The organism is Nostocoides sp. (assembly GCF_037045025.1).
Lineage (GTDB): Bacteria > Actinomycetota > Actinomycetes > Actinomycetales > Dermatophilaceae > Nostocoides_A.
In genome coordinates this window covers 450,869-507,595 of sequence record NZ_JBAOHM010000016.1, presented here as the reverse complement: position 1 = coordinate 507,595, position 56,727 = coordinate 450,869, and the positions used below count along the sequence as shown (strand labels likewise).

The 56,727-nt window shown below is 68.5% G+C and carries 50 protein-coding genes, 2 tRNA genes and 8 pseudogenes (2 of these 60 only partly in view); 34 read left to right on the top strand and 26 right to left on the bottom strand.

The window, feature by feature from the left end; translation table 11 throughout:
- On the bottom strand, positions 1-394 hold the beginning of the coding sequence (locus V9G19_RS25080) for a transposase (RefSeq protein WP_462288096.1). It extends 743 nt beyond the left edge of the window; the window shows 394 of its 1,137 coding nt (coding positions 1-394); its start codon is at positions 392-394; the stop codon falls past the left edge of the window.
- Positions 395-1,235: 841 nt separating this feature from the next.
- On the opposite strand from V9G19_RS25080, the gene V9G19_RS25075 reads away from it, so the two are divergent.
- The 3 genes and pseudogenes from V9G19_RS25075 to V9G19_RS25065 all read left to right on the top strand — a co-directional run bounded on the left by V9G19_RS25075 (position 1,236) and on the right by V9G19_RS25065 (position 3,442).
- Positions 1,236-1,436 carry a PIN domain-containing protein gene (locus V9G19_RS25075; protein WP_462288095.1) on the top strand — a complete coding sequence of 67 codons (201 nt, stop codon included), beginning with the start codon at positions 1,236-1,238 and terminating at the stop codon, positions 1,434-1,436.
- Positions 1,437-1,729: 293 nt separating this feature from the next.
- Positions 1,730-2,521 carry a DUF3800 domain-containing protein gene (locus V9G19_RS25070; protein ID WP_462288094.1) on the top strand — a complete coding sequence of 264 codons (792 nt, stop codon included), beginning with the start codon at positions 1,730-1,732 and terminating at the stop codon, positions 2,519-2,521.
- Between the two features lie 113 nt (positions 2,522-2,634).
- Positions 2,635-3,442: pseudogene (locus V9G19_RS25065) on the top strand (transposase family protein).
- A gap of 276 nt (positions 3,443-3,718) precedes the next feature.
- Here the strand turns inward: V9G19_RS25065 and V9G19_RS25060 are convergent.
- From V9G19_RS25060 to V9G19_RS25040, 5 genes and pseudogenes are all read right to left on the bottom strand, one after another.
- Entirely contained in the window at positions 3,719-4,192 is a 474-nt protein-coding gene (locus V9G19_RS25060) for a HEPN domain-containing protein (protein ID WP_462288093.1), read from the bottom strand.
- Positions 4,189-4,551: a hypothetical protein gene (locus tag V9G19_RS25055; RefSeq protein ID WP_462288092.1), complete on the bottom strand. Its 363-nt coding sequence runs from the start codon at positions 4,549-4,551 to the stop codon at positions 4,189-4,191. Before V9G19_RS25055 ends, V9G19_RS25060 begins: the two co-directional genes overlap by 4 nt.
- A gap of 462 nt (positions 4,552-5,013) precedes the next feature.
- A pseudogene (locus V9G19_RS25050) lies at positions 5,014-5,253 on the bottom strand (IS256 family transposase); the annotation flags it as partial.
- 57 nt (positions 5,254-5,310) lie between these two features.
- Positions 5,311-6,564 carry an IS256 family transposase gene (locus V9G19_RS25045; RefSeq protein WP_462283538.1) on the bottom strand — a complete coding sequence of 418 codons (1,254 nt, stop codon included), beginning with the start codon at positions 6,562-6,564 and terminating at the stop codon, positions 5,311-5,313.
- A gap of 123 nt (positions 6,565-6,687) precedes the next feature.
- Positions 6,688-7,680: pseudogene (locus tag V9G19_RS25040) on the bottom strand (IS256 family transposase); the annotation flags it as partial.
- A gap of 703 nt (positions 7,681-8,383) precedes the next feature.
- Between V9G19_RS25040 and V9G19_RS25035 the strand changes: the two are divergent.
- Together V9G19_RS25035 and V9G19_RS25030 are read left to right on the top strand one after the other, a co-directional pair.
- On the top strand, positions 8,384-8,587 hold the full coding sequence (locus tag V9G19_RS25035) for a cold-shock protein (protein ID WP_462288115.1): 204 nt from the start codon (positions 8,384-8,386) through the stop codon (positions 8,585-8,587).
- Between the two features lie 276 nt (positions 8,588-8,863).
- Positions 8,864-10,285, top strand: coding sequence for an LCP family protein (locus V9G19_RS25030; protein WP_462288091.1), 1,422 nt, complete (start codon positions 8,864-8,866; stop codon positions 10,283-10,285).
- A 121-nt stretch (positions 10,286-10,406) separates the two neighbouring features.
- Here V9G19_RS25030 and V9G19_RS25025 read toward each other — a convergent pair whose 3' ends face one another.
- From V9G19_RS25025 to V9G19_RS25000, 6 genes are all read right to left on the bottom strand, one after another.
- The gene (locus tag V9G19_RS25025; RefSeq protein ID WP_462288090.1) at positions 10,407-10,997 is read right to left on the bottom strand and encodes a TetR/AcrR family transcriptional regulator; all 591 of its coding nucleotides are present in this window, start codon (positions 10,995-10,997) and stop codon (positions 10,407-10,409) included.
- Positions 10,998-11,196: 199 nt separating this feature from the next.
- Positions 11,197-11,285 (bottom strand) — tRNA-Ser (locus V9G19_RS25020).
- A 63-nt stretch (positions 11,286-11,348) separates the two neighbouring features.
- A complete protein-coding gene (locus V9G19_RS25015) occupies positions 11,349-12,830 on the bottom strand; it encodes an ATP-binding protein (protein WP_462288089.1) in 1,482 nt (493 codons plus the stop codon).
- Between the two features lie 25 nt (positions 12,831-12,855).
- The gene (locus tag V9G19_RS25010; RefSeq protein WP_462288088.1) at positions 12,856-13,590 is read right to left on the bottom strand and encodes a response regulator transcription factor; all 735 of its coding nucleotides are present in this window, start codon (positions 13,588-13,590) and stop codon (positions 12,856-12,858) included.
- A gap of 264 nt (positions 13,591-13,854) precedes the next feature.
- On the bottom strand, positions 13,855-15,663 hold the full coding sequence (locus V9G19_RS25005; protein ID WP_462288087.1) for a phosphoenolpyruvate carboxykinase (GTP): 1,809 nt from the start codon (positions 15,661-15,663) through the stop codon (positions 13,855-13,857).
- Positions 15,664-15,898: 235 nt separating this feature from the next.
- Positions 15,899-17,248, bottom strand: a complete 1,350-nt coding sequence (locus tag V9G19_RS25000) for a hypothetical protein (RefSeq protein ID WP_462288086.1) — start codon at positions 17,246-17,248, stop codon at positions 15,899-15,901.
- Between the two features lie 86 nt (positions 17,249-17,334).
- Between V9G19_RS25000 and V9G19_RS24995 the strand changes: the two genes are divergently transcribed.
- From V9G19_RS24995 to V9G19_RS24975, 5 genes are all read left to right on the top strand, one after another.
- A tRNA-Arg gene (locus tag V9G19_RS24995) sits at positions 17,335-17,407 on the top strand.
- A gap of 31 nt (positions 17,408-17,438) precedes the next feature.
- The gene (locus V9G19_RS24990) at positions 17,439-17,645 is read left to right on the top strand and encodes an SRPBCC family protein (protein WP_462288085.1); all 207 of its coding nucleotides are present in this window, start codon (positions 17,439-17,441) and stop codon (positions 17,643-17,645) included.
- Positions 17,549-17,842, top strand: a complete 294-nt coding sequence (locus tag V9G19_RS24985) for a hypothetical protein (RefSeq protein WP_462288117.1) — start codon at positions 17,549-17,551, stop codon at positions 17,840-17,842. The genes V9G19_RS24990 and V9G19_RS24985 overlap by 97 nt, the downstream gene beginning before the upstream one ends.
- A gap of 40 nt (positions 17,843-17,882) precedes the next feature.
- Entirely contained in the window at positions 17,883-20,966 is a 3,084-nt protein-coding gene (locus V9G19_RS24980; RefSeq protein ID WP_462288084.1) for a DEAD/DEAH box helicase, read from the top strand.
- Positions 20,959-21,777 (top strand): SWIM zinc finger family protein, encoded by an 819-nt coding sequence (locus V9G19_RS24975; protein WP_462288083.1) that lies wholly within the window; start codon positions 20,959-20,961, stop codon positions 21,775-21,777. The genes V9G19_RS24980 and V9G19_RS24975 overlap by 8 nt, the downstream gene beginning before the upstream one ends.
- Positions 21,778-21,802: 25 nt before the next feature.
- Here V9G19_RS24975 and V9G19_RS24970 read toward each other — a convergent pair whose 3' ends face one another.
- Positions 21,803-22,021: a hypothetical protein gene (locus V9G19_RS24970; RefSeq protein ID WP_462288082.1), complete on the bottom strand. Its 219-nt coding sequence runs from the start codon at positions 22,019-22,021 to the stop codon at positions 21,803-21,805.
- Positions 22,022-22,062: 41 nt separating this feature from the next.
- Here V9G19_RS24970 and V9G19_RS24965 point away from each other — a divergent pair, with 41 nt between their 5' ends.
- The 5 genes from V9G19_RS24965 to dhaM all read left to right on the top strand — a co-directional run bounded on the left by V9G19_RS24965 (position 22,063) and on the right by dhaM (position 28,449).
- Positions 22,063-22,704, top strand: coding sequence for a hypothetical protein (locus V9G19_RS24965; RefSeq protein WP_462288081.1), 642 nt, complete (start codon positions 22,063-22,065; stop codon positions 22,702-22,704).
- 25 nt (positions 22,705-22,729) lie between these two features.
- Positions 22,730-23,731, top strand: a complete 1,002-nt coding sequence (gene dhaK / locus V9G19_RS24960) for a dihydroxyacetone kinase subunit DhaK (RefSeq protein ID WP_462288080.1) — start codon at positions 22,730-22,732, stop codon at positions 23,729-23,731.
- On the top strand, positions 23,686-24,435 hold the full coding sequence (gene dhaL, locus V9G19_RS24955; RefSeq protein WP_462288079.1) for a dihydroxyacetone kinase subunit DhaL: 750 nt from the start codon (positions 23,686-23,688) through the stop codon (positions 24,433-24,435). The genes dhaK and dhaL overlap by 46 nt, the downstream gene beginning before the upstream one ends.
- 28 nt (positions 24,436-24,463) lie before the next feature.
- On the top strand, positions 24,464-25,636 hold the full coding sequence (locus V9G19_RS24950; protein ID WP_462288078.1) for an acyl-CoA dehydrogenase family protein: 1,173 nt from the start codon (positions 24,464-24,466) through the stop codon (positions 25,634-25,636).
- 353 nt (positions 25,637-25,989) lie between these two features.
- Positions 25,990-28,449 (top strand): dihydroxyacetone kinase phosphoryl donor subunit DhaM, encoded by a 2,460-nt coding sequence (gene dhaM, locus V9G19_RS24945; RefSeq protein WP_462288077.1) that lies wholly within the window; start codon positions 25,990-25,992, stop codon positions 28,447-28,449.
- 33 nt (positions 28,450-28,482) lie between these two features.
- On the opposite strand, the gene V9G19_RS24940 is transcribed toward dhaM, so the two are convergent.
- The 3 genes from V9G19_RS24940 to V9G19_RS24930 form a co-directional block, all read right to left on the bottom strand.
- Entirely contained in the window at positions 28,483-29,004 is a 522-nt protein-coding gene (locus tag V9G19_RS24940) for a hypothetical protein (protein WP_462288076.1), read from the bottom strand.
- Between the two features lie 39 nt (positions 29,005-29,043).
- Positions 29,044-30,261: a pyridoxal phosphate-dependent aminotransferase gene (locus V9G19_RS24935; RefSeq protein WP_462288075.1), complete on the bottom strand. Its 1,218-nt coding sequence runs from the start codon at positions 30,259-30,261 to the stop codon at positions 29,044-29,046.
- Between the two features lie 73 nt (positions 30,262-30,334).
- Complete coding sequence (locus V9G19_RS24930; RefSeq protein ID WP_462288074.1) at positions 30,335-31,981, bottom strand: acetolactate synthase; 1,647 nt, start codon at positions 31,979-31,981, stop codon at positions 30,335-30,337.
- A 66-nt stretch (positions 31,982-32,047) separates the two neighbouring features.
- Here V9G19_RS24930 and V9G19_RS24925 point away from each other — a divergent pair, with 66 nt between their 5' ends.
- Positions 32,048-33,436 carry an MFS transporter gene (locus V9G19_RS24925; protein ID WP_462288073.1) on the top strand — a complete coding sequence of 463 codons (1,389 nt, stop codon included), beginning with the start codon at positions 32,048-32,050 and terminating at the stop codon, positions 33,434-33,436.
- Complete coding sequence (locus V9G19_RS24920) at positions 33,433-34,896, top strand: pyridoxal phosphate-dependent decarboxylase family protein (protein WP_462288072.1); 1,464 nt, start codon at positions 33,433-33,435, stop codon at positions 34,894-34,896. Before V9G19_RS24925 ends, V9G19_RS24920 begins: the two co-directional genes overlap by 4 nt.
- 19 nt (positions 34,897-34,915) lie before the next feature.
- Here the strand turns inward: V9G19_RS24920 and V9G19_RS24915 are convergent, their stop codons facing one another.
- Positions 34,916-35,095, bottom strand: a complete 180-nt coding sequence (locus tag V9G19_RS24915) for a hypothetical protein (protein WP_462288071.1) — start codon at positions 35,093-35,095, stop codon at positions 34,916-34,918.
- A 162-nt stretch (positions 35,096-35,257) separates the two neighbouring features.
- Here V9G19_RS24915 and V9G19_RS24910 point away from each other — a divergent pair, with 162 nt between their 5' ends.
- Both V9G19_RS24910 and V9G19_RS24905 read left to right on the top strand, forming a co-directional pair.
- Complete coding sequence (locus V9G19_RS24910; RefSeq protein WP_462288070.1) at positions 35,258-35,866, top strand: DUF47 domain-containing protein; 609 nt, start codon at positions 35,258-35,260, stop codon at positions 35,864-35,866.
- A 6-nt stretch (positions 35,867-35,872) separates the two neighbouring features.
- Complete coding sequence (locus V9G19_RS24905; RefSeq protein ID WP_462288069.1) at positions 35,873-36,865, top strand: anion permease; 993 nt, start codon at positions 35,873-35,875, stop codon at positions 36,863-36,865.
- A gap of 253 nt (positions 36,866-37,118) precedes the next feature.
- Here V9G19_RS24905 and V9G19_RS24900 read toward each other — a convergent pair whose 3' ends face one another.
- The 6 genes from V9G19_RS24900 to V9G19_RS24875 form a co-directional block, all read right to left on the bottom strand.
- Positions 37,119-37,508: a type II toxin-antitoxin system VapC family toxin gene (locus V9G19_RS24900; RefSeq protein WP_462288068.1), complete on the bottom strand. Its 390-nt coding sequence runs from the start codon at positions 37,506-37,508 to the stop codon at positions 37,119-37,121.
- Complete coding sequence (locus V9G19_RS24895; RefSeq protein ID WP_462288067.1) at positions 37,505-37,732, bottom strand: FitA-like ribbon-helix-helix domain-containing protein; 228 nt, start codon at positions 37,730-37,732, stop codon at positions 37,505-37,507. The genes V9G19_RS24900 and V9G19_RS24895 overlap by 4 nt, the downstream gene beginning before the upstream one ends.
- A 121-nt stretch (positions 37,733-37,853) precedes the next feature.
- Positions 37,854-38,870 (bottom strand): zinc-dependent alcohol dehydrogenase family protein, encoded by a 1,017-nt coding sequence (locus V9G19_RS24890; protein WP_462288066.1) that lies wholly within the window; start codon positions 38,868-38,870, stop codon positions 37,854-37,856.
- A 21-nt stretch (positions 38,871-38,891) separates the two neighbouring features.
- A complete protein-coding gene (locus tag V9G19_RS24885; RefSeq protein WP_462288065.1) occupies positions 38,892-39,263 on the bottom strand; it encodes a DUF2255 family protein in 372 nt (123 codons plus the stop codon).
- The gene (locus tag V9G19_RS24880; RefSeq protein WP_462288064.1) at positions 39,260-40,129 is read right to left on the bottom strand and encodes an SDR family oxidoreductase; all 870 of its coding nucleotides are present in this window, start codon (positions 40,127-40,129) and stop codon (positions 39,260-39,262) included. Before V9G19_RS24880 ends, V9G19_RS24885 begins: the two co-directional genes overlap by 4 nt.
- Positions 40,126-40,524, bottom strand: coding sequence for a (R)-mandelonitrile lyase (locus V9G19_RS24875; protein WP_462288063.1), 399 nt, complete (start codon positions 40,522-40,524; stop codon positions 40,126-40,128). The genes V9G19_RS24880 and V9G19_RS24875 overlap by 4 nt, the downstream gene beginning before the upstream one ends.
- A 101-nt stretch (positions 40,525-40,625) precedes the next feature.
- Between V9G19_RS24875 and V9G19_RS24870 the strand changes: the two are divergent.
- The 15 genes and pseudogenes from V9G19_RS24870 to pstB form a co-directional block, all read left to right on the top strand.
- Positions 40,626-41,033: pseudogene (locus V9G19_RS24870) on the top strand (helix-turn-helix domain-containing protein); the annotation flags it as partial.
- Positions 41,006-41,560 carry an MmyB family transcriptional regulator gene (locus tag V9G19_RS24865; protein WP_462288062.1) on the top strand — a complete coding sequence of 185 codons (555 nt, stop codon included), beginning with the start codon at positions 41,006-41,008 and terminating at the stop codon, positions 41,558-41,560. The pseudogene V9G19_RS24870 and the gene V9G19_RS24865, both read left to right, overlap by 28 nt.
- A gap of 415 nt (positions 41,561-41,975) precedes the next feature.
- Positions 41,976-43,481, top strand: a complete 1,506-nt coding sequence (locus tag V9G19_RS24860) for an IS1380 family transposase (RefSeq protein WP_462288061.1) — start codon at positions 41,976-41,978, stop codon at positions 43,479-43,481.
- Between the two features lie 362 nt (positions 43,482-43,843).
- A complete protein-coding gene (locus tag V9G19_RS24855) occupies positions 43,844-44,140 on the top strand; it encodes a transposase family protein (protein WP_462288060.1) in 297 nt (98 codons plus the stop codon).
- On the top strand, positions 44,101-44,601 hold the full coding sequence (locus tag V9G19_RS24850) for an HARBI1 family protein (protein WP_462288114.1): 501 nt from the start codon (positions 44,101-44,103) through the stop codon (positions 44,599-44,601). Before V9G19_RS24855 ends, V9G19_RS24850 begins: the two co-directional genes overlap by 40 nt.
- Before the next feature lie 235 nt (positions 44,602-44,836).
- Positions 44,837-45,955, top strand: coding sequence for an ISAs1 family transposase (locus V9G19_RS24845; protein ID WP_462288059.1), 1,119 nt, complete (start codon positions 44,837-44,839; stop codon positions 45,953-45,955).
- Positions 45,956-46,143: 188 nt separating this feature from the next.
- Positions 46,144-47,082, top strand: a pseudogene (locus V9G19_RS24840) (IS256 family transposase); the annotation flags it as partial.
- Between the two features lie 149 nt (positions 47,083-47,231).
- Positions 47,232-47,921: pseudogene (locus V9G19_RS24835) on the top strand (ISAs1 family transposase); the annotation flags it as partial.
- Positions 47,922-47,949: 28 nt separating this feature from the next.
- Positions 47,950-48,171: pseudogene (locus V9G19_RS24830) on the top strand (hypothetical protein); the annotation flags it as partial.
- A gap of 6 nt (positions 48,172-48,177) precedes the next feature.
- Positions 48,178-48,366: a hypothetical protein gene (locus V9G19_RS24825; protein WP_462288116.1), complete on the top strand. Its 189-nt coding sequence runs from the start codon at positions 48,178-48,180 to the stop codon at positions 48,364-48,366.
- Between the two features lie 18 nt (positions 48,367-48,384).
- A pseudogene (locus V9G19_RS24820) lies at positions 48,385-48,711 on the top strand (transposase); the annotation flags it as partial.
- Between the two features lie 299 nt (positions 48,712-49,010).
- The gene (pstS, locus tag V9G19_RS24815) at positions 49,011-50,174 is read left to right on the top strand and encodes a phosphate ABC transporter substrate-binding protein PstS (RefSeq protein ID WP_462288058.1); all 1,164 of its coding nucleotides are present in this window, start codon (positions 49,011-49,013) and stop codon (positions 50,172-50,174) included.
- Between the two features lie 127 nt (positions 50,175-50,301).
- Complete coding sequence (pstC, locus tag V9G19_RS24810) at positions 50,302-51,297, top strand: phosphate ABC transporter permease subunit PstC (RefSeq protein WP_462288057.1); 996 nt, start codon at positions 50,302-50,304, stop codon at positions 51,295-51,297.
- Positions 51,294-52,208 (top strand): phosphate ABC transporter permease PstA, encoded by a 915-nt coding sequence (gene pstA, locus V9G19_RS24805; RefSeq protein ID WP_462288056.1) that lies wholly within the window; start codon positions 51,294-51,296, stop codon positions 52,206-52,208. Before pstC ends, pstA begins: the two co-directional genes overlap by 4 nt.
- A gap of 15 nt (positions 52,209-52,223) precedes the next feature.
- Positions 52,224-53,000: a phosphate ABC transporter ATP-binding protein PstB gene (pstB, locus tag V9G19_RS24800; RefSeq protein WP_462288055.1), complete on the top strand. Its 777-nt coding sequence runs from the start codon at positions 52,224-52,226 to the stop codon at positions 52,998-53,000.
- Positions 53,001-53,027: 27 nt separating this feature from the next.
- On the opposite strand, the gene V9G19_RS24795 is transcribed toward pstB, so the two are convergent.
- The 3 genes in view from V9G19_RS24795 to mshD are tightly spaced (at most 13 nt apart) and all read right to left on the bottom strand, a layout consistent with a single transcriptional unit that may run on beyond the window.
- Positions 53,028-53,978 (bottom strand): NUDIX hydrolase, encoded by a 951-nt coding sequence (locus tag V9G19_RS24795; RefSeq protein ID WP_462288054.1) that lies wholly within the window; start codon positions 53,976-53,978, stop codon positions 53,028-53,030.
- Positions 53,975-56,248 (bottom strand): RNA degradosome polyphosphate kinase, encoded by a 2,274-nt coding sequence (locus V9G19_RS24790; protein ID WP_462288053.1) that lies wholly within the window; start codon positions 56,246-56,248, stop codon positions 53,975-53,977. Before V9G19_RS24790 ends, V9G19_RS24795 begins: the two co-directional genes overlap by 4 nt.
- Positions 56,249-56,261: 13 nt before the next feature.
- Positions 56,262-56,727: the 3' portion of a mycothiol synthase gene (mshD, locus tag V9G19_RS24785; protein WP_462288052.1), read on the bottom strand. 455 nt of this gene lie beyond the right edge of the window; 466 of the gene's 921 nt are visible here — the last part of the coding sequence; the start codon falls outside the window, past its right edge — the gene reads right to left on this strand; its stop codon occupies positions 56,262-56,264.

Here is a 56,727-nt window from a genome sequence, read left to right as displayed (position 1 = left end):
CCGCATGACCGGTCAGGTCCGCGACCGCACTCTCCAGGCCGGCCAGCTGCGCCGGCCCGAACCGGCGGGCCAACCCCGCCGCCGTGCTCGAGGCCAACACCGGCACCGCCGACAACACGCACCCGGCCACATCCTGGCGCTGCCGGTCCAACGCGGCCAGCACATCCCCGCCGAGCAGCTGGCACTGCGCCAGCGACACCAGCACCTGCCCGGCCGTCGCGCCCCGCTCCCGCTCCTTGATCGCACCGATCCCCCGGTCCAGGCGCCCGACCAGGTCCAGTTTCTCGATGAACTCCGCGAGCGCTGCCACCCCCGAGGTCCCGGTCAACGACGGATCCGGCGCGCCGATCCGCACCCGCTTCCGAACCCGGCCACGACCACGTACTCTCTTCACCGACAAGGTGCTTCTCCTCGCTGGCCAATCGAAGGCTTCGTAACCCCGATTCTCCCAGCAGGACAAGCACCTTCGTCACATCACACGCCGATCACCCCACCACTACTCGCGGATCCGGGTCAGAGCTTCCATCATCGGAAGACCTCGACCCTCAACCCGGCAGCGACGCGCCACCCCGCACACACTCTCATTTGGGAAGAGCCAGTTTACCGCTAAGTCGTGGCGTGACTCGCAGTCGCGTCCGCTCTACATCTTTAACGATGCGTGGGACCACACATACATTGATGACGAAGCGGTCCAAGCCGCATACGGCATTTTCGTGACGCGGCGACAGAACTCGGCCTATGGCTTGCAACGGCAGGGGGGCCAGTAGCCGGCGACGGAGGAGCGGGCACAAGGTATGCGATCACGGACGGTCATCGCATGACTGGCGGCTGGGACGCCTACGACGAGCTCCGTAAGGTCGGCATGGCGTACGCTCATGAAGTTGTGCAGCATCGGAAGGATTTCGAGCGAGTCGGCCGCGCCCGGGGACTCCGAGTTCCTATCGACTAGGTCGTGTGCAGTGACCCCTGAGCGGTAACACGAGAGTCGGCGAGTGGTTGGGGTTCGGGCTATCCTCGTGACTCATGGATTCCGTGCGCCAGGAGTTGCACGACCTTGTCGACCGAGTTCCGGACGACAAGGTCGATCGCGCTGCTGCAGACTTACGGTCACTGGTTCGTGACCGCGCTGCGAGTTGGCCACCGGCCTGGTTTGGCATCGGAGAAGGCTCGGCAGACGACGTCTCCGAGCGAGTGGACGAGCATCTGGCCACGGGGTTCGGCCGTTCGCGCGGTTGATGCTGATCGATACCGGACCCCTCGTGGCCGCGGCGTTGACCGGCGACCGCCATCACAGGGAGTCCATTGACCTGTTCACCGCGGCCGTGGTTGCCGTTGCCGAGCGTCTGAAGATCGTCGAGATCGCCACACTGGATCGCCGACACTTCACGATTGTCAGGCCGAGTCACATCGCTGCGTTCGCACTCCTGCCGGATTAACCGGGTGTGAAAGTTGTCCCATGAGGCCCGCACTCGTTGTCGATTCAACAACGTTGCTGGTCGCCCACGCAGATGTCGCCTGTTCGTGATGACGCTGCCTGGACAGCAGAGCAGGAGGACTCCACGCAGAGCCATCCCCGTGGGAGGGGCGCGGACGACGGTGGCACGTCCCACGCCATGCATGTACGCTGGTGTCTGGTAGCAGAGGATGAAACAGGCTTCCGAGCGCCAACTCCGAGAGCCCACGCTTTGGCGTGGGCTCTCGTGTCGGAGTCGGCTGCGACAATGTGGAGGTGCTGCTGGCGTACATCGATGAAATCGGTGAGACTGGCGCGTTCGTGTCCAGGTCGCACCCCCGGTTCAACACCAGCCCAGCGTTCGGCTACGCCGGCTTCGTGATCGCCGCGGAGAGAGCTCGCCAGTTTGGCCAGATCTTCACGGAGGAGAAGCGCAAGCTGTTCGCCATTGAAATCGCCGCCAGTACCAAGCCCGCGCAGTGGGAGAAAAAGGGCTCCCAAATCTTCCACCAAACCACCGTCGACCGATACCCGCAGCAACTCCGTGTGTTCAATGGGCTCGTCCACCGCCTCCGGTCGTTGGGTGGGCATCTGTTCTATTACGCCGACGAGAAGCCGTGCGGAACCCCAAAGCAGACCAAGCTCGACACGGTGGCCCGCGAGTCTGCCGCCATGCGGGAGACGCTGAACCGCCTCGCTCGGCATGCCGACGAGCAAGGCCAACACCTGCTCGTTCTGATGGACCAAGTCAACGAGAAGCAGCGAGTCGAGCGCGTGCCTGCGATGTATGCGCACATGTTCGGTCGCCCCGGCGACTTCGAGGAGATGAAGCGCATCGTCGAGCCGCCGATGCACCTGGACAGTGCTGTCAGTTCGAACATTCAGTTCGCTGACTGGATGGCCGCCTGCGTGTCGCGGGCCATCGACTATCACCTCAGCGCGTCCTCGCAATACGCGTGGATCACCTCCGGCAAGGTAGACGCGGTGCGAGGACTCTTCACCAACAACTCCAAGGTCCACCTGTGGCATCGAGGTGTCAGTGAGGTTTTCTCACCAGGCCGGGGTTGACCGCTGGGTGTGACGCGTGTGACCTGGGGTGATGGCGTGTCGGATGTGCCACGCGGGGTCCATGGGGCCAGAGTCGGTTTCGACAAAGTCCCCGTCTCGACCCAGGACCCCGCGTGCTGTCATATCGTGCCACCCTCGACGTCCCCGTTTCCACCGTCGCCCGGGTCTCCCGCTGGCTACAAGCCCACCGCCGCCGAGTCGATCGCCGGCCATGGCAGCGGGCCGCGACCTGCTGGACCCAGGCCATCCTCGTCCTACGCTGGCTCAAGGACGGCACCGACATCGACCTGCTCGCCCGCGACGCGAAGGTCAGCCAGGCGAGCGGGTACCGCTACCTACACGAAGCGATATCGGTGATCGCCGCCCACCTGCCGGACCTGCCCGAAGTGCTGGCCGCCGGACACGCGGCCGGGTGGGCGTACGTGTGCCTCGATGGCACCCTGATCGCATCCACCCGCTCATCGGCGACATCCGCTGCCGGACACGACCTGTGGTAGGCCGGGAAACACAAACGACACGGCGGGAACATCCAGGTCGTCACCGACCCGAGCGGGTTCCCGGTCTGGGTCTCGCCGGTCGAACCCGGCTCCACCCACGACCTGAGCGCCGCCCGCCGGCACGTTCTGCCCGCCCTCTATCCGGCCGCCGCCGCCGGGTTGCCGACCCTGGCCGACAAGGGCTACGTCGGCGCCGGGATCGGCATCCACCTCCCCTACAAGGGCGCCAACCTCTGCCCCGACAACCGCACCCACAACTGCTCCTGTGCTCCCTGCGCGCCCCGGCCGAACGCCCCAACGCCCTCCTGAAGTCCTTCAAGGCCCTCCGCCGCCCCTCCGCCGGGTCACTCTCTGCCCCTGGCGGATCGGCGACATCACCGCCGCCGCCCTCGTCATCCTCACCATGCAACGAGGCCGCTGGTGAGAAAACCTCAGTGACATCCACCACTCCGACCTCTTCAACCGCGAGCGATCCCTCTACCCCAAGATCGCGGGATAGAGAGTCGGAGACGGCATACCGGACGGATTCCTGCGCGCCTTGCGCGCCGGGAGCGAGCGCAACCACGCCAAGCGCACGAACTCGAACTAGCGCACTCTGCGTCGATCAGGCGCCGAGTTGGGACTTCGACCTCGGGTGTGAAAGCTGTCCCATGAGGCCCGCACCTGTTGTCACTCTGACAACATCAGGCCCCTAGGCCAGTCAGACCCAGGAATCGACTTGGCCCGAGCCGAGCAGCTGTTCGACAGCAAGGACGGCCGCATCGGCGACGCTGAGCGCGTCATCGACATCCTCGTGGTGCGCTGCGACCGTGTCAGAGTCCGGGTACTCGAATCGGTTGCGGTTGCGCCTGATGCGACCGAAGGACTTAAAGGGCGAGCCTGGCCCGCCGAACTGCGCGCTGACCGTGTCCTGAATGGCAATGTGGCCGCCACGAGAGGTGGCGCGTAGCCCTTGGGCGGCGAGCAAAGCAGCAGCTGCCTTGCGCAGCGCGTCGTAGGCGAGTTGGTAGGCGCCGGTCAGGTCGCCGTGCTCTTGGGCCCGCCGGGCCGATCCGACGTGTTTGGCCGCCTCGGCAAGCAGCCGCCCAGCAAGGTTCAGATCGGTGGGGACTGTGTCCAGCTCGCCGGACGTCAGCAACTCCGAGACCTTGTCGCGTCCCACTGCCCATGTCATGGCGAACTCTCCTGGTCATCGCGCACCGCGTATAACTCGATGAGGGGGCGCGTAGTGAGAGCCTGATGGAAGCCGTCCGTGCCGTTGTGCCACCAGTCGAGAGATCGAACGGTGACGTTCACCGGACGGGCTAGGCGGCGCTCGGCCCGCTCGGTGGCGTCATCAAGAGAGTCGCGATCGGGCCGGCCCACCACGAGGACGTCGATGTCTGCCGGCGGGCGGCCGTCCTCGCCCGACCATCGGGCGGCCCACGAGCCAAAGATGTAGAGACCCGCGACGAGGTACAGGTTTCCGAACTCTTCGGAGACCACGCGTGGTGGGCCGAAAGCGCGAAGCATGAGCTCGGCGAGGGGTGGCACGAGTGGCGATGATGTATCGGCGCTGAGCAGGCGCACGTTGCCGACTCTGCGGGACTTGACGACCCCGCTTTGCTCAGCTCGGTCGGCCTCGCGCTGAACGGTTGACAGCGAGACACCTGTTCGATCGGCCAGCTCGGTCAGTGACCACTCACTGTCGGGCGCTAGCAGCAGCAGAGTCAGGAGTTCAGCCTGAGCCGAGGACCGGAGCAGGCTCAGGAGGGGAGGAGCAGGAGCTTGCATACGTGCAATATACCTTGCGTGTTTGGGGATTAGCGATGTGAAAGCTGTCCCATGAGGCCCGCACCTGTTGTCACTCTGACAACACCCGTAACGCTTGCCCCGGAAGCCCGAACTCCCTCAGGCCCGCTCCGGTCGCGCCCCTGCGTGATACGTGCTTCACTGAGCAGACCACAAGGATGGCGCTTGGGGCAGAGGAATTGTCAAGAGTTGTGGATGGGTGTGTCATGAGGCGAGTTGGTCACCTCCGTTCTGGTCGTCTTGCCGTTCGACGAGCACGCCGTTCTTGAAGGTCGCGCCGGCGCGGACGAGGGCGACCAGGTGTGGGGCGTTGACTGCGCGCCAGCGGCGTTGGGCGGACTCGATCAGCTTGAACGCCATCGCGACCCCGGCGGCGCGGGAGCCGGGGCCTTTGGTGATTCGCTGCCGCAGCCGGACGGTCGCGAAGGTGGACTCGATCGGGTTGGGTCAAGTCCTGATGCGTGGTGTTTGAAGGTTTTTCATCCTTCGGGCGTGTCGGGGTTACGCGGTGATCGCGGTGAGTGGGTTCTGGGCGGGGGTTTCCTCCTTGGGGGTGAGGGCTTTGCGGCATTGGGCGAGGAGTTCGAGGCCGAGGTAGCGGCGTTGTTCGGTCCACTCGTCGTGTTGTTCGGCTAGGACCGCGCCGACCAGCCGGATCAGGGCGTCGCGGTTGGGGAAGATCCCGACCACATCGGTCCTCCTGCGGATTTCCCGGTTAAGCCGCTCCTGGGGGTTGTTCGACCAGATCTGCTTCCAGGCGCCTTTGGGGAAGACGGTGAAGGCCAGGATGTCGGCGCGGGCGTCGTCGAGGTGCGCGGCGACCGCGGGCAGTTTCTCGGTCAGGGTCTCGACGATCCGGTCGAACTGGGCGTGCACGCTTGCAGCGTCGGGCTGGTCATACACGCTGTGCAGCAACGCTTTCACCCACGGCCAACTGTTCTTCGGGGTCACCGCCATCAAGTTCGCCGCGTAGTGAGTACGACAACGCTGCCACGCCGTCCCGGGCAGCGTCGCGCCGATGGCCTCGACCAGTCCGGCGTGGGCATCGGAGGTCACCAGACCGACCGGGCCGGCGCTGGTCAGGCCGCGGGCGACCAGATCCCGGAAGAAGGTGAGCCAGCCGGCGCCGGTCTCGGCCGTGGACGCCTGGACACCGAGGATCTCCCGGTACCCCTCGGCGTTGACGCCGGTGGCGAGCATGGTCGCGATCTTGACCACGCGCCCGCCTTCACGCACCTTGATCGTCAACGCGTCCGCGGCGACAAAGGTGTACGGCCCGGCGTCCAACGGGCGGGTCCGGAACGCCTCGACCTGACCGTCGAGATCCTTGGCCATCTCACTGACCGTGGACTTCGATAGGCCGGTGATCCCGAGCGCTTGGACCAGCCGGTCCATCCGCCGGGTCGAGACCCCCAGCAGGTAGCAGGTCGCGACCACGCTGGTCAGCGCCTTCTCCGCCCGCGAATGCCGGGTCAACAACCAGTCCGGGAAGAAGGTGCCTTCCCGCAGTTTCGGGATCGCCACATCGATGGTGCCGACCCGGGTGTCGAGATCACGGTGGCGGTAGCCGTTACGACGATTCGACCGTTCCGGGGTGCGGGAGCGGTACTCCGCCCCACACACCGCATCGGCCTGCGCGGACAGGATCGTGTGGATGAACGTGGACAACATCTCCCGCATCAAGTCCGGGCTCGCCTGCGCGAGCTGTTCGTCCAAGAAACGGGCAGGGTCGATACTGGGCAATGCGACGGTCATCGGGACCATCCTTTCGAGAGTGCTGTGATGGGTTCACTCGAAGGATGCCCGGTGGCCGTCGTGTCTCCCGGGAAGGACACGAACAACCACCGGCCTCGTACACCAACGTTACGGACTCAACTTCGGGTTGGTGGTGCGCAGGTGGATCCAGCGTTCGGCCGGGTAGTCATAGAACCTCAACAAGACGTCGAGGTCGTCGGTGATCTTCGCCGCGGCTTTGGGCCACTTGGTCCCGTAGTCGGCCGCGAACTGTTTCGCGGCGGCCTGAGCGTGGGTCTTGTCCTCGGCGTTCCAGATCTCCGCCAACGCCTTCTTCGCGGCGGGATGCGCTGATTTCGGTAGCGCCGCAAGAACATTCGCGATCTTGTGGAACCAACATCTTTGCTCGTGGGTGGCCGGGAAGACATCGCGGACCGCGCCCCAGAACCCGAGCGCGCCGTCGCCGACCGCGAGCACTGGGGCGCGCATCCCCCGCCGTTTGCAGTCGCGCAGCAGATCCGCCCACGACTCGCTCGATTCGCGGAACCCGTCCGCGAGAGCGACCAGCTCCTTGGTGCCATCGGCGCGGACCCCGATCATCACCAGCAGACAAATCTTGTCCTGCTCCAAACGGACCTTGACGTGGATCCCATCGACCCACACGTACACGTAGTCGACCTCGGCCAGCGAGCGGGCGGTGAAGGCGCGGGCCTCGTCTTGCCACTGCTGTGTCAACCGCGTGATCGTCGAGGAGGACAGGCCCGCAGCGGAACCCACGAACTCCTCCAACGCCGGCACGAAATCCCCCGAAGAGAGGCCGTGCAAGTACAGCAACGGCAACACCTCCGCGACCTGCGGCGACTTACGCGCCCACGCCGGCAGGATCGCCGAGGAGAACCGGCACCGGTCCCCGGTGACCTCATCGACCCGCTTATCGTTGACCCGCGGCTGGTGGACCTCCACCGCGCCCGCGGACGTGGCCACCTGCCGCGGCTCGTGAGAGCCGTTGCGGACCACCAACCGGTGACCGTTCTCGTCGACCTCGTGCGCGTGGGCCTCGATGTAGGCGGCGACCTCGGCCTGCAACGCGGCCGCGAGCATCGCGCGGGCACCCTCCCGAGCGATCTCGTCCAGCATCGACCCGCCGACCGCGGCCGGCGCGTGCTGGTTGTTGGCTTGCGCCCCCTGGTGAACCAGGGTGACCAGCCGTGTGCATTTTGACAATGGATCGGGGCCACACACGAGGCGCATCCGGCAAGACAATGGAGGTGTGTGCCGACGGGCCCAAATTGACGAATACGGCGCACACGCGCTGTTGGCGCAAATGCGTTGTTCAAGACAGCCTCCTCATGGCCGGGCCGGAAGTCGACCGCACCCGCACCCGCCCGCAAATCGCGATGGCGCTGTGCGTCCCGAAGGGGGGCGAACGCTATTGGTCGCGGTGACAACCATCGCCGATTCGGTGACTGGGCAGTAACAAGCGTCTTGCCTGGTCACGCCCTCGATGTTACTTGCTGGAAATCCTTGCGGGACAGGCAGTATCGTGGTAATGGCGGGGTCGCAACCAGCTCCCAATCCACGCTGGAAGACACGGCCGAACCGGCCCGAACGCCGGGTGTGTTGGCGGCGCCGTGGTTCAACGCGCGCTCAGCGCGCAGGCGTGCTAACGTTCCCCGCGGTTGCACATCAGCGTTTCTCGCAAGTCCATCCGAGAGCGGAGCACGCCAATGCTCCAGTCTCTCGGCTGGGGGGTTTTGCCCGGCGTGGGAGGGCAATTTGCAGCTTGGGAACTCGCGACGTGCGGCTTTCCATCGCACAGGAAAGAAAGAAGATTTACCCCATGGCACAGGGCACTGTTAAGTGGTTCAACGCGGAAAAGGGCTTTGGTTTCATCGCCCAGGACGGCGGCGGTCCGGATGTGTTCGTTCACTATTCGGCCATTGACACCACTGGCTACCGCACGCTCGATGAGGCGCAGCGGGTCGAGTTCGAGGTCACCCAGGGTCCCAAGGGCCCGCAGGCCGATCGCGTTCGCCCCGTCTGATCGACTCCTGGCGCCGGCCCCAATCGGCCAGACGCGTCAGAACTAACGCCGCGGCCCCGTCCCGAAGCCCGGGCGGGGCCGTCGTCGTGTCCGCGCGCATTTGTGTCCGGGCCGCTCCGGATGCGATCGTGTGCTAGTTGGTCGCTCGCGTCTGCCGATGACGCGCTGGTCGCGGCATACGGCGGAAGGAGTCCGGTGGCCCGGGGTGCAGCCCGGTGGGAGGAATACCCCACTCGCCGCGCCCGGAGACAGGCGCGTCGTCGCCATCGTCGCCGGGTGGGCTATTCGCTGCTGGCCACCGTCTCGCTCACGCTCACCGGTGTCGCGAGCGCAACCTATCTGAAGCTGAACGCCAACATCACCCGGGTCGACATCACCCCGGTCCTCGGCACCCGGCCACCACGGCCGACGTCAGCCGCTGCCAGCGAGGGCGCACCGGAGCCGATGACGATCGTGGTCATGGGGTCGGATACCCGGCAGGGAATCGGGACGACCGAGTACGGCAAAGACACCGTCGAAGGCGGCGCTCACTCCGACACCAATCTGATCGTCCACTTCTTCGCCGACCGCCAGCACGTCCTGGTCGTGTCCATCCCCCGGGACTCGATGACGATGGCTCCCAAGGACTGCGCTGACCCGAAGTCGACGGTCAAGAACGGGGCCGTGCGTCAGTGGAACTACAACTTCAACGAGGGCGGCCCGGGCTGCGTCGTCAAGACTGTGGAGGGCCTGACCGGCATCTTTGTCGACCACTTCGCGGTTGTTGACTTCCGCGGCTTCCAAGACATGGTCGATGCCCTAGGCGGCGTCGAGGTGTGCACGACGTCCGACATCGATGACGCGGATTCGCAGTTCACCCTGGCCGCCGGGCGCCACCGCCTCGACGGCAAACAGGCCCTCGGCTATGTCCGAGTGCGCAAGACCGTCTCCGACGGCAGCGACCTAAACCGCATCAAACGGCAACAGGCGTTCTTGTCCTCCGTCGCTCAACAGGCAACAAGCAGCAAGCTGCTGCTGCGGCCCGACCGGCTCTTCGGATTCCTGAACGCAGCCACCAAATCGTTGACGAGCGACCCCGGCCTGACGCTGCCGCAAATGACAGCGATAGCGCGCAGCGTTCGTAGCATCGGGATGGAGAACGTCGAGTTCGTCACCGTGCCGACCGAGGTTTATGCCCCGGACCCGAACCGGGTGAAGTGGAAGGCCTCCGCCGAGACCATCTGGCGCGCGATCCGCGACGATGTCCCCCTCGACAAGCCATCCTCGAGCACTACCCCGTCCTCGGCTGGCGTCGCGGGCAAGCTCACGGTTCGGCCGGACAAAATCTCCGTGTCGATCAGCAACGACTCCGGCGTCGACGGCTTGGCGGTGCAGGCGGGCGATGCCTTGCGCGTCCAGGGATTCACGATCGCCGGCTATGCCAATGGCGCCGCAGGGGGTATCGACGGCGTGGTCGTCCGCTATGCTCCGGGCCGCTCGGAAGAGGCTCGCACGGTCGCCGCGGCCTTCCCAGGCGCCGTGCTCAAGGTCGACAAACGTCTGGACAAGGTCATCGCCGTCAACCTCGGCGTGGGCGCTGCCAACCCCGTCCTCGTCCCAAACCGGGTGGGCACTGCGCCGCTGCCGCCGATGACGATCACGGCCACGGCCCCGGATGAGATCGAGCGGCGCACCGCTGCGGCAGATATCTGCAGCTAAATCCACCCCGGCGCGATGCCCGGCCGAAACCTGAGCACGCAACGTGCCGTGGCAAAGAGAAACTCGGCCCTGGGTCTCGGTCTCGGGGGCGAACCGAGGCCCAGGGCCGAGTCGGCGGGGGCTAGTTCTCGGGGAGGAGGAAGGCGGCGTCAACGAGGTGGTCGATGGCCCGGTGGGCCTCGTCCGCGGTGAGCATGCCCTTGCCGTAGGTGAAGGTCGTCCCTGCCCAGCCGAGGGTGAGAACTTGCATCCGGCCGGACTTCCACGCCGTGGTGTCGCGGCCGAACGGGGAGAACATGCCCGGCGAAGACCCGAGGCCTTCCTCATGCGCGACCTCGAAGCCCATCGACTCGTCCCGGTCACCGGCCAATGCCGCCACGGCGAGTTCAGGATGGCGGGTGAACTCGGCGAAGCTGGCATGCGCGGCACGCCGGACGACGTCCTCCTCGGTGTCGCCCGGCCGCACCGACTGGGTCACCTTTTCCAGCGCCTGGCTCTGCAGGTGCACGGCAAGCGCGAGCAGCAGCCGGTTCTTGCTCGGGACGATCGAATAGAGGGCCGTCAGCGACATGCGGCACTCGCTGGCGACCTTGCGCATCACCGGACCGGTGAAGTCCCCGCGTTCGATGATCTCGAGCACGGCAGGGAGCACCCGCTCCGTAAGCCGGTTGCCCTCGCCGATCTCGACGTCATAAGGCTGCGCAGCGCACATCGCGTTGCCCTTTCGTGTCCGGAATTCGCGCCGATCACTACTTGCGCGTTCAAATAAGACGTTACCAATTGTTCACATGCATCTGGCTGGAAACCTGCGCTGGATCCGGTCGCATTCTTTGGGGACACGGATGGCGCCGGCGAGCCTGTTGGCGGCGGTCCGAAGGACGAACGCGGCCCCCGAGGGGGCCGCGACGGGGCGGAGGCGGAGGGATTTGAACCCTCGATGGGCGTTAACCCAAACCGCATTAGCAGTGCGGCGCCATAGACCGGACTAGGCGACGCCTCCATGGGCTCCGACAGGCTATCTGGCCGGGCGCCTTCGGAGCAAAAGGGCCCCGCGGGGGATACCTCAAGCCCGTGCCGCCGGCAACTCGACGATGAAGCGCGTCGCTCCGGGGCGGGATGAGACGCCCACGCGCCCGCCGTGCGCCGAGGTAACGGCGGCCACGATCGACAGCCCCAGACCGGTGCTTCCGGCCGCCCGCGTGCGGGCCTCGTCCCCACGCACGAACCGTTCGAAGACACTGGCCTGCAACGCCGGCGGTATGCCGGGCCCGTCGTCGGTGACGGCCATCGTCACGCTGTCTCCGGTGCACTGCAAAGAGGTGACCACGCGGGTTCCGGGTGGGGTGTGAGAGCGGGCGTTGGCGAGCAGATTCGCGAGCACCTGATGCAAGCGGGCCCGGTCGCCAGGCACCTCCACCGGCTCATCGGGAAGCGCGAGTTCCCACTTGTGGTCGGGCGCGGCCGCGCGAGCGTCGCTCACGGCATCCATCGCCAGCAAGGTCAGATCGACCGGGTCGTGCTCCAGCGGTCGGCCGGAGTTCAGGCGGGCAAGCAGCAGCAGATCCTCGACGAGACCCTGCATGCGCAGGGCCTCGGACTCCACCCGTACCAAGGCGTGGGTGATCGAGGGTGGCACGGGCGCGCTCTCCTTGCGGGTCAACTCGGCATACCCGCGAATCGAGGCCAACGGCGTGCGCAACTCATGGGAGGCGTCGGCGACGAATTGGCGTACCCGCGTCTCGGACTCGTGCCTGGCCTGCAGCGCGCCGCCGACGTTGTCGAGCATGCTGTTCAGGGCCAGCCCGACCTGACCGACCTCGGTGTTGGGATCGGTGTCTTGCGGGGGGACCCGCTCGGCGAGCGCAACCGCGCCACTGTCGAGCCGCAGCTGAGAGACGCGGCTCGCAGTCGCGGCCACGCGGCGCAGGGGAGCGAGATTGCGTCGAACCAGATAGGTCCCGCCGGCCCCGACGATGACCAGTCCCAGCAGGGTGCCGGCGGCAACCAGGCCGATCAGTTGATTGGTCGTGGCGTCAATCGGGCCGGTCGGGACACCGGTGAAATAGGTGATGCCACGCTGCTCCTGCTTGATCACGCGGTAGGTGCCAGTGGCCTTGCCAAGATCGAGGTCCACCGAGCCGTCCCCGATCCCCGCACTGGTCAGCTGCTGGATTTGCCCAGTTGTCAGCGACACGCGGTCGCCCGCGGTATTGACGACGCTGTTGATCCCCCCGAAGGGCCCACCCACGACAGCGCCGTCGCGCACGGCCAGGCTCAACACCGCGGAGCCGCCCCCGGGAGGCGGGCCGGAGTGGCCACGCTGGCCGTCGTCGTCATCGACGCCATACGAGCGCTTGGCGACCTGCAGCAGGTCGAGATCGACCTGATGAGAGAGGTATTGCCGGGTGGCCAGCACGATCATCGCTCCCGTGCCCAGGCTGATCGCGAGGAAGAGCGCGACCATCGAGGCGACCAGCTTGGCGCGCAACGTCCACGAGCGCACCGGGCGAAAGCGACCCGGTGTGCGGGAGGCAGGCGGCGGCATACCGTCACGTGGTGGGGCAACCACCTCAGTCGGCGGGCTTGAGGACATAACCGACGCCGCGCATCGTGTGAATCATCGGCGCGTGGCCGGCGTCGATCTTCTTGCGCAAGTAGGAGATATAGAGTTCGACGACATTGGCCTGCCCGCCGAAGTCGTAGTTCCACACCCGGTCGAGGATCTGCGCCTTCGACAGGACCCGCTTGGGGTTACGCATGAGGTAGCGAAGCAACTCGAACTCCGTGGCCGTCAGATTGACCTGCTGGCCCGCGCGGGTGACCTCGTGGCTGTCCTCGTCCATCGTCAGATCGCCGACCACCAGCACCGAGGAGGCCTCGTCGGCGACGACGGCGGTCCGGCGCATCAGGGCGCGGACCCGGGCGACGACCTCCTCCAGGCTGAACGGCTTGGTGACATAGTCATCGCCGCCGGCGGTCAGGCCGGCGACGCGGTCCTCGACGGCGTCCTTGGCGGTCAGGAAGAGCACGGGGACGGCGGCGTTGTCGGCCCGCATCCGGCGCAGCACCTCCATGCCGTCGAAGTCGGGCAGCATCATGTCGAGCACGACGGCGTCCGGCTGGAATTCGCGGGCCGCGCGCACCGCCGCCGTGCCCGAACCCGCCGTGCGCACGTCCCAGCCTTCATAGCGCAGCGCCATCGACAACAGCTCGGTCAGGTTGGGTTCGTCGTCGACGACCAGCACCCGCACGGGGGAGCCGTCGAGCCGCTGCAGTTTGGGAGCCGGCGCGGAGGTCGTGTTCATGGCACCCAGTCAACCGCGCGAATCTGGCAACAGGCGCCGCTGCGCTGTGCCTTTCCTGTGGCTTTCCTGTGACCGGCGGACCGGGTGTTAGAACCCACGTGCCCGTGGGGTCGAACTGCGGCTTGTAGGGCGGAGTGCCGGTGCGAAGTTCGGCTCCGGTGAGGGTGATAACTTCCCCCGTGCTCACGCCGTGATCCACTGAAACAGCTCGGCCCCGGACGCTTCCGCGGGGGAAGCGGCCGGGGCCGAACGGCATACGGACGATCAGGCGCCGAGGCGCTCCTTGAGCCCGTCGAGCTCGGCGCGCAACGGGGCGGGGAGCTTGTCGCCGAACTTGTCGAACCACTCCTCGATCAGCGGGATCTCCTTCTTCCACTCCTCGGCGTCGACGGCGAGGGCCTTGGCGACCTGTTCTTCGGTCATGTTCAGGCCGGTCGTGTCGATCGCGCCGGGCGTGGGCACCATGCCGACGGCGGTCTCGACCGCGTCAGCCTCGCCGTCGAGGCGCTCGACGACCCACTTCAGCACGCGGCTGTTGTCACCGAAGCCAGGCCACAGCCAGGTGCCGTCGGCGTCCTTGCGGAACCAGTTGACCTGGTAGATCCGCGGCAGCTTGCTCGCGTCGGCCTGCTTGCCGATCTCCAGCCAGTGGTTCATATAGTCGCCGCCGTGGTAGCCGATGAACGGCAGCATCGCCATCGGGTCACGCCGGACCACCCCGACCGCACCGGTTGCCGCCGCGGTCGTCTCGGAGGAGAGGGTTGCGCCGACGAAGGTGCCGTGGGTCCAGTCGCGCGATTCGTAGACGAGCGGGACGGTCGAGGCGCGACGGCCGCCGAAGAGGATCGCGTCGATCGGAACGCCGTCGGGGTTGTCGTACTCGGGCGCGATCATCGGGCACTGCTTGGCCGGGGTGGTGAACCGGCTGTTCGGGTGGCTGGAGACCTCGGTACTCTCGGGAGTCCAGTCGGCGTTCTTCCAGCTGGTCAGGTGCTCGGGCTTGTCGGGCGTCATGCCTTCCCACCAGACGTCGCCGTCGTCGGTGCGCGCGACATTGGTGAAGATCGAGTTCCCCTTGTCGATAGTGCGCATCGCCATCGGGTTGGTGTTCATCCCGGTGCCGGGAGCAACGCCGAAGAGGCCGAACTCGGGGTTGACGGCATACAGCCGGCCGTCGGGGCCGAAGCGCATCCAGGCGATGTCGTCGCCGACCATCTCGGCCTTCCAGCCCTCGATCGTGGGCTCGAGCATGGCGAGGTTGGTCTTGCCGCACTGGCTCGGGAAGGCCCCGGCGACATAGTGGACGCTGCCCTTGGGCGAGGTCAGCTTAAGGATGAGCATGTGCTCGGCCATCCAGCCCTCGTCGTGCGCCATCGCGGAGGCGATGCGCAGGGCGTAGCACTTCTTGCCGAGCAGGGCGTTGCCGCCGTAGCCGCTTCCGTAGGACCAGATCTCGCGGGTCTCGGGGAAGTGCGCGATGTACTTGGTGTCATTGCACGGCCACGGGACGTCGGCCTGGCCCTCGGCGAGCGGGGCGCCCACGGAGTGCAGGCCCTTGACGAAGCCCGCGTCGAGTTCCTCCATCTTCTTCAGGACCGGCGTGCCGATGCGAGCCATGATGTTCATGTTGACGACGACGTATGCCGAGTCGGTGATCTCGACGCCGAACATCGGCACCGTGGCCTCGAGGTGGCCCATGACGAACGGGATGACATACATCGTGCGGCCCTTCATGCAGCCGCGGTAGAGCTCGGTCATCGTCGCCTTGAGTTCCTTGGGGTCGACCCAGTTGTTGGTCGGCCCGGCATCCTCCTGCTTCTCGGAGGCGATGTAGGTGCGGTCCTCGACGCGCGCGACATCGGTCGGGTCGGAAGCACACCAGAACGAATTCGGCTTCTTCGCGTCATCGAGCTTGACGAAGGTGCCCGAGTCAACGAGGTCCTGATTGAGCTGCGCGATCTCCTCGGGGGACCCGGTGACCCAAACGACCTGGTCGGGGGTGGTGAGCGCCGCCACCTCGTCGACCCATTCCTGCAGGGCGGTGTTTGTGGTTGCGGCGGTGTCCGTTGTCATCGTTCGCTGATCCTCCGTCGGTGTGATGCGCCGCGGGGCATCCTTGCCTCGCAACGAAATTCGCGCCGCAGACCGGAAGCGAGAGTCACGCAAGCGGCCGCAGCGCGGCTTCTGCGTCCACGGTACCGTCCGGGTGCCGTTCGCCGCGCGGTGAAAGCGTTCCCATCGTGTGGAACCGCTCACAAGCTCACGGCGGCGCACCAGAGGCGGGACGCGGGTCGGGGTGCAGGTTCGGCTAGCGGTAGAGCCAGGCGGCGGCGCGCTGCCGCGCGCGTCGATACTCCGGGCTCGCGCCGGCGATCAGGTGTTCGACGGGTTGGTCGCCCAGGTCTGGCAGGTCCTCGCAGATGAGCGGGGTGAGCGGCGTGCGAGGGTCGGGGAGAGCGCTCCGCCAGCCGGGCGGGCCGAACCGGGCGGGATCCAGCGGCGCGGTCGAGGTCGATGAGGCCGCCGACACTCGCTCACCGATCAGCTGGGCCATCGCGTGGGCCCCGGCGGGCGCGGGCAGCCCGGCGCACGCGGCGGCAAGGTCGGCGCGGCGGCGCTCGGCCGCCGATCCGTTGAGCAGCTCGCCGACCGCTGCGGCCACGGCCCGCAGGTCGGCCGGGTCGGCCGCGAGCGCCAGGCCGCGCTCGGCGAGGCGGTTGCTTCGGGCCGCTTGGTCGTCGGTTCCTGACGGCGTGGGCAGCAGCAGGGTCGGCACGCGCAGACCGAGCAGCTCGTGCACGGCGTTGTAGCCGGCACCCGAGATCGCGGCGTCGAACGCGGTGCACAGGGGAGCGAGGGGATAGATCCCACGAAGCGCGACCACGCGATCGTCCCCGTCGCCCACGCCATGCCGGGCGAGCGCCGGCGAGGTGACGGCGACCTGCCACTCCCGCGGGATCGCGTTAAGGACGGCCCGCGCCGAGGTCGCCACATCGCTGATCGCGCCCAGGCTGGGGGCGACCAACACCGCCTTGCGCTCCGGATCCAGCCCGAGGGCCGCGCGTGCGTCCGCGACCTCCCGCGGGGGTATGGCGGCGGTGATCGACACCGGCGCCACCCGCGTCGCGTCGTCCCGCTCGGCCGTGGGCCCCGATTCTCCGGCGAAGTCCCCCGGCTCGACGACCAGGTCGAACTCGCTGCTCGCGTCGAGGAATCTGCGTGCGGCCGACGGCTTCCAGAATCCCCGTCGCACCCAGACGAAGGCGACGCCCGGCAGGCGGCGGCGGGCGGCGAGCAGACCGGCATACGCCACAACCCCGTCGTGGACCACCGCCCGCGCTCCCGTCTCCTGGACGAGCGCCACCACCCGGTCGGCAAAATACGGCTCCCAGTTGTATGCCGGATACACGGCGCGCAGGCGCCGGGCCAGCCCGCGCGGGGGGAGCCAGACGCTCTTGCGCGACGGGCAGAATTCGTGCCGCATCGCCGGCAGGTCGCCGCGCGACATCGCGCTCGCCACGGTTGGCAGGACACCCGATAGCGAGAAGAGAACCGGCTCGAACTGCTCCTCGGCCAGTGCCGTGAGGGCGAGGGTGACCTGGCGGGTCAGGTGTCCCATCCCGACCCCGTTGCTGGTCGAGAGGATCACCGGCTCCATGCGGCGCAGTTTATGGCGGGCGATTTCGTGCCGATTGGGGGAGCCGCTAGACTCCTGGCTCGTGCGTGGCGCAAGTGGCGCACGCTGCGCCCGTAGCTCAACGGATAGAGCATCTGACTACGGATCAGAAGGTTAGGGGTTCGAATCCCTTCGGGCGCGCTGGCGACTGGCCGGCGCAGGAGAGGCGGCGATGAGCGAAGCGGGTCCGCAGTTCGAGCCACTGTTGCGCGAGGAAATCGTGGTCAACGCGCCGCCACCCCGCGTGTGGGAGCTGGTCAGCGACGTCCGCCGGATGGGGGAGTGGAGCCCGCAGGTGGTTTCCACCCGGCTGCGCGACGGCTTCGAGGCGTCGTCTGGTCCTTCCAGCTCGACCCCGACGAAGCCGGCACCCGGCTGACCCAGCGGCGAGAGACGCCGGACGGCATCTCGCAGCGGTCCTTGGACTACACCGAGCGTTACCTGGGCGGGCAGGAGCGGTTCACGGCCGAGCTGCGCGCCGGCATGCGCGCCACCTTGGTGGCGATCAAGGACGCAGCCGAGGCGGAGGGTCAGCGGACCGGACCGGCAGGGTCGCGGCCGGCCCCGGGGGGTTAGGGTCGAGCGATCGCGATTCGACCGTGTCCGGGAGGGACGCATGCTGGTGGTTCACGGGTTCTGGTCGCTGCGCCAGGGGCTTCGACTGTGGGCCGAGGACTCCGAGCCAGCGGTCACCAGCTCCAGCCAGGCGGTTCGCCGCGCCCGCCCCCACCCGTTTGCGGCCCCCGCCGAAGACCTCGGTCACCTGTTTCCCGGTCTGTCCGAGGTCGCCCCCGCGAGCGTCACCGTGCTGCTGCCGTCGACGAGCCGGTCGCCGCTGGACTCCCCGGAACTGGTCCGCCTCCAGCCCCGCCGCGAGGGCGGGCAGCCCGCCAAGCTGTTGGCCTGGACCGTGCCGGTGCTCAGCGTCGACCCCGGCGCCGCGCTGGCGGTTCTCGACCTCCCCGCGATCGAGGCCCGCTACGGCGCCTCGATGCACTATTTCGCCGAGGTCGCCGCCTTCGCCCGCGACCTGGCCGAGCGGGGCCGGGTGCTCCCGAGCATCGAGCCGAACCCCGACGGACCCGAGGCGCGCTGGCGGGCGGTTCTCCAGGGACCGGACATCGTCGCCACCCACGCCTTGGCCGCCGCCATGCCGCCGGTATGCCGCGCCGAGGCAAGCCGTCCCGGCGACACCGCGGGCCAGCGGCCCACCGAGCTGGTGACCGACGCGGTCAACGCGTTGACCGACGCCGCCGTGCGTGAGTGCCTGCGCGCCGCCGCCCTGCTGCCGCCTCGCCGCGGCCGGGCGCCCCGGCGGGTCCCGGCTGCCGAGTCCTGGCTCGCCGCGCTGAGCGCCCCGAACGCCCGGTTCGAGGCCAACCCCGACGACGTGGCGCAGCTCGCTGACGCGCTGGCGCCGTGGGCGCAGGTCGGGACCGGCCCGACCGGGCCGGCGCGGCTGACCTTCCGCCTGGCCGAGCCCGAGGCGCCGACCGGAGACGACCTGGGCCCCCCACTCGGGAGCGACCCCGACGGCGAGGCGTCCGGGTGGCGGCTGGAGTTCTGGCTGCAGTCGATCGAGGACCCCAGCCTGCTCGTGCCGGCCGAGCAGGTGTGGAGCGGGGGAGAGGGGCTCGGCCGGTGGCTGAGCCGCCCCGACGAGCTGATGTTGTCCGAGCTCGGCCGGGCGTGCACGATCTATCCGGCCCTGGTCGCCGCCATGCGCACCTCGCATCCGCACGCGCTGCGCCTCGACATCGAGGCCACCTTCGACTTCCTCGTCACGCGAGCGGCCATCCTCGAACAGGCCGGCTTCGGCGTGCTGCTCCCGTCCTCGTGGTCGGCCCGACGCCGATTGGGCCTGCGCGGCTCCGCGTCGACCCCAACGGACACGCCGGCCACCGGTGGCCGGTTCAGCCGGGAATCCCTCGTCAATTTCGAGTGGCGCCTTGCCGTCGGTGACGAGCTGCTGACCGATGCCGAGATGGCCGCGCTGGCCGCGACCAAGGCCCCGCTGGTGCGCCTGCGCGGCCAGTGGGTGGCGATCGATCCCGACCAACTGCGTCGCGGCCTGGAGTTCCTGCAGCGCCAGGCCGCACGCCCGTCGACCGTTGCCGAGGTCATCGCCTTGGCCGCCAGCCACCCGGACGACCTCGACACGCCCCTACCCGTCACCGAGATCGAGGCGGACGGGCTGCTCGGTGACCTGTTGCGCGGGGCGAGCGAGCGGGTGCTGCAGCCGGTGGCCACCCCCGACGGCTTCCTGGCGGACCTGCGTCCCTACCAGCAGCGCGGCCTGTCCTGGCTCAATTTCCTCTCCGAGCTCGGGCTGGGGGCCGCCCTGGCCGACGATATGGGCCTGGGCAAGACGATCCAGTTGCTCGCTCTGGAGGCCCACCAGCGAGGCGCGCGCCCGGACGCACGGCCGACGCTGTTGCTGTGTCCAATGTCCCTGGTCGGCAACTGGGAACGCGAGGCCGCCCGGTTCGCCCCTCTCCTTCGGACCTATGCCCACCACGGTCGCTACCGGCGGCGCGGGGAGGACCTCAAACACCACCTCGGCAGCGCCGATCTGGTCCTGACCACCTACCAGACGGCGACGCGCGACATCGACGAGCTGGCGGCATACGAGTGGGATCGGGTTGTCTTCGACGAGGCGCAAGCGGTCAAGAACAGCCAATCCCGGGCGGCCCGGGCGGTGCGGCGGCTGGAGGCCGGCCACCGCGTGGCGCTGACCGGCACGCCGATGGAGAACCGGCTCGCCGAGCTGTGGGCGCTGATGGATCTGCTCAACCCGGGGATCCTCGGCTCTGCCGAGAAATTCCGGGCCCGGTATGCCGTTCCCATCGAACGCTACGGCCAACCGGAGCCCGCCGAGCGGCTGCGCTCAATCACCCGGCCCTATCTGCTGCGGCGGGTCAAAACCGACCCCACGATCATCGACGACCTGCCCGAGAAGATCGAGATCAAGCAGCATTACCGGCTGACGACCGAGCAGGCGGCCCTGTATCAGTCGGTCGTCGATGACATGATGCGCCGGATCGAGACGAGCACCGGCATCGAGCGGCGCGGCAACGTCCTGGCGACGATGACCAAGCTGAAGCAGGTGTGCAATCACCCCGCCCAACTGCTCCACGACCGCTCCGCCGTCGGGCAACGGTCGGGCAAGGTGACCCGGCTGGAGGAGATCGTCGAGGAGATCCTCGCCGAGGGGGACAAGGCGCTGCTGTTCACCCAGTACACCGATTTTGCCGAGCTGCTGCTGCCGCATTTGTCCGCGCGCTTCGACACCGAGATCCTCTATCTGCACGGCGGCACCCCGAAGGCGCGGCGCGATGAGATGGTCAGCCGCTTCCAATCCGGCGACGGCCCGCCGCTGTTCCTGCTCTCGCTCAAGGCCGGCGGCACCGGGCTCAACCTGACCGCCGCCAACCACGTCATCCATCTGGATCGCTGGTGGAACCCCGCGGTCGAAAACCAGGCCACCGACCGCGCCTTCCGGATCGGGCAAAAGCGCAGCGTGCAGGTCCGCAAGTTCATCTGCCTGGGGACGCTCGAGGAGAAGATCGACGAGATGATCGAGGAGAAGCTGGCGCTGGCCAACGCCATCGTCACCGACGGCGAGGGCTGGCTGACCGAACTGTCCACGAGCGCCCTGCGCGACCTGTTCACCCTTGCCGCGGACGCCACCGATGAGTAGCCGCTGGTTCCCGCCGCCGGCGCGGCCCCGGCCCGTGGCCGACGGGATCCGCGCGCGCAGCCGCCGCGGCGCGATCGCCCAGACGTGGTGGTCCGAACGGTTCATCGGCGTGCTGGAGTCGCTCGGCGTGGGCGCCCGGCTCCAGCGCGGCAAGACCTACGCCCGCAAGGGCCAGGTCATGGACCTCACCATCGAGCCCGGCGCGGTGACCGCCCGGGTCCAGGGAACCCGGGCCAAGCCTTACCGGGTTCGGATCGGGGTCACGCCATTCGACAAGACCGCCTGGTCGCGGGTCACCGAGGCGCTCGCAAGCGACGCGTGGTATATCGCTAAGCTCCTCGCCGGCGAGATGCCCGACGACATCGAAGAGGTGTTCACCGCCGTCGGCTTGTCGCTGTTCCCGGCCAGTTCTGCGCAGTTGTCGCTCGACTGCACGTGTCCGGACTGGTCGGTGCCCTGCAAACACCTCGTCGCCGTCTTCTACCTGCTGGCCGAGTCCTTCGATGAGGACCCGTTCGGCATCCTTGCCTGGCGCGGCCGCGACCGGGACGACCTGCTCGAGACCCTGGCCGCGCTGCGGAGCGGGACCCACCCGGCGGACCGGCAGGCCGAGACCGAGGCCGTCGTGCCGCTCGCCGACTGCCTCGGCTCCTTCTACGCCCCCCAGGGCGAGATGCCGTCCGGTGTCCCGGTCGCGGCGCCGAGCGATGCCCTCCTCGACCAGGTTCCCCCGATCGGCGTGACGATTCGCGGCGTCGACCTCCACGAGTTGCTGCGGGCGGCATACCTCAGGCTTGGCCAGGTGGAGTAGCTGCCGCGGCCCCGAGCGGGTCTAACTACTCCGAGCCCGCGACCCCGGCCGCAGCCTCGCGCTGGATGGCGAGCGCCTCGGCATACCGCTCGCGCAACCGGTCGCGGACCTCGCTCGGTGTGTAGTCGTGCCGCTCCCGCTCCCGTCGGACCAACACTATTCCGGTGGCGGCGACGCCCAGCAGCGCGCTGACCCCGAAAAGCTTGCGCGCCTTGTTGCCGGTCAGTGCGGCGGGAACGACCATGAACCGCAGCGTAGGGCACGCCAACCAGGCAGACTGTGCCCGTGACGACCGCGACGGTGCCGCTGCAGCAAGGACTCGACATCGCCCGCACGGGCGACCTGTGGATCTTCCGGGGCAAGAGCGCCGTCGACCGGGTCATGCACGCCGCGACCAACAGCCCGGTCAACCACGTCGGTATGGCGCTCGTCCTGGACGATCTGCCCCCGCTGATCTGGCACGCCGAACTCGGCCGGGCGCTCGTCGACCACTGGACGGGGGATCACCATCGCGGCGCCCAGCTGCACGACCTCGGCGCCGCCGTGCGCCAATGGCAGGAGCGCTACGGCCAGCGCTCCTACCTGCGCCAGCTCACCCCCGACGTCACCCGCCCGCAGGAGAACGCGGCATTGCTGTCCGTCGCCCGCCTCAACGGCGTCTCCTTCCCCTCGACGCTGCGGTTGGCCACCCGTTGGCTGGAGGGTCGTGACGGCTATCTGTCAGCCCGCCGGGCGCGGCGGGAACAGTGGCGGCCGGATGCGGCATACTGCGCCGAGATCGTGGCAAAAACGTTGGTGGACATGGGGATTTTGCGTCAGGAGGCGCCGGCAAACTGGTATGACCCTGGTCGGTTTTGGAGTGGCGACGTCCTGCCCCTCGAACCCAGATGGTCGTATGCCGCCGAGATCGAGGTCGCCCCGGAGTGAGCTCGGCAGTGCCAGACTGGCCGGCATGAAGAAGTTGCTCAACGACCCCACCGACGTTGTGCGCGACAGCTTGCGCGGCTTCGCCGCGGCACATGGTGACCGGGTGCGCGTCGATCTCGACCAGCGGTTCGTATGCCGCGGCGACTCCCCGCGGCCCGGCAAGGTCGCGCTCGTCTCCGGCGGCGGCTCGGGCCACGAGCCGCTGCACGCGGGCTTCGTGGGGCGCGGGATGCTCGACGCCGCGTGTTGCGGTGAGGTGTTCACCTCCCCGGTCCCCGACCAGATTCTCGCGGCGACCAGCGCCGTCGACGGCGGCGCCGGGGTGTTGCACATCGTCAAGAACTACACCGGCGACGTGATGAACTTCGAGATGGCCGCCGAGCTGGCCGCTGACGCCGACGGCACCGAGATCGCGGCGGTCATCGTTGACGACGATGTCGCCGTCCAGGACAGTCTGTATACCGCCGGCCGCCGCGGCGTCGGCACCACCGTGATGGTGGAGAAGATCGTCGGTGCGGCCGCCGAGGAGGGCCGGGACCTGCCGGCCTGCCGGGCCCTCGCCGAGCGAGTCGTCGCCGGCGGTCGGTCGATGGGGGTCGCGCTCACGTCGTGCACGGTCCCCGCCGCGGGGAAGCCGACCGTTGACCTCGGCGAGGACGAGATGGAGGTTGGGATCGGCATCCACGGCGAGCCCGGCCGCACCCGGATGCCGCTCGCCCCCGCCCGCGAGATCGCCCGCCTGCTGGTTGAGCCGGTGCTTGCCGACCTCGACTTCACCGGTGCACCGGTGATTGCGCTGGTCAACGGCATGGGCGGCACGCCGCTACTCGAGCTTTATGTCCTGTATGCCGAGGTCGCCGCCCTGCTCGACGCGGCTGGGGTCCCGCTCGCGCGTAATCTCGTCGGCAACTACGTCACCTCGCTGGAGATGGCCGGCTGCTCGTTGACTCTCGTGCGCGCCGACGACGAGATGCTGCGGCTATGGGATGCCCCGGTGGACACGCCCGGGCTGCGCTGGGGTTGCTGATGGCCGGGTTCACGCTGGCCATCGCGGGGGCCTGGATGGCGCAGTTCGCCGCGGCCGTGCACCGGGACGCCGCCCAGCTGACCGAGCTGGACTCCGCGATCGGCGATGCCGACCACGGCAGCAACCTGGAGCGGGGGATGGCGGCCGTGGCGGCCCTGGACCCGGCGGACTTCGATGATGCGGCTGGTTATCTGAAGACGGCCGGGATGACGCTCGTCGGCACGGTCGGCGGCGCCAGCGGACCGCTATATGGCACGTTGCTGCTGCGCTTCGCCGGCGCGTTGTCGGCCGGCGGTGAGGCCGGTGTCGCCGACGTCGGCGCGGCCTTGCGTGCGGGACTGGGCGGCGTCCGCGACCGCGGCAAGGCGCAGGCGGGGGACAAGACGATGGTCGATGCGCTGGAACCGGCCGTCGCGGCATACGATGAAGCGGTGGGCGGGGGCGCCGATCTGGCGGACGCGTTGGCCGCAGCGGCGAGCGCAGCGGCGACCGGGCGGGATGCGACCGCGCCGCTGGTGGCGCGCAAGGGCAGGGCCAGCTATCTCGGCGAGCGCAGCGCCGGTCACATCGATCCGGGTGCGGCGAGCACGGCGATGCTGATCGCGGCGGCGGCACGCGCCGCCTCAAACCCCGGGATTCTGCCGATAGCTAGCGATGCGCGGCCCTCGCCGCCATCGTCGAACGCGTCGCCGATTGACCCTTGACCTCCGCCCAGCCCAGGAGAGAGCAGACATGAATCACGAACTGCCCCAGGAAGAAATTGACATTGTCCTCGCCGTCCGCGACTGGGTCAATGAGGCGGTCAAGCCGGTCGTGGGCGAACTCGAACACGCCAACACCTACCCCGAGCGGCTCATCGAGGAGATGAAGCAGATGGGGGTCTACGGGCTGGCCATCGAGGAGCCGTGGGGCGAGGCGAAGGTGAGCATGCCGGCATACGTGCTGATCACCGAGGAACTTGCGCGCGGCTGGATGAGCCTGGCCGGAGCGATGGGCGGGCATACCGTCGTCGCCAAGCTGATCCAGGACTTCGGGACCCAGGAGCAGAAGGACGCCTATCTGCCGCGGATGGCCACCGGCCAGCTGCGCGCGACGATGGCGTTGACCGAGCCGGGCGGCGGCTCGGACCTGCAGGCCATGCGGACCACGGCCGGGCTCGACGGCGATCACTACGTCGTGAACGGCTCCAAGACGTGGATCTCGAATGCCCGGATGTCCGGGCTCGTTGCGCTGATGTGCAAGACCGACCCGCACGCCACGCCGCGGCATACCGGGGTGTCGATCCTGTTGGTGGACAAGACCGGCGACCCGGCTGGGCTGACCATCTCCAAGAACCTCGGCAAGCTCGGCTACAAGGGCGTCGAGGCGTGCGAGCTGGTCTTCGAGGACCTGCACGTGCCCGCCGACGCCGTCCTCGGTGGCAGCGAGGGGCAGGGGTTCGCCCAGATGATGCGCGGGCTGGAGGTCGGCCGGCTCCAGGTCGCCGCGCGCGCCCTCGGCGTCGGTCGGGCCGCCCTCGAGGACGCCCTGCAGTATGCCCAGGACCGGGAGAGCTTCGGGCAGCCGATCTGGAAGCACCAGGCGATCGGCACCTACCTCGCCGACATGGTCACCAAGCTGACCGCCGCGCGCGAGCTGACCCTGTATGCCGCCCGCAAGTACGAGTCCGGCGCGCGCGCCGACATGGAGGCCGGGATGGCCAAGCTGCTCGCCTCCGAGGTCGGGATGGAGATCGCGCTCAACGCCGTCCGCATCCACGGCGGCTACGGCTACTCGACCGAATACGACGTCGAACGCTACTTCCGCGACGCCCCGCTGATGATCGTCGGTGAGGGCACCAACGAGATCCAGCGCAATGTCATCGCCGCCCAGCTCGTCAAGCGCGGCACCGTGACCCCTTACTGAGGCTCCCGGACCGTTGCCTCAGCCGGATGACACCGTGCTGCAGCCGGATGTGTTGGTGGTCCGGCGGATCTGATCGCTTGAGCACCCACAAAGCCCTGCGTTCACCTCGCTAGGCTAGGCCGGATCGGGGAGCGCGGCTGCCGCGTGGGAGGCGCGGGGCCTGCTGTGGCTTCCTGGCCTGGGCCACCTCCTACCATGGGAAGCACCCAACACGCTCACGACCTTGCTCGAAGGACGATAACGCCGATGCCCGAGCTTCCGGTTGCGCCAGGCGCTGGCGGCCCCGGTTTCGCGAATGGCCGCGCCGACGCCCCCCACACCCGTCCGGCACTCGACGTCAAACCCCCGCAACAATGATCGGGATCGTCGTCGTCGCGCACAGCCGCGCCCTTGCCGAAGCGGCCGTGGACTTCGCCCTGCAGATGACCACCAGCAACGGCCGGCCGCGGGTGGCGGTCGCCGCCGGGCTCGACGCGACGACGCTCGGCACGGACGCCACGGCGGTCGCGGGCGCGATCGAGGAGGTGGCCGGTGCCGATGGTGTCCTGGTGTTGGTCGACGTCGGCAGCGCGGTGCTCTCGACCGAGATGGCCGTGGAGTTCCTCGATCCCGAACTCGCTGAACGGATCCGGATCAGCCCGGCGCCGCTGGTCGAGGGCCTGGTTGCGGCGGTGGTCACGGCCGCCGGCGGGGCTGGGCTGGACGCGGTCGACCGGGAGGCCCGCGCGGGACTGCTCGGGAAGCAGGAGCAGATGGGAAGCGTCGGCGGGCCGGGTGAGTTCGGCGATCCTGACTCCGGGCCGGACACCGTTGGCCCAACCGGCGACGCGTTCGCGACGTCGCCGACCCATGCCCCGCATCGCCTGGTGGTGGTGGCGCCGGTGCCGCACGGCCTGCACGCCCGGCCGGCGGCAGCGATCGTGTCGGCGCTCGCCGGGCTCGACGCGCAGGTCACGATCGCCGAGGCCACCGGGCAGCGACGCGCAACTGGACGCAGCCTCAGCCAGCTGACCCTGCTCGGGGCCGGGCCCGGGAGCCAGTTGACGATCGAGGCGCGGGGCCTGGACGGGGCCCGCGCCGTGGCAGCCCTCAGCGCCCTCGCCGACAACAACTTCGGCGATCCCCGCCCGACCGACGCGCCGAAGGCGCCGGACCCTGCCGCCGGGCAGCCGGCCCAGGTCACCGTGGCGAGCACCCGGGAGTGCGCCGTGGGCCCGGTGCTCCGGCCGCTCGCCGATCTCGACCTGAGCACTTACCGCCCCGGCGATCCGGCGCTGGAGGGCCGGCGCAGCACGGCCGCCCGCGCGGCGGTCGCGGACTACCTGGCACGTCTCGGCGACACCCAACCGATCCTGGCCGCCCAGGCGGTTCTGCTCGCCGACCCCGAGATCGCCGAAGCGGTCGCCACCGACGTGGCAGCCGGTATGGCCGCACCCCACGCCTGGGGACACCACCTGGACGCGGTCGCCGCCGGCCTGGAGGCGCTGCCCGACGGCTATCACCGAGACCGCGCCCAGGATGTGCGCAGCATCCGACGGCTGCTCGCTGCCGCGCTCCTCGCGCTGGCAACCGGCGAGGACCCGGCGAGCGCCGTGGCTGCGGCCGGCGGTGGCGACGCCGCCCTGCGGCAACTCCTCGGTCCGACAGAGCCGGGCGCTGCGTCCGACCAGGCTGGGGGTCAGGCGCCGATCCTGGTCCTCACCGAGCTGGACGCCGCCACGGCCGCCACGCTCGACCCCGCCCGGATCGGGGGCGTGATCACCACCTCGGGAGGCGGCACCGGCCACGGCGTCCTGGTCGCACGGGCGCGCGGCATACCCGTCCTGACGGGGCAGGTGGAGGCGGCGGCGCTCGCGACCGGCACGCGCGTGGCCATCGACGCCGTCCTCGGCGAACTCATCATCGACCCCGACCCGACGCACCTCGCCCGGCTCGCCGAGCGCGAACGCGGGCGCCGAGAGCGCGACACCCAACTGGCGCGCGCCCGGCAATCGGCGATCACCCACGGGGGCAAGCGAATTCGCGTCGAGGTCAACGTCTCCGCCCGCGAGGACGCCGTCCGGGCGGGGGAGTGCGGCGCCGACGGCATCGGGGTGCTGCGCACCGAGCTGCTCTTTGCCACCGCGGCCACGCCACCCTCAGCCAGCACTCAAGCCAGGCTGTATGCCGAACTGGCCGACCGCGTCGGGGGCCCGGTCACCATCCGCACCTGGGACGCCGGCGGAGACAAGCCGCTGCCCTTCCTGGCGCAGGAGGCCGAGGCCAACCCCTTCCTCGGCGTGCGCGGCATCCGGCTGATGCGGCGCGCCCCGGAGATCTTCGCCGAGCAACTGCACGCGATCGCGCGCACCGCGCTCGAGCGCGAGGTGCGCGTCCTGCTACCCATGGTGACCGACCCCGACGAGGTGATCTGGGCTGCCGGGTTGCTCGATGCCGCCCGAGCTGAGGTGCCCGGGTGCCCGCGCATCCCGCTGGGGATCATGGTCGAGGTGCCCGCCACGGCATTACGACTGGCCGATTATGCCGGGCTGGTCGACTTCGTCAGCATCGGCACCAACGACTTGGCGCAATATCTCTTCGCTGCCGACCGGGCCAATGGGGCGGTCAGCGGCTTGGCCCGCCAAGACCATCCGGCGATCCTCGGCCTGATCGCCCACGCCTGCGCCGCGCTCCCGGACACCCCGGCAGCCGTATGCGGCGCGCTCGCGGCCGACCCGGCGCTCACCGTGACGCTGCTCGCCGCCGGCGTCGCCGAGCTGAGCGTCCCGTCGCGGTCCGTGCCTGCAGTCAAGGACGCGGTCCGCGCCTACTAGTTCGATGAGTTGTGACGGGGCGTCGTGGCTGATCTAACTGGTCGGCGAGGACGAGGGGGGAGCGGTCTGCTCGAAGACGCGGTAGTACTTCGCCGCCAGGCTCGCGGAATAGGGGGCACTTTCGCCGCACAGCAGCACCTCGCTCGAGCGGGAGGCGATTAGGACCTGTCCCTTGTCGAGCTTGGCGGCCGCCAGGGCCTGCTCGAGGTCCACCGGCGAGGTCGAGGACAGGCGGACCAGGTCGGCCGGTCCGCCACGGAACCACTCCTTGACGGTGAAGCTCGCGACACCGGCCTGGGTGACCGTGAAGGTCGCCAGCACCGCGGTGGTCGAGCGGTTCAACCGGGCATCGCTCAGCTCGGGGCAGTCCTTGGGCTGTTGCGCCGACAGCGGCGCGATCCGCATGCTCACGCCGGTGAGCGGCGGCTCCTCGCGGCTGATGGCGGCCCGCACCGACGGCACCAGCAGCCCCAGGGTCGCCACGGAAGCCAGGATCAACGCCACCAACAGCGGCGTGACCGAGTGTCGCGGACGGGGCAGGGGCGAAGTCGACATGACGACCGGCAAGTCTAGTTCACGCCCCGCGTGCCGGCGTCAGACCCGGCGGGCCTCCAGGAAGGAGGCGATCCGGTCGATCGCGTCGGTCAGGTCCTCCACATTCGGCAAGGTCACCAGCCGGAAATGGTCCGGCTTGGGCCAGTTGAAGCCGGTGCCGTGGGTGATCAGGATCTTCTTGGCCTGCAGCAACTCGATAACGAACTTCTCGTCGTCGTCGATGCCGTACATCTCGGTGTCGATCCGCGGGAAGCAATAGAGCGCCCCCTTGGGCTCGACACAGCTGACCCCGGGGATCGCATTGAGCTGCTTGTATGCCGCATCCCGCTGCTCCAGCAGCCGCCCGCCGGGCAAGATCAGCTCGGTGATCGACTGGTAGCCGCCGAGCGCGGTCTGGATCGCGTGCTGCGCCGGGACGTTGGCGCACATCCGCATGTTCGACAGCAGCGTCAACCCCTCGAGGAAGTCGGCGGCCCGCTCACGGGGACCGGTGACGACGACCCAGCCGCTGCGGAACCCCGCGACCCGGTAGGCCTTGGACAGGCCGCTGAATGTCAGGCAGACGACGTCGTCCCCCGCGGCGATCGCGGCGTGGTGGTGCACCGCGCCGTCGAAGAGGATCTTCTCATAGATCTCGTCGGCGAGCAGGACGAGCTGGTGGCGCCGGGCGATGTCGGCGAGCGCGTCGACCATCTGTTTCGAATAGACGGCGCCGGTCGGGTTGTTGGGGTTGATCACCACCAGCGCTTTGGTCGCCGGGGTGACCTTGGCCTCGATGTCCTCCAGGTCGGGCATCCAGCCGTTGTCCTCGTCGCACAGATAATGCACGGGGGTGCCACCGGAGAGGGCGACCGCGCCGGTCCACAACGGATAGTCGGGCGCGGGGACGAGGATCTGGTTGCCGTCATCGACGAGCGCCTGCAAGACCATCGTGATCATCTCGGAGACGCCATTGCCGATGAACACGTCATCGACGGTGACATCCCGCATGCCCTCGGCCTGATAAAAGTTCATCACGGCGGTGCGGGCCGAATAGATCCCCTTGGAGTCGCTGTAGCCCTGCGCCAGCGGCAGGTTGTGGATCATGTCCTGCAGGATCGCCTCGGGGGCTTCGAACCCGAACGGGGCGGGGTTGCCGATGTTCAGCTTGAGGATGCGGTGGCCCTCGGCCTCCAGGCGCTGGGCCTCGACGAGGATCGGGCCGCGCACGTCATACCGGACGTTTTGGAGTTTGCTCGATTGCCGCACCTGTCGCATGGGGTGATTGTCGCCGACATCGGCCGCCGGGCGCGAAGCGGTTTCGCGCCCTGAACGCTGGAGGTGGGGTGACTTAGACGCCGGTCGTGGCGCGCGGATAGGCCGCCTCACCGTCGAGGAGGATGTTGACGAGATAGGGCCGGTCCGCGGCCAACGCGCGGGTCAACGCGGCGCGCAGCTCGCCCGGCCGGGACACCGTCTCGCCGCCGCCGCCGAGGGCGCGCACCACCTCGTCGTATGCCGTGCCCGGCGCCAGATCGGCCACCGCGTCGTAGCCGTAGAGCTGGCGCATCGGATGCTTCTCCAGCCCCCACGCGGAGTTGTTGCCGACGATGATCGCCACCGGCAGCTTGTGCCGCACGAGCGTATCGACGTCGAGCAGCGACATCCCGGCGGCGCCGTCGCCGAGCAGCAGCACGATCTGCCCGTCCGGCCGGGCCGTCCGGGCACCGATCGCCGCCCCCAAGCCCGCGCCCAGGCACCCGAAGGGCCCCGGGTCGAGCCACCCCCCCGGGAGGGCAGGCTCGATCAGCTTGCCCGCCCACGACACGAAGTCCCCGCCGTCGCCGATGATCACCGCGTCGTCGGCGAGCAGCGGCAGCAACTCGCCATACACCCGGGCCGGGTGGATCGGATCGCTGTCGGCAGCGAGCAAGCTCGCCTCGCGCGCGGCCACCGCCGCGCACTCCGCGCGCAACTGCTGCGCCCAGTCCGCCCAGTCACCCGGCCGGGCCGCCGCGCGCAGGCCGTCCAGGATCACGCCCAGGTCCCCGTATGCCGCTGCGGCCAGCTCCTTGTGCCGGCATACCTGCTCGGGGCTGTCGGCCAGATGCACGACCGGCGCCGCGCCGCCGGGCCCGAACGCGCCATAGCCGAGCCGGAAGTCCAGGGGCGTGCCGGCAACGATGGCCAGGTCGCACCGGCTGAACGCGGCGCGGCGGGCCCGGGTCACCAACAGCGGATGCCCGCGCTGGACGATGCCGCGGCCCATTCCGTTGGTGACGGCGGGGATGCCGAGCTCGTCGACGAGGGCCAGCGCGGCGGCCTCGCCGCCGTCGGCCCAGACGTCGCTGCCGAGGACGAGGATGGGGCGCTCGGCCCGGCCGATGGCCCCGGCGATGCCGGCGATGGCCTCGGGGGCCGGGCTCCGGTCGACCGGATCGGGCCGCCAGGCGGACTGCTCGCCGCGAGGGGCGAAGACGACATCCAGCGGGATGTCGACGAAGACCGGTCCGCGGTGGGCGCTGCCGGCGAGCGCAAAGGCCCGCGCCACATCGCCGCCGGCCCGCTCTCGCGTGGTGATCGTCCAGGCGGCCTTGGTGACGGTCGCGAACAACGGCGGCTGGTCGAGCTCCTGCAGCGACCCGCGTCCCCACGTCAATTGCGCCGCCCGGCCGCCGAGCACGACGAGCGGGGCACCGCTGAAGTGGGCCTGGGTGATCGGCGACAACGCGTTCGTCACCCCGGGCCCGGCCGTCACGACGGCGAATCCCGGCACCCGGGACAGCTTGCCGACGGCCTCGGCGGCAAAGACCGCGCTCGCCTCGTGCCGCACATCGACCAGCCGCAGGTCGGGCTCGCTGTGCAGCGCGGCGTCGTAGACCGGGAAGATGTGCCCTCCCGAGAGCGTGAACGCCGTCCGGGCCCCGGCCGCCAGCGCGGCCGCAACGATGGGATACCCGGACTGCGGAATCCCGGGGATGAGGACGGGGGCAGTCATGACCATATGTTACTCGGGGGTAGGCGCTCGCGCAGCTTCTCGCGAAGTCTCCTCTATCCTCCGGACATGACGCGCGCTCCGTCGCCCGCAGCGGCCGCTCGGCTGCCGCGACGCGTGCGCGCCGGATATGCCCTCGGCTCGGTCGCGACCGGCGCGTTCGGGACCGTCCCCGGGCTGCTGCTGCTGCCCTATCTGACCGACCGGCTCGGGGTCGCGGCGGCTCTCGCCGGGCTGGTTGTGCTGGTGCCCAAGGCCTGGGATGTCATCCTCAACCCGATCGCGGGGCGGATCAGCGACACCAGCACCCATTCGGAGGGCAAGCGACGTCCCTTCCTGCTGCGCGCCGGCCTGCTGCTTGCCGTCCTGTTCGCGCTGCTCTTTGCCGGGCCGGGAGCGCCTAAAGCGCTCGCTGCCGCGTGGGTGGTCGTCCTTTTCCTCGGCTGCGCCACGGCCTACGCCTTCTTCCAGGTGCCTTATGTCGCGATGCCCGCCGAGCTGACGGCCGACTATGGCGAGCGGACCCGGCTGATGACCTGGCGGGTCGCCGTGCTCGCGCTCGCGATCCTGGTCAGCGGGGGCGTGTCTCCACTCATCCGGGACGCACTCGGTCCGGACTGGGGCTATCGCGGCGTCGGCGCGTTTGTCGGTGGGCTGATCGCCTTCGGCGCGTTCGGCGCCTGGCGGGGGACGGCCAGCGCGTTGTCGCACTCGGTGAGTTCGCCCACTGCCGGGCTGACGGACAGCGCAGGGCTGACCGAACAGTTGCGCCTCGTTGTCCGGGAACGGCACTTCCGGCCGCTGCTCACCGCATTTGTGGTCCAGGCGTTGGCCACCGGGTGCATGCTCGCGGGGGTGGACTATGAGGCGACCTGGGTGGTCGGGCGTGACGGGGCGGCCAGCGTGCTGTTCGCCTGTTTCGTCGCCCCGGCGGTTCTCGTCACCCCGGTGTGGCAGCTTCTCGGTGACCGGGTCGGCAAGAAGGCCGGCTACCTGGGCGCCTCGCTGATCCTGCTCGCCGGTGCGCTCGCCGGCTCCGCGCTCTCCGGAGCCGCCCTCGGCCCGCTCGCGGCCGCGGTGGCGGTTGTCGGCGTCGGCTACGCCGGGACGCAGATGTTCCCGCTCGCCATGCTCGCCGATGTCGCCGCGGTCGATGCCGCCACCACCGGCGAGAACCGGATCGGCGTCTTCACCGGTGTGTGGACCGGTGCCGAGACTCTCGGGTTGGCGCTCGGGCCTGGCCTGTATGCCGCGGTGCTCGCCGCCGGCGGCTATGTCTCCTCCGCCGGTTCGCACCTCGCCCAGAGCGGGCGGGCGCTCGACGCGATCCACCTCGGCTTCACGCTCGTCCCGGCAGTCCTCGTCGGTCTCTCGATGCTCGCCATTCACCGCTACACGCTCCAGGCCCAGGACGTGTTCCGCGCTTCGAGCGGCCATCCCCAGGAGGAATCCCAGTGACCGGCGACAGCATGCGGCATACCGACGACGGCGCGCCGCTGACTGACATCCTGAGCGGACTGGAGGCCCTGCGGGCCCACGACGTTCCCGTCCACGGGGGCCGCACGCTCGCCTATGTCTATGACGCCGGAGTCGGCGCCGCCGACGAGGCCGGCCGGGCGGCGCTGGCCGCCTTCGGCGCCACCAATGGCCTCGACCCGACGGCCTTCCCCAGCATCGGCGCGATGGAGCAGGACCTTATCGCGGTGGCGACCCGCCTGCTCCACGGCCCCGGGACGACCGTGGGCGTGGCCACCTCGGGGGGCACCGAGTCGATCCTGCTGGCCGTTCTCGCGGCGCGTGACGCTGCCGCGCCAGCGGGCCCCGCGGCCGAGCGCCCGTCGATGGTGCTTCCGGACACGGCGCACGCCGCCTTCCGCAAGGCCGGCCACTACCTCGGGGTCAGACCCGTCCTGGTGCCCGTCGACCCGGCCACTTTCCGCGCCGACCCCGTCGCCATGGCCGCCGCCATCGACGAGACGACCGTCCTGGTCGTCGCCTCGGCCCCGTCGTATGCCCATGGAGTCGTGGACCCGGTCGCCCCGATTGCCGCAGCCGCGGCGGCCGCGGGCGTGCGCTGTCACGTCGATGCGTGCATCGGCGGCTGGGTGCTGCCCTTCCTCGACGAGCCCGAGACGCCACGGTGGGACTTCGCGGTCGACGGCGTCACGAGCATCTCGGTCGATCTGCACAAATATGGCTACACCCCCAAGGGGCTCGCGCTCCTGCTGCACCGCACCCCGCAGCTGCGCCGCACCCACCTGTTCGCGACCGCAGACTGGCCGGGCTACACGATGTTGAACACGACCGTGCAGTCGACCAAGTCCGGAGGTCCGGTGGCCGCCGGCTGGGCCGTGGCCCAGGCGCTGGGGATCGACGGCTACCGTGCGCTCGCACTGCAGGCCCGAGAGGCGACCAGGGCGATCGCGGAGGGCGTTAGCGACATACCCGGTGTGCGAGTGCTCGCGGAGCCGGACACGACCTTGCTAGCGCTGGCCAGTGACCACTCGTGCGATGTCTATACGGTCGCTGACGAGATGGCCGCCCGCGGCTGGCTCGTCCAACCACAGCTGCCGTATGCCGCATCGCCCGCCTCCCTGCATCTGAGCGTGGCGGCCGCGACCGCGCCCCTTGTCACCGAGTTGCTGGCTGCACTCGGCGAGGCAGTGAGCGCCGCGCAGGCCGCCGGCCCGGTCGGCGCCGACCCGGCGCTCGCCGCCGCGCTCGCGGCGATCGATCCGGGGCGCATCGATGATGCCGCGCTGGACGGGCTGCTCGCGGCCGCCGGCCTGACCGGCGCGGAGGGACTAACCCTGCCCCAGCGGATGGCCCCGGTGAACGCGCTCCTGGACAGCGCCCCACCCCGCGTTCGGGAACAGCTCCTGCTCGGCGTGCTCGACCGGCTGACCCGACGGCGTTAACCGGTTCCGAGAACGGTCCTTAGTCCGCGTCGAGCCCGGTCTGCTCCTCGTCGTGCGTCACGCCGAGTGCGGCGTCGATCTCGTCCTGGTCGAGATGACTTCCGCCTCGCGAGCGCACGGCCGAGACCAGGCCGGCGACCAGGTCGATCTCCGCGGCGCGGGCCTCGGCGTCGGCGTCGTCATCGGGCTCACACGACATGTCGTGACGATACCGACGCGACGTGGACCTTCCGTGGGGAAGCGCTTACTTGAAAACGGGCGGATCGACCGTTGCCGCGCACCGAGTCGCTGCGCGCCGCCTAGCATTAGGGTGTCGGTCACCAGTTCGTCTAGCAGGAGCCATCTCGTGGGGCTACGGTTGATGCCGCGCGATGCGTCCTTTTATGACATGTTCACCGCTTCGGCGACGCTGCTGCTCGAGGGCTCCCGGGGCCTGACGACGCTGCTCGGAGCGGATGCGGCCGCGCGACCGGAGGCCGCGCTGGCGCTGCGGGAGTTGGAGCAGCGTCTCGATGAGGCCACCCACACGATCGTTCGCCGAGTCAACGCGAGCTTTGTGACTCCGTTCGACCGGGGCGACATCCACGCGCTCGCTGGAGCGCTCGACGATTGCATGGACCTGATGGCCTCGGCCGGCGACCTCATCGAGGTGTTTGCCCTGCACGACCTCCCCAAGGGGATCTGCAACCAGGTCGAAATCCTCGGCCGGATGGCCGAACTCACCGTTCGGGCCATGCCCGGCCTGGCCGACATGCGGGGCCTGAGCGAGTACTCGATCGAGGTCAACCGGCTCGAGAACGAGGCCGACCAGCATCACCGGCGCCTGCTCGCCCGGATTCTCGACGGTGACGGCAGCGATGTGCTGCGCGTGCTCAAGCTCAAGGCGATCATCGACGAGTTGGAGCGAGCTGCCAATGCCTTCGAGCGAGTGGCCCACATCCTCGAAAGCATCGCGCTCAAGGAATCCTGACGCGTCGTGGACTGGCCCTTCGTCCTTGTCATTGTGTTGGCTCTGGGATTCACCTACACCAACGGATTTCACGACTCCGCCAATGCCGTCGCCACGTCGGTCACCACACGCGCGCTGACGCCCGCGATCGCGTTGACGATGGCAGCGGTGGCCAACTTCTCCGGCGCCTTTTTCGGCTCGCGGGTCGCTCAAACCGTCGGCAGCGGGATTATCGCCGCGCCCGTCGGGAGCACCGGTTTGCTGCTGTGCGCGGCGGCTCTGATCGGGGCGACCAGTTGGAATCTGATCACCTGGCGGGCGGGGCTACCCTCCTCAAGCAGCCATGCGCTCATCGGTGGACTGGGGGGTGCCGCGATCGCGACGGGGGCCCAGGTCCACTGGACCGGCGTGTGGGAGAAGGTGGCCATCCCCATGATCGTCACGCCCCTCGTCGGGGCAGTCGTGGCGTATGCCGTCATGCTCGCCATCTTGTGGGGCTTCCGGCGTGCTCACCCGGTATCGGTCTCTCGGGGCTTTCGTCTGGCACAGACGGTGTCGGCGTCCGCGATGGCGTTCGGACACGGCATGCAGGATGCGGCGAAGGTGTCCGGCGTGATCGTGCTCGCGCTGACCGTCAGCGGGCATCGCGATCCGGGCGATTCGTCGATCCCCTGGTGGGTCATCGGCGCCTGCGCCGTGGCCCTCAGCGCCGGCACCTATGTCGGGGGCTGGCGGATCATGCGCACCCTCGGCCGCCGGATCATCGACCTGGAACCCCCGACCGGCTTCGCCGCCGAAGCCAGCGCCGCGGTGATCCTGTATGCCGCGACCGCCCTTCGTGCCCCGGTCTCGACAACCCATGCGATCGCCGCGGCAATCATCGGCGCCGGAGGTGCGCGCAACCCCCGCGGCATCCGCTGGGCCGTGACCCGAGTCATCGCGATCACCTGGGCGCTGACCTTCCCCGCGGCCGCACTCATCGCGATTCTCGCCTCGGGGCTGCTGCGCCTGTGGACGTGAACCCGCCGTCCTCACTCGGAGAGCCGGGTCGAGAGAAGCGTGTCGGTACGTTTTGTGGCCGGAACCGTGCCGACCGGGTCCTCTCGACCCGGCGAGCCTGGTCAGCGACGGGTCACTGAGCCGAGTGGCTGTCGAGATGCAGCAAGGACTGCACGATCTCGTGCGGCGTACTGTGCAGAAATCGGCCCGTTCGACGAGGTCGTGCAAGGTCGACCTTGCGTAATCGTCAGTGGCCACGTCCTGATGCGCCAAGTCAGCGCGTTCTTGGATGGACGATGACGGTGGCCGCATGCCCGGCTGCCAGCTTCGCATCGCAGGTGTGAAGGGGCGCATCCAGCGCCTCAGCCAGCGCCAGATATACCGCGTCGTAAGCGGTGAACTGATGGCGCAACTCCCAGACTCGTTCGGCGAGTGGTTCGATCCCGTGGCGGATGATGCCGAAGGAAAAGTGATCGATCCGTGCCACCTCGGCTCGTGCCGGAGGGAGCTTTCGACCCAGGACAAGCCCTCTGACCACCGAGAGGACCTCGACATCGAGGAGGTGGGGAGCATGCACCTCACCCGTGAGGACGTCCAACAGCTGCGCGTCGACATCGCGTCCCACCAACGCTTCCACCATGGCCGACGCATCAACAACGATCACCGGCGACCGGCCCTCAACTCCCTCACGATGTCAGCAGTCGATGGGCCCCCAGACCTGTCGGAAACTCGAAGCCTGGCCACGATCTCCTGATTCGAAGGTCGGGCCGCCAGCCTGGCAAGTTCGCCGGCCACATACGCCGAAAAGGACTTGCCCTCATCAGCCGCGCGCCGCTTCAGCACTGCAGTCACTTCGTCGGGGACGTCTCGGACATAGATCGTGGCCATGGCCAAATGCTAGCACTCTGCTAGCATCTCGCCGGCTCGCGCACCCGTCAACTACGGGTTGGTCAACGGCATACGAGAGTTCGCGTCTCAGCCATGCACGATGCCGACGGCCGCGGCGAGGTCAGGGGAGCAGGAGCGACTTGATCGCCCGGCGGTCGTCCATCGCGGCATACGCCTCGGCAGCCTGTTCGAGCGGCAGGGTGAGGTCGAAGACCTTCCCGGGGTCGATCGCCCCGGTGAGGGCGAGGTCGAGCAGGTGCGGGAGGTAGGCGCGGACCGGGGCGACCCCGCCGCGCAGGCCGACGTTGCGCCAGAACATGTGCTCTTGGGGCAGGTCCGTGACGTGCGGGACGCCGACCCAACCAACCATGCCACCGGGACGGGCGCAGCGAAGTGCCTGGACGACGGACTCCTGGGTGCCGACGCACTCGAGGACTGAGGCGGCGCCGAGGCCGTCGGTGAGCTCCTTGACCGCTTCGACCCCCTCGTCGCCACGGGCGCCCACGATGTCCGTGGCGCCGAGCTGACGCGCCAGGGCCTGCCGATCGGCGTGCCGGCTCATGGCGATGATCCGCTCGGCGCCCATCTGCTGGGCGGCGATGACGCCGCTCAGCCCGACCGCCCCGTCGCCCACCACGACGACCGTCGCTCCCTCGCGCACCCCCGCCGAGACGGCCGCATGCCAGCCCGTTGCCATGACGTCGGAGAGAGCGAGCAGTCCCGGCACCATGTGCGCATCCGGGTGCTCTGGCGTGGCGAGGAGGGTTCCGTCGGCGTTCGGGATCCGGATCGCCTCGGCCTGACAGCCGTCGTAGCCGCCGCCGTGGAGGCAGTGTGACTGCATGCCCACACGGCATACGGCGCACGTGTTGTCGCTGTGCAGGAAGCCGCCGACGACGAACTGGCCCGGCCGCACGGTCGTGACGTCCGCGCCGACCTCCTCGACGACACCGACGTACTCGTGGCCGATCTTCACCGGCGTCGGCACAGGCGCGATCCCGCGGTAACGCCAGAGGTCCGAGCCGCAGACGCAGGCGGCGACGGTGCGGACGATCGCGTCGGTCGGTTCGACGATCGTCGGGTCGGGCCGATCCTCGACGCGGATGTCGTGGGCTCCATGGATGACGGTGGCGCGCATAGCATTCTTCTCTATCGGGATTTAGGCGGGCAGGACCTCGAGCGTCGCTGCTCGCGGGCCTGGGGTGAGGAGGTGGCCGACGATCGACGCATACCTCCCGTACTTCTGGCGGTATGCCGTGTCGACGCTCGCGAGATCACTCTCCTTCGCTTCGACGAAGACGACCTCGTGTGCCGCGTGGCCGGTTTCGAGACGGCCGCGTCCGATGGCAATCGCCCACCGGAACCAGTCGGCCCCTCTCCCGTTCGTCGAGCGGATGAAGACACGGTCGCCGACGGCGACGTCCCAAATGATGCGGGGCGTGCGGCGGCTTCCATCGCGACGGACGGTGGCGAGGCGGACCTCGTCGGGAGCCGTCAGGGCTTGGGCAATCTCGGTGTCCCAGGTGCTCATGAATGCTCCTGTTCAGATGCGCTGTCGCGGACCTCGGAGAGCCTTCCGTACCAATAGGCAGCGGTGACGCCGCCGTCCACCAGGAAGTCACTCCCGGTGGCGAAGCCACCCTCGGGCCCCATCAGGAGGGCCGCCAGCGCTCCGATCTCGTCAGGTGTGCCAGCGCGACCCACCGGCGAGCCTTCGATCATGACGCGGTAGCCAACGCCTCGTGGTCCGCTCAGTTCGTCGTTGGCCAGGGGGGTCATGACGATCCCCGGGCTGATCGTGTTGAGCCGGGCTCCGCGCTGGCCCCACCGGACGGCCTGCGCCATCACTCGGAGGGCATTGGCTCGCTTGGCGAGCTGATAGGCATGGAGCGAGTCGGTGACAACTGCGGACTGGAGAAAGGGAAGGTCCAGCAGCTCCTCCACGGGGGTCAGCGCGAGTGCCTCGTTCTGGTCCCCCGGCAGCGGTGGAAGCCGGTGGCCGGACTGCGAGGCGATGACCACTCCCGACCCGCCGCGTGCGATGACCGCGCCGAACTCCTCCAGGACGAGGGCGGTTCCGTAGAGGTCGACTCGGAGCACGGCCTCAGGCGACGCTTGCGAGGGCGAGACGCCTGCGGCGTGAATGACGCCGGTGACGTCACCGAGCTCGGTGGCGAGGGCGACCACCCGGCGGACGGCGTCGCGGTCGGCGACGTCCACCGTCTCGGCACGCGTTCGATAACCCACGTCCGCCAAGGTTCTCGCCGCTGCCTCGGCGTTCGCCGGGTTGCTGTCGGCGAGAATGACGGTCTTGCCGGTGCCGACCCGTCGGGCGATCGCCTGACCGATTTGTCCCGGGCCGAGGACGACGACGACTTCGGGCGGGTGGATCGTCACGATTGGTACTCCTCATCCGTCACGTGCTTGAGCCAAGTGGTGCTCGCTGAGACGTCGTCGAGGCAGTCGGACATCGCGAGGTGCTCCATGAACGAGTCCGGCGCGGCACCGTGCCAGTGCTCTTCGCCGGGCGGGCAGTACAGAGTGTCACCGGCGGTTGCCACAATCTTGTCGCCCGCGCGGCCCTGGACCCAGGCGACGCCATGGGTGATGTGCAGGGTCTGGCCGAGAGCGTGGCTGTGCCAGGCGGTCCGGGCCCCGGGGGCGAAGCGCACCATCGCGGCGAACAGTCGCTGACCGGGCTCACGGGGTGCGGCGATCATGTCGAGCCAGACGTCGCCGGTGAACCGCTCGGGTGGGTTCTTAGTGGTGGGCTGTCGAGGTTGCCGTTCCATGGCGTTCAGTCAACCTCGCACGCGAGGACCTGGGAAGGGACAGCTTTTCCGGGTACTCGCAGTACCTCCCTCGCGGCCCGATCGATGCCTACGGTGGTGGGATGACCGGACTAGACCTGCGTGCGGAGATCCGCGACTTCCTGCGGACCCAGCGCGCCCGCATCGCGCCCCACGAGGCCGGACTGCCGGCATACGGAGGAAATCGGCGCGTGGCCGGCCTGCGACGTGAGGAAGTGGCGCTGCTCGCCGGGGTATCCGTCGACTACTACGTCCGGATGGAACGAGGCAACCTGGCCGGCGCCTCCCCGAGCGTCCTGGACGGTCTGGCCTCGGCGCTGCAGCTCGACGAGGCCGAGCGAGATCACCTGCTGGCCCTCGCCCGACGGTCCGGCCCCGGCCGCGCCCGTGGGAGCAAGCCGACCGCGACGACGGTCCGGCCCGCCCTCCAGCAGGTCCTCGACGCGATCACTGACGCTCCCGCGTGGATTCGCAACGGCCGACACGATGTCCTCGCGATGAACCAGCTCGCCAGGGCGCTCTACTCCCCCGTCCTGGCCGATCCTCGTCGACCACTCGTCGACCTGCGAACACAACCCGCTTCGTCTATCTCGATCCAGCGGCCCGGGAGTTCTTCGTCGACTACGACATCATCGCCCGCGATGCCGCAGCCATGCTCCGTCTCGAAGCCACCCGCGATCCCGATGACCGCGCGCTCCTCGAGCTCGTCGGGGAGCTCTCGACCCGCAGCGAGCTGTTCCGACAGCGATGGGCGTCGCAGGACGTGCGCTTCCACCGCAGCGGACGAAAGCGGTTGCGGCACCCCGTCGTCGGGCTGCTCGACCTCGACTTCGAGGCCCTCCAGTTGCCGAACGAATCCGGGCTCCAGATCAACGTCTACACGGCGGCTACCGGGACGCCGACAGCGGACACCCTGCGGCTGCTCGCCTCCTGGGCGGCGAGCCAGGAGCGCCTCGCAGTGGCCACGACGGTGTCCCCGCAAGTCCGGCTCATCCCTCCGGCGGCTACCTCTGCGTAGCAGTCCGACCGGGCGCGGCGGAAGTGACCCTCAACCCCACGCTTCGCCCGTCAGTCCTGCCCACGGCGCAGATCCATAACACAGGGGAACCAACACGCCCGAGATGCATAACGTCGCATTCATAATGTATTGAAGCGCCGTTACTCCAATCTTGGCTGCATCTCGACACACGCCCGAGGTGCATAACTTCGGCTAATTCTTAGAATCAACTGCCGTTCTTACAAGATTGAGTGCATCTCGACAGCTGCATCTCGACAATGGTTGTCGAGATCCGCCGAAGACTGCACGCCTCTGACCCGGATCCGCGAGTAATGGTCGGGGGGTGCGGCGTGTGACGTGACGAAGGTGCTTGTCCTACTGGGAGAATCGGGGTTACGAAGCCTTCGATTGGCCAGCGAGGAGAAGCACCTTGTCGATGAAGAGAGTACGTGGTCGTGGCCGGGTGCGGAAGCGGGTGCGGATCGGCGCGCCGGATCCGTCGTTGACCGGGATCTCGGGGGTGGCAGCGCTCGCGGAGTTCATCGAGAAGCTGGATCTGGTCGGGCGCCTGGACCGGGGGATCGGTGCGATCAAGGAGCGGGAGCGGGGCGCGACGGGCGGGCAGGTGCTGGTGTCGCTGGCGCAGTGCCAGTTGCTCGGCGGGGATGTGCTGGCCGCGTTGGACCGGCAGCGCCAGGATGTGGCCGGGTCCGTGTTGTCGGCGGTGCCGGTGTTGGCCTCGACCACGGCGGCGGGGTTGGCCCGCCGGTTCGGGCCGGCGCAGCTGGCCGGCCTGGAGGGTGCGGTCGCGGACCTGACCGGTCATGCGGTCGGGTTGTTGCCGGCGTCCCGCCGGGCGGTGTTGGCCGCGGCGGTGACGGTGGACTTGGATTCCACCGATGTGGAGGTGTACGGGCCGACGAAGCAGGGCGTGGCCTACAACTATCACGGTCAGCGCGCGGGCCGTCCGCATCTGGGGACCTGGGCCGAGGCCGGGCTGACCCTGGCCGCGGAGTTGCTCGCGGGGAATGAGGATGTGAGGCCCCGGGCCGCTGACCTGCTGCGCCGGGTCCTGGCCGGGATCCCCGAGGACATCCGCTCGGCCGCGGCCGACTGGGATCGGTTGCGGGTGCGCGCGGATGCCGGCTACTTCACCGCCGACCTGGCCCACGCCGCGGTGGCGGCCGGGTGTGACTTCGCCATCGCCGCGAAACGGAACACCGCGATGTGGCGCGCCTACGCCGCCATCCCCGAGGACGCCTGGGGTGCGGCGGAGGGGATGCCCGGCGCGCAGGTCGCCGCGGTCGACTACGCCCCGCAGGGGTGGCCGCCGCACACGTACACCATCGTGCGCCGGGTCCGCATCGAGGCCGAGGACATCTCCGACGACCCCCGCTCACGGCGTCGACGCACCATCGAGAAGAACCAACTCACCCTCGCCTTGGAGGGCGCGGCCACCCACGCCCACGCGGTCTCCTTCATCGTCACCAATATCCCCGCCAACGACCACCCGGCCAACCCCACCGAGCCGGCCGAGCCGGCCGAGCCGGCGGAGCCGGCGGAGCCGGGTGAGGCGGCCGCACCGGTTGCCTCGATCACGCAGGTCGAGTCCTGGTTCCGCCGCCGCACCGACATTGAGGACCGGATCCGGGAAGCCAAACTCGGGGCCGCGCTGCGGCACCTGCCGTCGGGCGACCACGCCATCAACACGGTGTGGATGTGGGCTGCCCTGCTCGCCGGGAACATCTCCGTTCTGCTGCAAGCCCTGACCGGGATCGACCAGCGTCACCGCGCCCACGGCGCCCGCCTACGCCACGAACTGCTCTGCGTCCCAGCCCGCATAGTCCACCACGGCCGCCAGCTGATCCTGCGGCTGCCGCCCGACCGCCAGCTCCTGCCCACCGTCCTGGCCCGGATCCGGGCCTTACCCACCGCGGCCTAACCCGCGAATCCCCCGTCCCGACGACCCAGGACCCCGAAGACCCGCCCACCCGAGCGCCACCGGGCCATCCGCGCTGCCCGCACCCAAAAACACACTGCCACAACACAAAATCTATCCGCCGTTCACTGGCCGCCCAACCCACACGCAAGCTACTCGCGGATCCGGGTCTGAGCGCGACACCTTGCACAAATCGCTCCCGATTCGGCGGCCGTGCAATCTACAGCGTTACAAAGAGGCTTATTCACGGTGGGGGAATGTAATACAATCGCGACATTCTGACCGGAGCGCCTAACAAAGCCACAGCCCGCTCCAAGAGAAGATTGGGTTAGCACACTCAAACACTCCAGAACGGGCCGTCGCGAATGTATTCTACCACCGGTTTCACCAGGGGCCAGATCGACCGTCTCGTCATCATGATCCGCGACCTGCAGAACGCGGGATATTCGCTGGCCTACCCGCCGTCGCTGGGACTGCGGAAGTCGATCATCATCACCATGACCTATCTGCGCCGAAACCACACCCAAGCAGACCTGGCCGACCGGTACGCCACCTCCCAGCCCACGATCTCGCGGACGATCGCCGCGATGACCCCGCCCTCGCCGACGCCACCGCCGACTGGATCCCCGCCGCCGACGACCTCGACCCCGACGTCCCCCTGATCATCGACGGAACCCTGCTCCCGTGCTGGTCCTGGGCCGATGCCCCCGACCTCTACTCCGGCAAACACCACACCACCGGTGTCAACGTCCAGGTCGCCGCCACCCTCTCCGGCCGCCTGCTGTGGGTCTCCGATCCCCTTCCCGGGTCCACCCACGACCTGACCGCCCTGCGCACCCACGGAGTCCTCGACACCGAGGAACTCCTCACCATCGTCGCCGACAAAGGCTACATCGGCGCCGGCCTGATCACCCCCATCAAAAGGCCACCCAAGGGAGAACTCACCGACGACCGGAAACAATTCAACAAAGAACTCAACGCGATCCGCGCCACCATCGAACGAACCATCGCCCACCTGAAAACCTGGCGGATCCTCCACACCGACTACCGGCGGCCCTACCACACATTCGCTCAAACCATCACCGCCGTCCTCGGGCTACAATTCCTGAAACTAGCCTCGTGAATAAGCCTCAAACCAAGGTCGCTTCTGATTCCGCGTTATGCGGACCTCCCCGAGTTTCCCGCACCGCCGAGCACCAGGGCTCCGGAAAGGTCGGTCGATGGGCCTGTGACCTGGGAAAACCGTGGCCGGGTGACGGCGTGGCACGTGTGACGGATGGGGCTCGTGGGGCTTGGATTGGAGTTACTACACAGCCACTCCAGCCCGAGAGCCCCACCCGTCGATGCCATCGTCCCCAATGGTCGACGCGAACGCCGATGTACGCGCCGATCTGCTCACTGTCCTTGCCCGCGTCCCTGATCCTCGCGACCCGCGAGGTGTTCGCTTCCCACTCGTCGGAATGCTCGCGGTCGCGGTGTCCGCGGTCCTGGCGGGCGCGAACTCGTTCGCCGCGATCGGTGAGTTCGCCGCCGACCTCGACACCGTGCAACTCGGTCGGCTCGGGCTCGGCAAGGCACCGGTGGAGTCCACGCTACGCAAGCTCTTCGCCCGTCTCGACGCCGCCGCACTCGACGTCGCGTTGGCGGTCTACGCCTGGTGCCAAGTGCGTCAGATCGGCGGCAGGAGAGTGATCGCGATCGACGGCAAGACCCTCCGCGGCGCCCGCACCGCTGAGAGGACCGCGCCGCACTTGATCGCCGCGCTCGACCACGCCACCGGCGTCGTCCTGGGCCAGAATCAGGTCGAGGCGAAGTCCAATGAGATCCCCGCCGTGCGCGACCTGCTGACCGGCTTCGATCCCTGTGACCTGCGCGGATGCGTGATCACCGTGGATGCGATGCACACCCAAGACGACACCGCCGCGACCATCCTCGACGCGGGCGCGGACTACGTGTTCACTGTCAAAGCCAACCGCCCCACGCTCCTGAGCGCGTTGAAGAAGCTGCCCTGGAACAAGGTCCCCGTCGGCTCGCGGACGACCCAACTCGGTCACGGCCGTCGTGCGACCCGGACCATCAAGGTCATCGACCTACCGATGCTGCCGGACTGGCCCGAGTTCGTCGGTGTCGCCCAGGTCGCGCAACTACGCAGGACCGTCACCAAGAACGGGAAGAAGTCCGTGGAGGTGGTCTACCTCATCACCTCCGCCAGCCATCACGACGCACAACCGGCCACCCTGGCCGCGTGGGTGCAGGGCCATTGGGGAATCGAGAACCGCGTCCATTGGGTGCGTGATGCCACCTTCGACGAGGACCGCTCCCAGGTCCGCACCGGCGTCTTGCCCCGCATCATGGCCAGCCTTCGGAACACCGCGATCAGCATCCTGAGGCTGACCGGCCGCTCCAACATCGCAGCCGCGACCAGGCATCACTCACGCAACCCAGAACGAGCCATCACATGCGCGCTGACCTGGTGAGATACGACCTTTCCGGGACCCTGCGCCGAGCACCCAGCGCTGCTTGTCGTTCACGGGTCGGCTCGCAGTTCAGTCCGTAGCGTTGGTGTACGAGGCCGGTGGTTGGTTGTGTCCTTCCCGGGAGACACGACGGCCACCGGGCATCCTTCGAGTGAACCCTTCACAGCACTCTCGAAAGGATGGTCCCGATGACCGTCGCACCACCCAGTATCGACCCTGCCCGTTTCTTGGACGAACAGCTCGCGCAGGCGAGCCCGGACTTGATGCGGGAGATGTTGTCCTCGTTCATTCACTCGATCTTGTCCGCGCAGGCCGACGCGGTGTGCGGTGCGGAGTACCGCTCCCGGGTCCCGGAACGGTCGAATCGTCGTAACGGCTACCGCCACCGCGATCTCGACACCCGGGTCGGCACCATCGATGTGGCGATTCCGAAGTTGCGGGAAGGCACCTTCTTCCCGGACTGGTTGTTGACCCGGCATTCGCGGGCGGAGAAGGCGCTGACCAGCGTGGTCGCGACCTGCTACCTGCTGGGGGTCTCGACCCGGCGGATGGACCGGCTGGTCCAAGCGTTGGGCATCACCGGCCTGAGCAAGTCCACGGTCAGTGAGATGGCCAAAGACCTCGACGGGGAGGTCGAAGCCTTCCGGACCCGCCCACTGGACGCTGGCCCGTACACCTTCGTCGCCGCGGACGCGTTGACGATCAAGGTCCGCGAGGGCGGGCGGGTGGTCAAGATCGCGACCATGCTCGCCACCGGCGTCAACGCCGAGGGCTACCGGGAGATCCTTGGTGTCCAGGCCTCCACGACCGAGACCGGTGGCGGCTGGCTCGCGTTCTTCCGGGACCTGGTCGCCCGCGGCCTGACCAGCGCTGGCCCGGTCGGGCTGGTCACCTCCGACGCCCACGCCGGGCTGGTCGAGGCCATCGGCGCGACGCTGCCCGGCACGGCCTGGCAACGTTGTCGTACTCACTACGCGGCGAACTTGATGGCGGTGACTCCGAAGAACAGTTGGCCGTGGGTGAAAGCGTTGCTGCACAGCGTGTATGACCAGCCCGACGCCGCGAGCGTGCACGCCCAGTTCGACCGGATCGTCGATACGCTGACCGAGAAACTGCCCGCGGTCGCCGCGCAGGGCTCCGGAAAGGTCGGTCGATGGGCCTGTGACCTGGGAAAACCGTGGCCGGGTGACGGCGTGGCACGTGTGACGGATGGGGCTCGTGGGGCTTGGATTGGAGTTACTACACAGCCACTCCAGCCCGAGAGCCCCACCCGTCGATGCCATCGTCCCCAATGGTCGACGCGAACGCCGATGTACGCGCCGATCTGCTCACTGTCCTTGCCCGCGTCCCTGATCCTCGCGACCCGCGAGGTGTTCGCTTCCCACTCGTCGGAATGCTCGCGGTCGCGGTGTCCGCGGTCCTGGCGGGCGCGAACTCGTTCGCCGCGATCGGTGAGTTCGCCGCCGACCTCGACACCGTGCAACTCGGTCGGCTCGGGCTCGGCAAGGCACCGGTGGAGTCCACGCTACGCAAGCTCTTCGCCCGTCTCGACGCCGCCGCACTCGACGTCGCGTTGGCGGTCTACGCCTGGTGCCAAGTGCGTCAGATCGGCGGCAGGAGAGTGATCGCGATCGACGGCAAGACCCTCCGCGGCGCCCGCACCGCTGAGAGGACCGCGCCGCACTTGATCGCCGCGCTCGACCACGCCACCGGCGTCGTCCTGGGCCAGAATCAGGTCGAGGCGAAGTCCAATGAGATCCCCGCCGTGCGCGACCTGCTGACCGGCTTCGATCCCTGTGACCTGCGCGGATGCGTGATCACCGTGGATGCGATGCACACCCAAGACGACACCGCCGCGACCATCCTCGACGCGGGCGCGGACTACGTGTTCACTGTCAAAGCCAACCGCCCCACGCTCCTGAGCGCGTTGAAGAAGCTGCCCTGGAACAAGGTCCCCGTCGGCTCGCGGACGACCCAACTCGGTCACGGCCGTCGTGCGACCCGGACCATCAAGGTCATCGACCTACCGATGCTGCCGGACTGGCCCGAGTTCGTCGGGTGTCGCCCAGGTCGCGCAACTACGCAGGACCGTCACCAAGAACGGGAAGAAGTCCGTGGAGGTGGTCTACCTCATCACCTCCGCCAGCCATCACGACGCACAACCGGCCACCCTGGCCGCGTGGGTGCAGGGCCATTGGGGAATCGAGAACCGCGTCCATTGGGTGCGTGATGCCACCTTCGACGAGGACCGCTCCCAGGTCCGCACCGGCGTCTTGCCCCGCATCATGGCCAGCCTTACGAACACCGCGATCAGCATCCTGAGGCTGACCGGCCGCTCCAACATCGCAGCCGCGACCAGGCATCACTCACGCAACCCAGAACGAGCCATCACATGCGCGCTGACCTGGTGAGATACGACCTTTCCGGGACCCTGGGTCGCCGCGCACCTCGACGACGCCCGCGCCGACATCCTGGCCTTCACCGCCTTCCCCAAAGGCGCCTGGAAGCAGATCTGGTCGAACAACCCTCAAGAACGGCTCAACCGGGAAATCCGCAGGCGGACCGACGTGGTCGGCATCTTCCCCAACCGCGACGCCCTGATCCGGCTCGTCGGCGCGGTCCTAGCCGAACAACACGACGAATGGACCGAACAACGCCGCTACCTCGGCCTCGAACTGCTCGCCCAATGCCGAAACGCCCTCACCCCTACGGAGGAACCCGTCACGACACCCCAACTCGACGCCATCACCGCCTAACCCCGACACGCCCGGAGGAAGAAAACCTTCAAACACCACGCATCAGGACTTGACCCAATCTTGGCTGCATCTCGACAAAAGTTCATCGGGCAAGAGTTCAATCTTCGCTGCATCTCGATAACAGTGGCCCGCGCAGCAGCTGTGGCGCCGCTCACCGGCGGCGCGCCAACTCTCCGCGTGCTGTTCACGCGCCGTTCACGCTCGGTGGGTCGCCGCGCCATCAGGCATTCCTAACGTCGGCACCGCGAGCATCGCGGCTCGCGCACCCAAGCACGTACCACGCGAGAGGTTCACCGACCGTGAAGATCACCCACAGCGGCCGTATTGCCGCGCTGGCCGTCATCGGCTCCATTGCCCTGGCCGGCTGCGGCTCGGACGACAACCCCAGCGGCAGCTCCAGTTCCGGCGCCGCCTCATCCGGGGCAGCGAGCAGCGAAACGGCCGGCGGCGAAAGCAGCACCGGTGGTGACGCTATGGACTGCCCGACCGGCACGCTGAACGGCGAAGGCTCCTCGGCGCAAAAGAACGCCATGGATGAGGCCATCGCCTCCTATAACGAGAAGTGCCCGGACGTCACGATCAACTACAACCCCAGTGGCTCGGGCACCGGCATCAAGCAGTTCAACGCCGGACAGGTCGACTTCGCCGGCTCCGACTCGGCGCTCAAGACCGAGGAGAAGGACGGGGTGATCGAGACCGATGCCGCCAAGAAGCGCTGCGGTTCCGACGCCTGGAACCTGCCCATGGTCATCGGCCCGATCGCCGTCGCCTACAACCTGCCCGACGCCGAGAAGCTGGTCTTGACCCCCGAGTTGCTCGCCGGGATCTTCCAGGGCGAGATCACCACCTGGAATGACGCGAAGATCGCCGCGGCCAATGAAGGGGCCAAACTCCCCGACACCGCGATCAAGCCGTTCTTCCGCTCGGATGAGTCCGGCACGACCGACAACTTCACCAAGTACCTCAAGGCTGCCGGCGGCGACGCCTGGACGGGCGAGCCGGGCAAGGTGTGGACCGGCAAGGGCGAGGGCAAGGAGAAGTCGGCGGGTGTAGCCGACGCGGTGAGCACCACCGAGGGCGGGATCACCTATGTCGAGCTGTCCTACGCCAAGGACCTGGGCCTGAGCATGGCGCAGATCGACAACGGCTCCGGCCCGGTGGAGCTGACCAGCGAGGCGATCGGCAAGCTCGTCGCCACCGCAACCCAGGACGGCGAGGGCAACGACCTGCGCCTGAAGCTCGACTACGCGACCAAGGAGGCCGGCGCCTACCCGATCGGGCTGGTCACCTACGAAATCGTGTGTTCCAAGAACAGCGACTCCGCCAAGCAGGAAATGATCAAGTCCTTCTTGTCTTTCTTCGCCTCCGCCGACGAGCAGAGCAAGCTGGAGGAGATCGGCTACGCGCCGCTCCCTGCCGAGGTGCAGACCAAGGTGGCCACTGCCATCGAGGCCCTGTCCTGATCGCCAGGCGCCGGGTCCGCTCTTCGCAGGGGGAGGGCGGGCCCGGCGCCGTCAGCATCCCGTTCGTGCGCTAAGCCCAGGGATCCACGGTCACCTCAGCGCTCCTCCGGCAACAGATTGGATCGCGATGCAGAGCATCACCGGTGTTTCGGCAACCGACACCGACCCCGCCGACGCCGCCCCGATTGGCGGCTCGACCGGACGGCTGGGTGACCGCCTTTTCGGCGGCGCGGCGACCTCATCCGGTGTCATCGTCATTGCCCTGGTCACCCTGATCGGCGTCTTTCTGCTCTCCCAGGCCATCCCCGCCCTGAGCAAGAACGGCGCCAACTTCCTCACCTCGACCGAGTGGACGGTCAGCGGGTCCGAGCCGCGCTTCGGCATTGCCCGGCTGCTGCTCGTCACCGTCTTGTCCTCGCTGGTCGCCCTGTTGCTCGCCGTCCCCGTCGGCGTCGCCGTCGCGCTGTTCATCACCAACTACGCGCCGGCGTGGCTGGCCAAGCCCGCGGCCTCAACCATCGACCTGCTCGCGGCCGTTCCCTCGATCATCTACGGCCTGTGGGGATTGAAGGTCTTCGGGCCGCGGACGGCCGGGCTCCAGGACTTCCTGCGCGAAAACCTCGGTTGGTTCCCGCTGTTCAAGACGACCACGGTGAGCAGCTTCACCACGATCTTCCTGGCCAGCATCGTCTTGGCGATCATGATCTTGCCGATCATCACCGCCTTGTCGCGGGAGGTCTTCGCGCAGACGCCCACACCGCACAAGGAGGGGGCGCTCGCCCTGGGCGCGACCAAGTGGGAGATGATCCGCACCGCCGTGTTGCCGTTCGGCAAGCCGGGTGTCATCTCCGCCGCCATGCTCGGTCTCGGCCGGGCGTTGGGCGAGACGGTCGCCGTCATGATCTTGATCTCCACGCTGGCCGCCGGGACGCCGATGTCGATCAGCCTGTTCGACGGCGGTGAGACCTTCGCGTCCAAGATCGCCCTGGGCTCAGGCGAGTTCGACACTCCCCAAAAGACCGGAGCCTACATCGCCGCCGGCCTGGTGTTGTTCATCCTGACGTTCATCGTCAACGCCATCGCCCGCATCGTCATCGAGCGCAGGAAGGCCTTCACCGAATGAGCACCGCTGCCAACGCGGCCGCCCTGCCCGTGCAGGACGCGCGCACCGTCGACCTGTCCGGCAAATCCGGCGGCCGTGCCCTCAAGAACACGCTCGCGACCGTGATCATGTGGGCGGCATTCGGGATCGCGGTGGTGCCGCTCGTCTGGATCCTGTGGACGGTGCTAGTCAAGGGCGGTGCCCTGCTCGCCGACAGCGGCTGGTGGACCCATTCCCAAAATGGGGTTACCGCACGTCGGGAGGGCGGCGGAGCAGTCCACGCGATCGAGGGCACCTTGTTGCAAGGTGCGGTGACCGCTCTCATCTCGGTGCCGATCGGGATCTTGACCGCGGTCTACCTGGTGGAATACGGCCGCGGCATGCTCGCCCGGCTGATCAGCTTCATGGTCGACATCCTCACCGGTGTCCCCTCGATCGTCGCTGGCCTGTTCATCTATGCCGTGTTCATGACGACCTTCAAGATGCAGCGTGCCGGCATCTTCGTCTGTCTCGCGCTGACCTTGCTGATGATCCCGACCATCGTCCGCTCCACCGAGGAGATGCTCAAACTCGTTCCCAACGAGTTGCGCGAGGCGTCCTATGCGCTCGGCGTGCCCAAGTGGAAGACGATCTCCGCGGTGGTGTTGCCGACGGCCTTCTCCGGCATCGTCACCGGCGTCCTGCTCGGCCTGGCCCGGGTCATGGGTGAGACCGCGCCGCTGCTGATCCTCGGTCCCTACACCAAGGCGATCGCCAGCAACCTGTTCAGCGGCAACATGGCGACCTTGCCGACCATGATCAACCAGGAACGCGACCAAGCGCCGACCATGCCGGCATACGACCGAGTGTGGGCGGCCGCGCTCACCCTGATCCTGATCATCCTCGTGCTCAATCTGCTCGGTCGCTTCATCAGCAGCCGCAGCACGCTCTAACCGAAGGCGAACCCCGTGGCGAAGCAAATCGACGTCTCCGACCTGGACATCTACTATGGCGCGTTCAAGGCCGTGGAGGGCGTCTCGATGTCCATCCCGCCGCGGTCGGTGACCGCCCTAATCGGCCCCTCCGGCTGCGGCAAGTCGACCGTGCTGCGCACCTTCAACCGGATGCACGAAGTGATCCCGGGAGGGCGCGTCGAGGGCAAAGTCATGCTCGACGGGCAGGACCTGTATGCCGCTGGCGTCGACCCCGTCGCCGTCCGCCGCACCGTCGGCATGGTCTTCCAGCGGCCGAACCCGTTCCCGACCATGACGATCAAGGACAATGTCGCCGCCGGACTCAAGCTCAACGGGGTCAAAGACAAGCGCAAACTGGACGATGTGATCGAGCGCTCTCTCAAGGGCGCCAACCTGTGGAACGAGGTCAAAGACCGGCTCGACAAACCCGGTGCCGGCCTGTCCGGAGGACAGCAGCAGCGCCTGTGCATCGCCCGGGCCATCGCCGTCTCGCCGCAGGTGCTGCTCATGGACGAACCGTGCTCGGCCCTCGACCCCATCTCCACGCTGGCCATCGAGGACTTGATCAATGAGCTCAAGGAGAAGTACACGATCGTCATCGTCACCCACAACATGCAGCAGGCCGCCCGCGTCTCCGACCAGACCGCCTTCTTCAACCTCGCCGCCACCGGCAAGCCGGGCAAGCTCATCGAGGTCGATGCGACCACGAAAATCTTCAACAACCCGAGCGAGAAATCCACCGAGGACTACATCTCCGGCCGTTTCGGGTAGCCCAACGAAGCTCTCCGCTTCCCGGGGTTATTGGTTCGTGACCACGAGGGGGAAGTGGCGCTCGGCGGTGACGATGCGGGCATCCGGGCCGGTGCCAGCGATATGGACGACGATCGCCTCGCCCTTGGCCATGCCGTGCTCCATCGCCCGGCGCAGCTCCTGCTGCGGGCGGTGCGGGTCCTCATGGGCGAGGATCTCGGCGAAGATCGCCGGCAGCACCGGGCGATGGCTGCACAGCGCGACCGGACGGGCCTTCGCGAAGGCCTTGTCCACCAACTTCTTCAGTCCGCGCGGATCGGCCTCGAAGGTTTCCTCGGAGAGGTCGTCCCGGTCGCGCAGTCGCAGTTGCCGAGCATCGGCATAGGGCGCCAGGGTGTCTCGGCACCGCGTCGAGGAGGAGGTGACCAATCGCTCCGGGGCGTAGGCGCTCAGCAGCGGAACCAACTGCTTGGCCTGCTCTCGCCCGCGGGAATCCAACGGACGCAGCCAGTCCGGCCGGTGCCAATTGGAGCGGGCCAGCGCCCGCCCATGACGGACCACGATCAGTGGCCAGGTGGCCAGCCGCCCGTCGCGGTGAGCAGCGACCACGGCCCGCAATTGGGCCCGGTCGCGGGCATAGTCCAGCCGGGAGTTGGCCGCGGCCGGGTCGAGCCAGTCGATCTGGTCGATTTCGTGATCGAGGCGACCCGCCCCACCGATGACCTCGGCCGCCCAGTAGCGCACCTCCTTGGTTGCCGGCGTGCCGCGCCAGTCGAGGAAGTCGTAGCGAGCCGCCGGTAGCGGGAGGCCGAGCCGCACGATCAGCCCGGTCTCCTCCCCGGTTTCCCGGGCAGCGGTTTCGGCCCACCGTTCGCCTGGGTCGAGTTTGCCCTTGGGCCACGACCAGTCGTCATAGCGCGGCCGATGCACCAGGGCCACCTCAAGAGTGTCCGCGCGAACCCGCCAGGGCACCGTCCCGGCCGCGGGAACGGGTCTCATCGGGATGCCTTGCGCCGCTTCTTTGCGTAGTAGTCGATCGCCTTGGCCTGGAAGTCGCGCAACGGCTCGCCGTCGGCGTTGAGGTGCTGGCGCACCCACCGTCCGTCCGGCTCCAATCGCCAACTGGCGTAATAGCCGCTCATTCCGCGCGTGATGAAGTCCATCAGGAAGGCCACCTGCGCGGGGTCTTCGAGGCGAACCAGGGTCTCGACTCGGCGGTCGAGATTGCGGTGCATCAGATCGGCGCTGCCGATCAGGGCGATCGGCTGCCCGCCGCCACCGAAGACGAACACCCGGGAATGTTCCAGGAAGCGGCCGAGGATCGAGCGCACCACGATGTTGTCGGACAGCCCGGGGATGCCCGGTCGGATCGCGCAGATCCCGCGCACGAGGACCTGCACGCGAACCCCCGCCTGCGACGCACGATAGAGCGCGTCGATCACGCGCTCGTCCACGATCGAGTTCACCTTGATCGCGATCACGGCCTCCCGCCCGGCTTGGGCATGCTCGATCTCGGCGTCGATCAGGTCGATCAGGCCGGTTCGCACGGTTCGCGGAGCCACGAGCAGACGTCTGAAGCGGGAGCGGGGTGCCAACCCCGACAGCTGGTTGAACAGCCGGGTCAGGTCCTCGGCGACATCCTCGCTGCAGGTCAACAGGCCAAGGTCCTCATAGAGCCGGGCGGTCTTGGGGTTGTAGTTGCCGGTCCCGATGTGGCAATAGCGACGCAGCCCCTCCGCCTCCTGGCGAACGACCAAGGAGAGCTTGCAGTGCGTCTTCAACCCGACGATTCCGTAGACGACGTGCACGCCGGCGTGTTCAAGCATCCGCGCCCAGGAGATGTTGTTCTGTTCATCGAAGCGGGCCTTGATCTCAACGACCGCGAGCACCTGCTTGCCCGCCTCGGCCGCCTCGATGAGGGCGTCGATGATCGGGGAGTCGCCACTGGTTCGGTAGAGCGTCTGCTTGATCGCCAGGACGTGCGGATCGGCGGCGGCTTGCTCAATGAAGGCCTGCACCGATGTCGAGAAGCTGTCATAGGGGTGGTGCAGCAGGATGTCCTGCTTGCGGATGGCGGCGAACACATCGCGCGCTTTGGCGGACTCGGTCGGGGCGAGGTCGACATTGGTGCGCGCGACGAAGGGCTCGTAGTGCAGCTCGGACCGATCGAGGTCGGCGATGATGTTCAACCCGCGCAGGTCAAGCGGGGTGGGCAGCCGGTAGACCTCGCTCGCGTGCACGCCGAGTTCGCGCACGAGCAGGTCCAAAACCTTGTCGTCGATCGCCTCGTCCACCTCCAAGCGCACCGGGGGCCCGAACCGGCGCCGGGTCAACTCCCGCTCCAAGGCCTTCAACAGGTTCTCGGCGTCGTCCTCCTCGACCTCCAGATCCTCGTTGCGGGTGACCCGGAAGGTGAAGCTCTCCTGCACCTGCATGCCGGGAAAGAGCAGATCCAGGTGGGCGGCCATCAACTCTTCCAAGGCGATGAACCGGGTCAGCGCACGGGTCTCGAGCGACCCGGGTTCGTCCTCGACGACGTGCACGAACCGTGGCAGCGACGGCGGCACCTTGACCCGCGCGAAGTGCTCCTTGCCGGTCTTGGGGTTGACGAGGTCGACGGCCAGGTTGAGGGACAGGCCGGAGATGTAGGGGAAGGGGTGGGCCGGGTCGACCGCCAGCGGCGTGAGGACCGGGAAGATCCGGCTGGTGAAGTAGTCGCGCAGCCGCTCCTGCTCTGCCCTGGCCAACTGTTCCCACGTGACGATCGTGATGCCCTGCCGCGCCAGCGCAGGACGCACCGCGTCGCCAAAGATCCGCGCCTGCCGGGCGAGCAGGTCGTGGCTGACGGCCGAGATCTGGTCGAGCACCTCCCGCGGCTCCAGGCCCGAGGCCGAGCGCACGGCGATCCCGGTTGCGATGCGTCGTTTCAGCCCGGCGACGCGCACCATGAAGAATTCGTCAAGGTTGGAGGCAAAGATCGCCAGGAAACGGGCCCGCTCCAACAGCGGCAACTGCTCATCGGCGGCCAGCTGCACGACGCGTTCGTTGAACTGCAGCCACGACACCTCCCGGTCCAGGAAGCGGTCCTCGGGCAGCCCGGCGAACGCCGGACTCGCCGGCAACGGAGCCGCCAGCCGGACAAAGCGGCCGTCCGGACCGCGCAAGGTGGTCCGTCGCACCGGTGCCGCCGCGATACCGACCTCGGCGCTCTCCCGCGGGTGATCCGTTTCGGGGACCGAGCTCAGGGCGGGGAGATCGCTTGGCGCCATGGCTTGTATCTTGTCAGTTCCGTCGGCTCGGCACGAGGCCTGGGCCGCCGTCCCGGGCATATTGCGCATCCACTGTGAGGGTGCCAAAGCCCAACCGTCGGTAGGTCGCCACTGCCCGCGGATTGTCCTCATCGACATAGAGGACGACGGCCCGCAGGCCCTGGGCCGCCACGTGCCGCAGCCCGGCGACAGTCAGCGGCGCCGCGATGCCGAAACCCTGCCAGGCTGGCGCCAGCGCCAGCACGTACACCTCCCCGGCCGGCATACCGTCGACGCGTTCGCGAGGGTCGATCTTGGTCCAGTGACTGCCGGCGAGCTGCCCGTCGGGGCCCCACAACATGAGCAGGTCCGCCGGATCGAACCACGGCTGGGCCATCAGGGCGGCCAACTCCTGCCGACCGACTCGGCCCTGCTCCGGGTGGGTGGCGAACGCCGCGGCATTGACCGCGAGCCAGGCGTCCTCGTCACCCGGCGCGAAC

Excerpts from the sequence above, each read along its gene's own strand:
- V9G19_RS24860 (WP_462288061.1), top strand. The coding sequence starts at position 41,976 with ATGAAGAGAGTACGTGGTCGTGGCCGGGTGCGGAAGCGGGTGCGGATC.
- V9G19_RS24940 (WP_462288076.1), bottom strand. The coding sequence starts at position 29,004 with ATGTCGACTTCGCCCCTGCCCCGTCCGCGACACTCGGTCACGCCGCTG.
- V9G19_RS24935 (WP_462288075.1), bottom strand. The coding sequence starts at position 30,261 with ATGCGACAGGTGCGGCAATCGAGCAAACTCCAAAACGTCCGGTATGAC.
- V9G19_RS25075 (WP_462288095.1), top strand. The coding sequence starts at position 1,236 with ATGCTGATCGATACCGGACCCCTCGTGGCCGCGGCGTTGACCGGCGAC.
- V9G19_RS24845 (WP_462288059.1), top strand. The coding sequence starts at position 44,837 with ATGGTCGACGCGAACGCCGATGTACGCGCCGATCTGCTCACTGTCCTT.
- dhaL (WP_462288079.1), top strand. The coding sequence starts at position 23,686 with ATGGGATGCCCCGGTGGACACGCCCGGGCTGCGCTGGGGTTGCTGATG.
- V9G19_RS25010 (WP_462288088.1), bottom strand. The coding sequence starts at position 13,590 with ATGAACACGACCTCCGCGCCGGCTCCCAAACTGCAGCGGCTCGACGGC.
- V9G19_RS24915 (WP_462288071.1), bottom strand. The coding sequence starts at position 35,095 with ATGTCGTGTGAGCCCGATGACGACGCCGACGCCGAGGCCCGCGCCGCG.
- V9G19_RS24795 (WP_462288054.1), bottom strand. The coding sequence starts at position 53,978 with ATGAGACCCGTTCCCGCGGCCGGGACGGTGCCCTGGCGGGTTCGCGCG.
- V9G19_RS25060 (WP_462288093.1), bottom strand. The coding sequence starts at position 4,192 with ATGACATGGGCAGTGGGACGCGACAAGGTCTCGGAGTTGCTGACGTCC.
- V9G19_RS24885 (WP_462288065.1), bottom strand. The coding sequence starts at position 39,263 with ATGAGCACCTGGGACACCGAGATTGCCCAAGCCCTGACGGCTCCCGAC.
- V9G19_RS24855 (WP_462288060.1), top strand. The coding sequence starts at position 43,844 with ATGTATTCTACCACCGGTTTCACCAGGGGCCAGATCGACCGTCTCGTC.
- V9G19_RS24890 (WP_462288066.1), bottom strand. The coding sequence starts at position 38,870 with ATGCGCGCCACCGTCATCCATGGAGCCCACGACATCCGCGTCGAGGAT.
- V9G19_RS25015 (WP_462288089.1), bottom strand. The coding sequence starts at position 12,830 with ATGCCGCCGCCTGCCTCCCGCACACCGGGTCGCTTTCGCCCGGTGCGC.
- V9G19_RS25035 (WP_462288115.1), top strand. The coding sequence starts at position 8,384 with ATGGCACAGGGCACTGTTAAGTGGTTCAACGCGGAAAAGGGCTTTGGT.
- V9G19_RS24980 (WP_462288084.1), top strand. The coding sequence starts at position 17,883 with ATGCTGGTGGTTCACGGGTTCTGGTCGCTGCGCCAGGGGCTTCGACTG.
- V9G19_RS24895 (WP_462288067.1), bottom strand. The coding sequence starts at position 37,732 with ATGGCCACGATCTATGTCCGAGACGTCCCCGACGAAGTGACTGCAGTG.
- V9G19_RS25045 (WP_462283538.1), bottom strand. The coding sequence starts at position 6,564 with ATGACCGTCGCATTGCCCAGTATCGACCCTGCCCGTTTCTTGGACGAA.
- V9G19_RS24975 (WP_462288083.1), top strand. The coding sequence starts at position 20,959 with ATGAGTAGCCGCTGGTTCCCGCCGCCGGCGCGGCCCCGGCCCGTGGCC.
- V9G19_RS24790 (WP_462288053.1), bottom strand. The coding sequence starts at position 56,248 with ATGGCGCCAAGCGATCTCCCCGCCCTGAGCTCGGTCCCCGAAACGGAT.
- V9G19_RS24990 (WP_462288085.1), top strand. The coding sequence starts at position 17,439 with ATGAGCGAAGCGGGTCCGCAGTTCGAGCCACTGTTGCGCGAGGAAATC.
- V9G19_RS24950 (WP_462288078.1), top strand. The coding sequence starts at position 24,464 with ATGAATCACGAACTGCCCCAGGAAGAAATTGACATTGTCCTCGCCGTC.
- dhaM (WP_462288077.1), top strand. The coding sequence starts at position 25,990 with ATGATCGGGATCGTCGTCGTCGCGCACAGCCGCGCCCTTGCCGAAGCG.
- V9G19_RS25025 (WP_462288090.1), bottom strand. The coding sequence starts at position 10,997 with ATGTGCGCTGCGCAGCCTTATGACGTCGAGATCGGCGAGGGCAACCGG.
- V9G19_RS24925 (WP_462288073.1), top strand. The coding sequence starts at position 32,048 with ATGACGCGCGCTCCGTCGCCCGCAGCGGCCGCTCGGCTGCCGCGACGC.
- V9G19_RS24875 (WP_462288063.1), bottom strand. The coding sequence starts at position 40,524 with ATGGAACGGCAACCTCGACAGCCCACCACTAAGAACCCACCCGAGCGG.
- V9G19_RS24910 (WP_462288070.1), top strand. The coding sequence starts at position 35,258 with ATGCCGCGCGATGCGTCCTTTTATGACATGTTCACCGCTTCGGCGACG.
- pstC (WP_462288057.1), top strand. The coding sequence starts at position 50,302 with ATGCAGAGCATCACCGGTGTTTCGGCAACCGACACCGACCCCGCCGAC.
- pstA (WP_462288056.1), top strand. The coding sequence starts at position 51,294 with ATGAGCACCGCTGCCAACGCGGCCGCCCTGCCCGTGCAGGACGCGCGC.
- V9G19_RS25005 (WP_462288087.1), bottom strand. The coding sequence starts at position 15,663 with ATGACAACGGACACCGCCGCAACCACAAACACCGCCCTGCAGGAATGG.
- V9G19_RS24930 (WP_462288074.1), bottom strand. The coding sequence starts at position 31,981 with ATGACTGCCCCCGTCCTCATCCCCGGGATTCCGCAGTCCGGGTATCCC.
- V9G19_RS25000 (WP_462288086.1), bottom strand. The coding sequence starts at position 17,248 with ATGGAGCCGGTGATCCTCTCGACCAGCAACGGGGTCGGGATGGGACAC.
- dhaK (WP_462288080.1), top strand. The coding sequence starts at position 22,730 with ATGAAGAAGTTGCTCAACGACCCCACCGACGTTGTGCGCGACAGCTTG.
- V9G19_RS24970 (WP_462288082.1), bottom strand. The coding sequence starts at position 22,021 with ATGGTCGTTCCCGCCGCACTGACCGGCAACAAGGCGCGCAAGCTTTTC.